Annotated in this window: 59 protein-coding genes, 3 tRNA genes and 1 pseudogene (1 of these 63 running past the window's edge); 32 read left to right on the forward strand and 31 right to left on the reverse strand. The window is 62.7% G+C overall.

All coding sequences use genetic code 11. The annotated features are described in order from the left end of the window. Positions 1–81: 81 nt before the first annotated feature. The 3 genes from ACIPZG_RS20920 (at position 82) to ACIPZG_RS20930 (ending at position 3,819) form a co-directional block, all read left to right on the forward strand. Positions 82–2,679, forward strand: a complete 2,598-nt coding sequence (locus ACIPZG_RS20920; RefSeq protein WP_400716545.1) for a LuxR C-terminal-related transcriptional regulator — start codon at positions 82–84, stop codon at positions 2,677–2,679. 87 nt (positions 2,680–2,766) lie between these two features. Then, positions 2,767–3,342, forward strand: a complete 576-nt coding sequence (locus ACIPZG_RS20925; RefSeq protein ID WP_400716547.1) for a DUF2889 domain-containing protein — start codon at positions 2,767–2,769, stop codon at positions 3,340–3,342. Between the two features lie 36 nt (positions 3,343–3,378). After that, entirely contained in the window at positions 3,379–3,819 is a 441-nt protein-coding gene (locus ACIPZG_RS20930) for a thioesterase family protein (protein WP_008094017.1), read from the forward strand. A gap of 45 nt (positions 3,820–3,864) precedes the next feature. Here ACIPZG_RS20930 and ACIPZG_RS20935 read toward each other — a convergent pair whose 3' ends face one another. Next, on the reverse strand, positions 3,865–4,821 hold the full coding sequence (locus ACIPZG_RS20935) for an electron transfer flavoprotein subunit alpha/FixB family protein (RefSeq protein WP_400716549.1): 957 nt from the start codon (positions 4,819–4,821) through the stop codon (positions 3,865–3,867). Continuing rightward, positions 4,822–5,571, reverse strand: coding sequence for an electron transfer flavoprotein subunit beta/FixA family protein (locus ACIPZG_RS20940; RefSeq protein WP_400716551.1), 750 nt, complete (start codon positions 5,569–5,571; stop codon positions 4,822–4,824). It abuts the gene before it with no gap. 286 nt (positions 5,572–5,857) lie between these two features. On the opposite strand from ACIPZG_RS20940, the gene ACIPZG_RS20945 reads away from it, so the two are divergent. Next, positions 5,858–7,174 (forward strand): MFS transporter, encoded by a 1,317-nt coding sequence (locus ACIPZG_RS20945; protein WP_400716553.1) that lies wholly within the window; start codon positions 5,858–5,860, stop codon positions 7,172–7,174. Between the two features lie 149 nt (positions 7,175–7,323). Here ACIPZG_RS20945 and ACIPZG_RS20950 read toward each other — a convergent pair. Beyond that, positions 7,324–7,400: transfer RNA gene (locus tag ACIPZG_RS20950), tRNA-Val, on the reverse strand. A gap of 202 nt (positions 7,401–7,602) precedes the next feature. Between ACIPZG_RS20950 and ACIPZG_RS20955 the strand changes: the two genes are divergently transcribed. After that, positions 7,603–8,886 carry an FAD-binding oxidoreductase gene (locus ACIPZG_RS20955; RefSeq protein WP_008094009.1) on the forward strand — a complete coding sequence of 428 codons (1,284 nt, stop codon included), beginning with the start codon at positions 7,603–7,605 and terminating at the stop codon, positions 8,884–8,886. 118 nt (positions 8,887–9,004) lie between these two features. Here ACIPZG_RS20955 and ACIPZG_RS20960 read toward each other — a convergent pair whose 3' ends face one another. Then, on the reverse strand, positions 9,005–9,691 hold the full coding sequence (locus ACIPZG_RS20960) for a peptidase C39 family protein (protein WP_400716555.1): 687 nt from the start codon (positions 9,689–9,691) through the stop codon (positions 9,005–9,007). A 211-nt stretch (positions 9,692–9,902) separates the two neighbouring features. Here ACIPZG_RS20960 and ACIPZG_RS20965 point away from each other — a divergent pair, with 211 nt between their 5' ends. Next, a complete protein-coding gene (locus ACIPZG_RS20965; RefSeq protein ID WP_400642520.1) occupies positions 9,903–10,070 on the forward strand; it encodes a hypothetical protein in 168 nt (55 codons plus the stop codon). Between the two features lie 132 nt (positions 10,071–10,202). Here the strand turns inward: ACIPZG_RS20965 and ACIPZG_RS20970 are convergent, their stop codons facing one another. Both ACIPZG_RS20970 and ACIPZG_RS20975 read right to left on the reverse strand, forming a co-directional pair. Beyond that, positions 10,203–10,955 carry a TerC family protein gene (locus ACIPZG_RS20970; protein ID WP_008094003.1) on the reverse strand — a complete coding sequence of 251 codons (753 nt, stop codon included), beginning with the start codon at positions 10,953–10,955 and terminating at the stop codon, positions 10,203–10,205. A gap of 26 nt (positions 10,956–10,981) precedes the next feature. After that, positions 10,982–11,221 carry a hypothetical protein gene (locus tag ACIPZG_RS20975; protein WP_400716557.1) on the reverse strand — a complete coding sequence of 80 codons (240 nt, stop codon included), beginning with the start codon at positions 11,219–11,221 and terminating at the stop codon, positions 10,982–10,984. A gap of 131 nt (positions 11,222–11,352) precedes the next feature. Here ACIPZG_RS20975 and nhaR point away from each other — a divergent pair, with 131 nt between their 5' ends. The 3 genes from nhaR (at position 11,353) to ACIPZG_RS20990 (ending at position 14,379) form a co-directional block, all read left to right on the forward strand. After that, positions 11,353–12,246, forward strand: coding sequence for a transcriptional activator NhaR (nhaR, locus tag ACIPZG_RS20980; protein WP_400716559.1), 894 nt, complete (start codon positions 11,353–11,355; stop codon positions 12,244–12,246). Positions 12,247–12,402: 156 nt separating this feature from the next. Then, the gene (sstT, locus tag ACIPZG_RS20985; RefSeq protein ID WP_400642517.1) at positions 12,403–13,614 is read left to right on the forward strand and encodes a serine/threonine transporter SstT; all 1,212 of its coding nucleotides are present in this window, start codon (positions 12,403–12,405) and stop codon (positions 13,612–13,614) included. A gap of 117 nt (positions 13,615–13,731) precedes the next feature. Next, complete coding sequence (locus tag ACIPZG_RS20990) at positions 13,732–14,379, forward strand: YceH family protein (protein WP_400716561.1); 648 nt, start codon at positions 13,732–13,734, stop codon at positions 14,377–14,379. A gap of 5 nt (positions 14,380–14,384) precedes the next feature. Here ACIPZG_RS20990 and ACIPZG_RS20995 read toward each other — a convergent pair whose 3' ends face one another. The 8 genes from ACIPZG_RS20995 to ACIPZG_RS21030 all read right to left on the reverse strand — a co-directional run bounded on the left by ACIPZG_RS20995 (position 14,385) and on the right by ACIPZG_RS21030 (position 21,804). Next, positions 14,385–14,573, reverse strand: coding sequence for a hypothetical protein (locus tag ACIPZG_RS20995; RefSeq protein WP_400642515.1), 189 nt, complete (start codon positions 14,571–14,573; stop codon positions 14,385–14,387). 98 nt (positions 14,574–14,671) lie between these two features. After that, complete coding sequence (gene ahpF / locus ACIPZG_RS21000) at positions 14,672–16,249, reverse strand: alkyl hydroperoxide reductase subunit F (RefSeq protein ID WP_400716563.1); 1,578 nt, start codon at positions 16,247–16,249, stop codon at positions 14,672–14,674. 126 nt (positions 16,250–16,375) lie between these two features. Then, positions 16,376–16,939 carry an alkyl hydroperoxide reductase subunit C gene (gene ahpC / locus ACIPZG_RS21005; RefSeq protein ID WP_008090543.1) on the reverse strand — a complete coding sequence of 188 codons (564 nt, stop codon included), beginning with the start codon at positions 16,937–16,939 and terminating at the stop codon, positions 16,376–16,378. 287 nt (positions 16,940–17,226) lie between these two features. Continuing rightward, positions 17,227–18,582, reverse strand: a complete 1,356-nt coding sequence (gene gorA / locus ACIPZG_RS21010) for a glutathione-disulfide reductase (RefSeq protein ID WP_400716565.1) — start codon at positions 18,580–18,582, stop codon at positions 17,227–17,229. A 99-nt stretch (positions 18,583–18,681) separates the two neighbouring features. Continuing rightward, entirely contained in the window at positions 18,682–19,521 is an 840-nt protein-coding gene (galU, locus tag ACIPZG_RS21015; protein WP_400642512.1) for a UTP--glucose-1-phosphate uridylyltransferase GalU, read from the reverse strand. Between the two features lie 227 nt (positions 19,522–19,748). Further along, positions 19,749–20,663, reverse strand: a complete 915-nt coding sequence (locus tag ACIPZG_RS21020) for a c-type cytochrome (protein WP_400642511.1) — start codon at positions 20,661–20,663, stop codon at positions 19,749–19,751. Further along, the gene (locus ACIPZG_RS21025) at positions 20,660–21,310 is read right to left on the reverse strand and encodes a c-type cytochrome (protein WP_400716567.1); all 651 of its coding nucleotides are present in this window, start codon (positions 21,308–21,310) and stop codon (positions 20,660–20,662) included. The genes ACIPZG_RS21020 and ACIPZG_RS21025 overlap by 4 nt, the downstream gene beginning before the upstream one ends. 134 nt (positions 21,311–21,444) lie before the next feature. Then, complete coding sequence (locus ACIPZG_RS21030) at positions 21,445–21,804, reverse strand: hypothetical protein (protein WP_400716569.1); 360 nt, start codon at positions 21,802–21,804, stop codon at positions 21,445–21,447. A 161-nt stretch (positions 21,805–21,965) separates the two neighbouring features. Here ACIPZG_RS21030 and ACIPZG_RS21035 point away from each other — a divergent pair, with 161 nt between their 5' ends. The 8 genes from ACIPZG_RS21035 to csrA all read left to right on the forward strand — a co-directional run bounded on the left by ACIPZG_RS21035 (position 21,966) and on the right by csrA (position 27,748). After that, a complete protein-coding gene (locus ACIPZG_RS21035; protein WP_008090281.1) occupies positions 21,966–22,268 on the forward strand; it encodes a DUF1883 domain-containing protein in 303 nt (100 codons plus the stop codon). A gap of 8 nt (positions 22,269–22,276) precedes the next feature. Next, positions 22,277–22,444: a hypothetical protein gene (locus ACIPZG_RS21040; RefSeq protein ID WP_008090280.1), complete on the forward strand. Its 168-nt coding sequence runs from the start codon at positions 22,277–22,279 to the stop codon at positions 22,442–22,444. A gap of 28 nt (positions 22,445–22,472) precedes the next feature. Beyond that, positions 22,473–23,549, forward strand: a complete 1,077-nt coding sequence (locus ACIPZG_RS21045; protein ID WP_400716571.1) for an NAD(P)H-dependent flavin oxidoreductase — start codon at positions 22,473–22,475, stop codon at positions 23,547–23,549. 137 nt (positions 23,550–23,686) lie between these two features. Next, positions 23,687–24,445 (forward strand): molybdate ABC transporter substrate-binding protein, encoded by a 759-nt coding sequence (gene modA / locus ACIPZG_RS21050; RefSeq protein ID WP_400716573.1) that lies wholly within the window; start codon positions 23,687–23,689, stop codon positions 24,443–24,445. Beyond that, complete coding sequence (gene modB / locus ACIPZG_RS21055; RefSeq protein ID WP_008089326.1) at positions 24,445–25,125, forward strand: molybdate ABC transporter permease subunit; 681 nt, start codon at positions 24,445–24,447, stop codon at positions 25,123–25,125. Before modA ends, modB begins: the two co-directional genes overlap by 1 nt. 1 nt (position 25,126) lies before the next feature. Then, on the forward strand, positions 25,127–26,218 hold the full coding sequence (gene modC, locus ACIPZG_RS21060; RefSeq protein WP_400716575.1) for a molybdenum ABC transporter ATP-binding protein: 1,092 nt from the start codon (positions 25,127–25,129) through the stop codon (positions 26,216–26,218). Positions 26,219–26,275: 57 nt separating this feature from the next. Continuing rightward, positions 26,276–27,298, forward strand: coding sequence for a DNA topoisomerase IB (locus ACIPZG_RS21065; RefSeq protein WP_400716577.1), 1,023 nt, complete (start codon positions 26,276–26,278; stop codon positions 27,296–27,298). A 252-nt stretch (positions 27,299–27,550) separates the two neighbouring features. Beyond that, a complete protein-coding gene (csrA, locus tag ACIPZG_RS21070; protein WP_008089330.1) occupies positions 27,551–27,748 on the forward strand; it encodes a carbon storage regulator CsrA in 198 nt (65 codons plus the stop codon). Positions 27,749–27,818: 70 nt separating this feature from the next. On the opposite strand, the gene ACIPZG_RS21075 is transcribed toward csrA, so the two are convergent. The 4 genes from ACIPZG_RS21075 to ACIPZG_RS21090 form a co-directional block, all read right to left on the reverse strand. Next, the gene (locus ACIPZG_RS21075) at positions 27,819–28,172 is read right to left on the reverse strand and encodes a response regulator (RefSeq protein WP_400642504.1); all 354 of its coding nucleotides are present in this window, start codon (positions 28,170–28,172) and stop codon (positions 27,819–27,821) included. A gap of 12 nt (positions 28,173–28,184) precedes the next feature. Continuing rightward, complete coding sequence (locus ACIPZG_RS21080; RefSeq protein WP_400716579.1) at positions 28,185–29,630, reverse strand: ATPase domain-containing protein; 1,446 nt, start codon at positions 29,628–29,630, stop codon at positions 28,185–28,187. 5 nt (positions 29,631–29,635) lie between these two features. Then, on the reverse strand, positions 29,636–30,796 hold the full coding sequence (locus ACIPZG_RS21085) for a nitrogen regulation protein NR(II) (RefSeq protein WP_400716581.1): 1,161 nt from the start codon (positions 30,794–30,796) through the stop codon (positions 29,636–29,638). An 81-nt stretch (positions 30,797–30,877) separates the two neighbouring features. Beyond that, positions 30,878–31,165 (reverse strand): hypothetical protein, encoded by a 288-nt coding sequence (locus ACIPZG_RS21090; protein WP_400716583.1) that lies wholly within the window; start codon positions 31,163–31,165, stop codon positions 30,878–30,880. 205 nt (positions 31,166–31,370) lie between these two features. Between ACIPZG_RS21090 and ACIPZG_RS21095 the strand changes: the two genes are divergently transcribed. Next, a tRNA-Leu gene (locus tag ACIPZG_RS21095) sits at positions 31,371–31,455 on the forward strand. Between the two features lie 102 nt (positions 31,456–31,557). Further along, positions 31,558–31,971: a DoxX family protein gene (locus ACIPZG_RS21100; protein ID WP_400716585.1), complete on the forward strand. Its 414-nt coding sequence runs from the start codon at positions 31,558–31,560 to the stop codon at positions 31,969–31,971. Position 31,972: 1 nt separating this feature from the next. On the opposite strand, the gene ACIPZG_RS21105 is transcribed toward ACIPZG_RS21100, so the two are convergent. Further along, positions 31,973–32,161, reverse strand: a complete 189-nt coding sequence (locus ACIPZG_RS21105) for a hypothetical protein (RefSeq protein ID WP_400716586.1) — start codon at positions 32,159–32,161, stop codon at positions 31,973–31,975. Positions 32,162–32,546: 385 nt separating this feature from the next. Between ACIPZG_RS21105 and ACIPZG_RS21110 the strand changes: the two genes are divergently transcribed. The 3 genes from ACIPZG_RS21110 (at position 32,547) to ACIPZG_RS21120 (ending at position 34,592) form a co-directional block, all read left to right on the forward strand. After that, on the forward strand, positions 32,547–33,257 hold the full coding sequence (locus ACIPZG_RS21110; protein ID WP_400716588.1) for a LexA family protein: 711 nt from the start codon (positions 32,547–32,549) through the stop codon (positions 33,255–33,257). 168 nt (positions 33,258–33,425) lie between these two features. Beyond that, entirely contained in the window at positions 33,426–33,674 is a 249-nt protein-coding gene (locus tag ACIPZG_RS21115; RefSeq protein ID WP_400716590.1) for a DUF1654 domain-containing protein, read from the forward strand. A 243-nt stretch (positions 33,675–33,917) separates the two neighbouring features. Continuing rightward, a complete protein-coding gene (locus ACIPZG_RS21120) occupies positions 33,918–34,592 on the forward strand; it encodes a polysaccharide lyase family 7 protein (RefSeq protein ID WP_400716592.1) in 675 nt (224 codons plus the stop codon). Positions 34,593–34,700: 108 nt separating this feature from the next. Here the strand turns inward: ACIPZG_RS21120 and ACIPZG_RS21125 are convergent, their stop codons facing one another. The 3 genes from ACIPZG_RS21125 to sohB form a co-directional block, all read right to left on the reverse strand. Continuing rightward, a complete protein-coding gene (locus tag ACIPZG_RS21125; protein WP_400716594.1) occupies positions 34,701–34,904 on the reverse strand; it encodes a PLD nuclease N-terminal domain-containing protein in 204 nt (67 codons plus the stop codon). A gap of 184 nt (positions 34,905–35,088) precedes the next feature. Beyond that, positions 35,089–35,162: transfer RNA gene (locus tag ACIPZG_RS21130), tRNA-Cys, on the reverse strand. Between the two features lie 152 nt (positions 35,163–35,314). Beyond that, positions 35,315–36,340, reverse strand: coding sequence for a protease SohB (sohB, locus tag ACIPZG_RS21135; protein ID WP_008089377.1), 1,026 nt, complete (start codon positions 36,338–36,340; stop codon positions 35,315–35,317). Positions 36,341–36,536: 196 nt separating this feature from the next. On the opposite strand from sohB, the gene ACIPZG_RS21140 reads away from it, so the two are divergent. The 4 genes from ACIPZG_RS21140 (at position 36,537) to ACIPZG_RS21155 (ending at position 39,671) form a co-directional block, all read left to right on the forward strand. Continuing rightward, positions 36,537–37,247 (forward strand): histidine phosphatase family protein, encoded by a 711-nt coding sequence (locus ACIPZG_RS21140; RefSeq protein ID WP_400716596.1) that lies wholly within the window; start codon positions 36,537–36,539, stop codon positions 37,245–37,247. Positions 37,248–37,302: 55 nt separating this feature from the next. Beyond that, the gene (locus ACIPZG_RS21145; RefSeq protein WP_400716598.1) at positions 37,303–37,620 is read left to right on the forward strand and encodes an SCP2 sterol-binding domain-containing protein; all 318 of its coding nucleotides are present in this window, start codon (positions 37,303–37,305) and stop codon (positions 37,618–37,620) included. Positions 37,621–37,812: 192 nt separating this feature from the next. After that, the gene (locus ACIPZG_RS21150) at positions 37,813–38,880 is read left to right on the forward strand and encodes a phosphotransferase family protein (protein WP_400716600.1); all 1,068 of its coding nucleotides are present in this window, start codon (positions 37,813–37,815) and stop codon (positions 38,878–38,880) included. Between the two features lie 23 nt (positions 38,881–38,903). After that, positions 38,904–39,671 (forward strand): SDR family oxidoreductase, encoded by a 768-nt coding sequence (locus ACIPZG_RS21155; protein WP_400716602.1) that lies wholly within the window; start codon positions 38,904–38,906, stop codon positions 39,669–39,671. Here ACIPZG_RS21155 and ACIPZG_RS21160 read toward each other — a convergent pair whose 3' ends face one another. The 3 genes and pseudogenes from ACIPZG_RS21160 to ACIPZG_RS21170 form a co-directional block, all read right to left on the reverse strand. Further along, complete coding sequence (locus ACIPZG_RS21160) at positions 39,672–40,493, reverse strand: class I SAM-dependent methyltransferase (RefSeq protein WP_400716686.1); 822 nt, start codon at positions 40,491–40,493, stop codon at positions 39,672–39,674. Between the two features lie 67 nt (positions 40,494–40,560). Next, on the reverse strand, positions 40,561–40,911 hold the full coding sequence (locus ACIPZG_RS21165; RefSeq protein ID WP_400642445.1) for a hypothetical protein: 351 nt from the start codon (positions 40,909–40,911) through the stop codon (positions 40,561–40,563). A 41-nt stretch (positions 40,912–40,952) separates the two neighbouring features. After that, positions 40,953–41,094 (reverse strand): annotated as a pseudogene (locus ACIPZG_RS21170) (GGDEF domain-containing protein); the annotation flags it as partial. Between the two features lie 123 nt (positions 41,095–41,217). Here ACIPZG_RS21170 and ACIPZG_RS21175 point away from each other — a divergent pair. From ACIPZG_RS21175 to ACIPZG_RS21190, 4 genes are all read left to right on the forward strand, one after another. Beyond that, positions 41,218–41,397 carry a hypothetical protein gene (locus ACIPZG_RS21175; RefSeq protein ID WP_008089395.1) on the forward strand — a complete coding sequence of 60 codons (180 nt, stop codon included), beginning with the start codon at positions 41,218–41,220 and terminating at the stop codon, positions 41,395–41,397. 51 nt (positions 41,398–41,448) lie between these two features. Next, entirely contained in the window at positions 41,449–41,817 is a 369-nt protein-coding gene (locus tag ACIPZG_RS21180; RefSeq protein ID WP_400642444.1) for a glycine zipper domain-containing protein, read from the forward strand. Between the two features lie 120 nt (positions 41,818–41,937). Beyond that, positions 41,938–43,767 carry an SLC13 family permease gene (locus ACIPZG_RS21185; RefSeq protein WP_400716604.1) on the forward strand — a complete coding sequence of 610 codons (1,830 nt, stop codon included), beginning with the start codon at positions 41,938–41,940 and terminating at the stop codon, positions 43,765–43,767. A gap of 140 nt (positions 43,768–43,907) precedes the next feature. Further along, positions 43,908–45,329, forward strand: a complete 1,422-nt coding sequence (locus ACIPZG_RS21190) for a diguanylate cyclase (RefSeq protein WP_400716606.1) — start codon at positions 43,908–43,910, stop codon at positions 45,327–45,329. A gap of 1 nt (position 45,330) precedes the next feature. On the opposite strand, the gene ACIPZG_RS21195 is transcribed toward ACIPZG_RS21190, so the two are convergent. Then, positions 45,331–46,092, reverse strand: coding sequence for a sulfite exporter TauE/SafE family protein (locus ACIPZG_RS21195; RefSeq protein ID WP_400642441.1), 762 nt, complete (start codon positions 46,090–46,092; stop codon positions 45,331–45,333). Positions 46,093–46,192: 100 nt separating this feature from the next. On the opposite strand from ACIPZG_RS21195, the gene ACIPZG_RS21200 reads away from it, so the two are divergent. Continuing rightward, positions 46,193–47,113, forward strand: coding sequence for a LysR substrate-binding domain-containing protein (locus ACIPZG_RS21200; RefSeq protein WP_400716608.1), 921 nt, complete (start codon positions 46,193–46,195; stop codon positions 47,111–47,113). A gap of 758 nt (positions 47,114–47,871) precedes the next feature. Beyond that, positions 47,872–48,057 (forward strand): hypothetical protein, encoded by a 186-nt coding sequence (locus ACIPZG_RS21205; protein ID WP_400642439.1) that lies wholly within the window; start codon positions 47,872–47,874, stop codon positions 48,055–48,057. A gap of 45 nt (positions 48,058–48,102) precedes the next feature. Here the strand turns inward: ACIPZG_RS21205 and ACIPZG_RS21210 are convergent, their stop codons facing one another. The 5 genes from ACIPZG_RS21210 to ACIPZG_RS21230 all read right to left on the reverse strand — a co-directional run. Next, a complete protein-coding gene (locus ACIPZG_RS21210; protein ID WP_400716610.1) occupies positions 48,103–49,362 on the reverse strand; it encodes an MFS transporter in 1,260 nt (419 codons plus the stop codon). Between the two features lie 58 nt (positions 49,363–49,420). Beyond that, positions 49,421–50,476, reverse strand: coding sequence for a sugar phosphate isomerase/epimerase family protein (locus tag ACIPZG_RS21215; RefSeq protein WP_400716612.1), 1,056 nt, complete (start codon positions 50,474–50,476; stop codon positions 49,421–49,423). A gap of 126 nt (positions 50,477–50,602) precedes the next feature. Continuing rightward, positions 50,603–52,099, reverse strand: a complete 1,497-nt coding sequence (locus ACIPZG_RS21220; RefSeq protein ID WP_400716614.1) for a PLP-dependent aminotransferase family protein — start codon at positions 52,097–52,099, stop codon at positions 50,603–50,605. Between the two features lie 63 nt (positions 52,100–52,162). Then, complete coding sequence (gene betA, locus ACIPZG_RS21225; RefSeq protein ID WP_400716616.1) at positions 52,163–53,845, reverse strand: choline dehydrogenase; 1,683 nt, start codon at positions 53,843–53,845, stop codon at positions 52,163–52,165. A gap of 11 nt (positions 53,846–53,856) precedes the next feature. Next, positions 53,857–54,493, reverse strand: partial view of a purine-cytosine permease family protein gene (locus ACIPZG_RS21230; protein WP_400716618.1) — the 3' end only. Its footprint extends 827 nt past the window's final position; only the last 637 of its 1,464 coding nucleotides appear in the window; the start codon falls outside the window, past its right edge — the gene reads right to left on this strand; the stop codon is at positions 53,857–53,859.

Below are 54,493 nucleotides of genomic sequence, written 5' to 3' on the forward strand. Positions count from 1 at the left end.
TTGGTTTCCACCAAGTTTTCGCCCCCCCGCATCGGCACCAAGCATGTACCCCGCAATAATCTGCTGGTACAGCTCGGCCGCATGCATCACTGCCGGCTGGCGCTGATCACCGGCGCCGCAGGCTATGGCAAGACCACCCTGCTGGCCCAGTGGCGTCATGCGCGGCTGAAGGCAGGTGCGGAAGTCGCCTGGGTTTCCCTGACGCCGGACGAAAAAGGCTACGCCGCCTTCTGCGCGGCGCTGCTGGAAGGCCTGCGGCGCCTGAACATCGAAGTGGGCATCAGCCTGTTGCGCGACGACAGCAACGCCAGTGCCATGGACGCTACCGTGGCGGCCATCGTCGATGGCGCCGCGATGCAGGCAAAGGAACTCTATCTGATCCTCGATGATTACCATCAGGTCGAGGCACCGCTGGCCCACAGGCTGATCCAGAAACTGCTCGATCATTGCCCCGGCAACCTGCACCTGGTGCTCGCCTCGCGGGTCAACCCGCCGCTGAGCCTGTCACGGCTCAGGGTCATGGACCAGGTGACCGAGATCGAGAGCGTGGAGCTGCCCTTCGACCTCGCCGAAACGCGCACCTTCATCGAAGAGAACCTGGGCACCCACAAGGTCAACCCTGACGAGCTGAGCCTGATCCAGGACCTGACCAACGGCTGGCCATCGTGCCTGCAGCTGATCGTCATCATGCTCAAGAACCGCCCCGAAACCCGCACCATTCTCCACGACCTGGTCTGGCGCTCCAGTGACCTGCAGACCTACCTGAGCGAAGAGGTGGTGGCGCACCTGCCAGCGGAGCTTGTGACGTTCACCGAAGCGCTTTCGGTCTTTCGCCGCTTCAACGCCTCGATGGCCAAGGCCGTGACCGGCAACGCCGACGCGGCCGAGCTGGTCAAGCGCATGGAGGACGAGAACCTGCTGGTCTACCCGGTGGACGCCGATGACCGGCTGGCCTGGTACCGCTTCCATCCGTTGTTCAGCGAATTCCTCGCCAACCGTCTGGCACGCCAGGGCAGCGAAAAGGTCCGCGAGCTGCATCGCAAAGGCGCCCGTTGGTTCGCCAACCACAACTGCCTGACCGAAGCCGTGCGTCACGCCAGCCTCGGTGAAGATCTCGAATTTGCCACCCAGGTGATCGAACGTTCCGCGCCAACCACCTGGAACCTGGATTACCTCGCACCGACCCTGCGCCTGCTCGAACGGTTGCCCGAAGAGGTGCTGTTCCGTCATCACCGCCTGTTGTTCCTGGCCTGCCTGACGGTGTCCCTCACTTCGCGCCCGGCGCGGGCCAGAGCCTGGTTGAGCGAGCTGGAAGCCGTCGACCTCAAGGCGTACCCGGAACTGGCCAATGGTCTGCCGCTTATCCGCGGCGCCATCGCCGTGCAGGACGATGACACCGAGCGCGCGGTGCAACTGCTGGAGCCGGTGCGTGACGCGCCGATGGAAAACCCCTTCCTGCGCTATGTGCTGCTGGCCGCGCTGACCGTCGCGTACTCCATGGCGGGGCGCTACGCCGATGCCCGGCGCCTGTTCGACACTCACCCTATCCCACCGCAAGACCGCAGCAACGACATGGCCCTGGTGGCAGAGTCCGCCCAGGTAACCGCCTACATGCTGGCCGGGGATGTTCGCGAAGCCGAGCGACTGGGCTGTGAACTGCTTGAGCGCTCGACCCGCGAGGGTGGCCATCGCTCGATTTGCGCCAACCTGTGCGCGGGTATCCTCACCGACGCGTTCTATGAGCAAGACCGTATCGACGACGCGCGGGAGATGATCGCCAATCGTTTCGGCCTGCTGCATTCATCGGTCCCGGATGTCATCACCCGCACCAATCTCATCCGTTGCCGGCTCGACCTGCTGCAGAAAGGCCCTGACGCTGCATTGGCCTTCATTCAGCAACAGATCGCACATCTACGTTGCCTGGGGCAAATCCGCCCGGTGGCCCACCTGCTGGGCGAGCAGATCAGGGTCCTGTTGATCAAGGGCAACCGTAGCCGCACCGCCGAACTACTGTCTGCGCTGGAGGAACTGGTACAGACCCATCGCCGCGAGCACGGTGCCCGTGCAGAGTTGCCGGCCATTGCGGCACTGGCGCGCGCGCGGGTGCTGCGCCATGAAGACCCCGAGCGAGCCCTGGAAGCGCTGCAGGCCGTACGCAGCTTCGCCGAACGTTTCGACCGGGGCCGCCTCGGCATACTCGCCGGTCTGTTGAGCGCCGACCTTCTGGAGGCACTCAAGCGCCATGATGAAGCCCTGCAGCTGCTCACCCGCACCCTCGACACCGCACGGGAGTTCGGCCTGGTGCGAACCCTGCTGGACGAAGGTAGCCTGACCCTGGCGCTGCTCTCGCGCCTGGCCCAGCAGCCCACCTTGGAAGCGCCCCTGCGCGAGTACGTGGAGATGGTGCTCGGCAAGCTCACCGACCCCTGCTCGCCCACGGCCGTTTCACCCCGGCCGCGCCGCACGGCAACGCCCGACCGGCAGCCGGTGCTGACCCCGCGTGAGTTGGAAATCCTCAGCCTGGTCGCCCAGGCCATGTCGAGCAAACGCATTGCCCATACCCTGGACATTACCCTGGAAACGGTGAAGTGGAACCTGCGCAACATCTTCGCCAAGCTCGGCGTTTCCAGCCGCTATGACGCCATGGTCTGGGCCCGCAACCACAAACTGATCGACTGAACCCGTTACCCTCCCGAAGTGGGGGGCGGCTTCAGGCCGCCCCCACTCTAAGCTGCGAGTCCTGATTCTTTGCACGGGACATCCGCCATGAGCCAGCCTCGCACGCTACTCCATACCCGCCATGTCACCTGTACAGCCTACCTTCGCGATGACGGCATGCTCGAGGTGGAGGGTGAAATGCGCGATATCACCCCCGAGGACACTGACCTGCTGTTTCGCGCCGCCCACGCCGGCGACGACATCCATCACATGCAGATCACCCTGACCCTCGACCGCGACCTGGTCATCCAGCATGTCCAGGCACGCACCCTCGCCGGCCCCACGCCGTACTGCCAGGAAATCGCATCGGCCTACCAGGCGTTGGAGCAACTGCGCATCGGGCCAGGGTTCCTGCCCAAGGTAAAGGCCAAGGTAGGCGGCATCCACGGCTGCACCCACCTGACGGAAATGTTCGGCCCCATGGCCACCACGGCCTATCAGGCGAACTTCGCCCTGGCGCGCAAGTACAACCCGCTGCGCGCACGCCTGGCCAGTGGTCGGCCGCTGCCACGGTCCCCACTGGTCGACACTTGCCACACCTACCGACTCGATGGGGAGGCCATCAAGGTCCTCTGGCCGGAGGACCGTCGCGAACCAGCGTGCGCAGACATCGAGCAAAAGTGATACGCACCATCCCCACCAGACAGGAGGCCTGAACCCATGGGCAGAGCTTTACCGAGCGAGCGCAGCGCGTACCGTTACTTTCGCGACATCACCACCCGCTGGATGGATAACGATGTCTACGCGCACGTCAACAACGTCGTCTACTACAGCTGGTTCGACACCGTCGTGAATGGCTGGCTGCTGGAAAACGAACTGCTGGACTTCGTCCAGAGCCCGACGATCGGCCTGGTAGTGGAAACCCGCTGCAGCTACTTCTCGTCCATTGCCTTCCCGGACCTGGTGCGTGCCGGCCTGCGGGTGACACACCTGGGCACCTCCAGCGTGACCTACGAAGTCGGCCTGTTCGCCAACGACCGCCAGGAGGCGTCTGCGCAGGGCCACTTCGTGCACGTCTATGTGGACCGCTCGACACGCCGCCCCTTGTCGCTGCCAGCCCATTTGCGCCAGGCGCTGGAGACACTTCTGGTCACGCCATGACGGCCGGAGCCTGCCTGGCGCGGTACCGCGCCAGGACAGGTCCGCTTACATCTGGCTCGCCAGTTCCGGCACGGCTTCGAACAGATCAGCCACCAGGCCGTAGTCGGCCACCTGGAAGATCGGCGCCTCCTCGTCCTTGTTGATCGCGACGATCACCTTGGAGTCCTTCATCCCGGCCAGGTGCTGGATCGCGCCGGAGATCCCGACGGCGATGTACAGCTGCGGCGCAACGATCTTGCCGGTCTGGCCGACCTGCATGTCGTTGGGCACGAAGCCTGCGTCGACGGCGGCGCGGGAAGCCCCGACAGCGGCATCGAGCTTGTCGGCCAGGCTGTAAAGGTGCTTGAAGTTGTCACCGTTGCCCATGCCACGGCCGCCGGAGACGACGATCCTGGCAGCGGTCAGTTCAGGGCGATCGGACTTGGCCAGCGCCTCGCCGATAAAGCGCGACTTGCCCGCGTCGAATACCGAACCGATCGCTTCGACCACCGCCGTACCGCCTTCGGCGGCCACGGCATCAAAACCGGTGGCACGCACGGTGATGACCTTGACCGCAGCGCTGGACTGCACCGTAGCGATGGCGTTGCCGGCATAGATCGGGCGCGTGAAGGTGTCGGCCGACTCGACGGAGATGATCTCGGAGATCTGGTCGACGTCCAATAGCGCGGCAACGCGCGGCAGGATGTTCTTGCCATTGCTGGTAGCCGGGGCCAGCACATGGCTGTAGCCCTTTTCCCCGCTCTGGGAAACCAGGGCAGTTACCAGTGGCGCGACATTCTCTGGCAGGGCGTGGGCGTAGGCTGCGTTGTCTGCGACCAGCACCTTGGCCACACCAGCGATCCTGGTGGCGGACTCGGCGATGCCTGCGACGTTCTGGCCGGCGACCAGCAGGTGAATATCACCGCCGATCTTGGCGGCCGCGGCGACAGTGTTCAGGGTGGCCGGGGCGATGGCACCGACTTCAGGACCTTGTAGAAGGTCAGCGACAACCAGGACAGTCATTCAGATCACCTTTGCTTCGTTCTTCAGTTTCTCGACCAGTTCGGCCACCGACTTGACCTTGATACCCGCGCTGCGTGCAGCTGGCGCTTGGACTTTCAGGGTCTTGTTGGTGGAAGCGAGCGATACCCCCAGCGCCTCTGCCGTCACAGTCTCCAGCGGCTTCTTCTTGGCCTTCATGATGTTCGGTAGCGACGCGTAGCGCGGCTCGTTCAGGCGCAGGTCGGTGGTGACGATCGCCGGCAGGTTCAGCGCGACGGTCTGCAGGCCGCCATCGATTTCACGTGTGACGTTCAGCGTGCCGCCAGCGACTTCGACCCTGGAGGCGAAGGTGCCTTGGGCGAAGCCGGTCAGCGCGGCCAGCATCTGGCCGGTCTGGTTGTTGTCACTGTCGATGGCCTGCTTGCCGAGAATGACCAGCTGCGGCTGCTCTTTATCGACCACGGCCTTGAGCGCCTTGGCCACGGCCAGGGCGTTCAGCTCATCGGCGGCTTCGACCAGGATGGCGCGATCAGCCCCCAGGGCCAGCGCGGTACGCAGCTGCTCCTGGACGCCGGCTGGGCCGACGCTCACTACCACCACCTCAGTGGCAATGCCTTGCTCCTTCAGCCGTACGGCCTCCTCAACGGCAATTTCGCAGAAAGGGTTGAGGGCCATTTTCACATTGGCAAGGTCGACGCCGGAGTTATCGGCCTTTACGCGCACCTTGACGTTGAAATCGACCACGCGTTTTACCGCTGTCATTACTTTCATCCACTCCTCCTGTTGCCGTGCCGGCAATTGCAGTTGATTGCAGCTGGCAAGGTAGACACGCCGATACCTGACCCTCGCCTCTACTAACGGGAGGGGTTGGCGCCGCCGCCCCGGGATGCCACCCCATGCACCTTCCTCGTCCCCTCCGTTTGGGGAGGGGACGCCCACCGTTTCGACCTGCAGCATCAATCCGCCCAGGCAAGGTGCGGACGGGCAAGTGCCTCGCGCTTGTGCCCGATAGACCGCGGCTGGCCCTTAAAACAACAAGCACAATCAGGAGCCCGGCATGACCCAGACAGCGTCCCCGAACGACAACCGGATGTACCTCAAGATCAGTTGGCGCATCATGCCGCTGCTGCTGGCGGCCTACGTCGTGGCCTTTCTCGACCGGATCAACGTGGGCTATGCCCAGTTGCAGATGAAACAGACCCTAGAGTTCAGCGACGCCGTTTATGCATTGGGCGCGGGAATCTTCTTCATCGGCTATCTGCTGTTCGAGATCCCCAGCAACCTCATGCTGGAAAGGATCGGGGTGCGTCGGACACTGCTGCGCATCATGGTCTGCTGGGGGACGGTGGCCATGCTGATGATGCTCGTGCAGTCACCCACCCAGTTCTACGTGCTGCGCTTTCTGCTGGGGGCGTTCGAAGCCGGCTTCATGCCGGGTGTGCTGCTTTACCTCACCTACTGGTACCCGCCCGCCAGGCGTGCCCGGATGATCGCCATCTTCATGCTCGGTGCCATTGCTGCGAGCATGATTGCAGGCCCTTTGTCGGGTGGGATCATGAAGTTCTTCGATGGGCTCAATGACTGGCATGGCTGGCAGTGGCTGTTTCTGGTGCAGGGCTTGCCCGCACCGCTTCTGGGCCTGCTTGCCTGGTTCTGCCTGGTGGATCGCCCCGAGCACGCCGCCTGGCTCAGCGAGCAGGAAAAAGCGCGACTGCGGGGTTTGTTCGATGCCGAACGCCAGTCTGCCACCAAGGCCGATCACGGCTCGCTGCTCGACCTGTTGCGCGACCCCAAGGTCTGGATGCTCTCCCTGGCCTATCTGCTGATGGTGGCGGGCACTTACGCCATCGTCTTCTGGACACCGACCTTGATCAGGAGCTGGGGCGTCTCGGACCTGTTTCACATTGGCCTTTACGCATCGCTGCCGCAGCTTTGCGCAATGCTGGGCATCGTCCTGATCTGCCGCAGCTCCGACCGCAACCGCGAACGGCGCTGGCACTTCACCGCTGGCGCATTGACGGCGGCCAGTGGCCTGGCCGTGCTGATCCTGGCACAAGGGCAACTGGGCCTTTCGCTGGCAGGCCTGTGCCTGACGGTGTTGGGAATCGCCGCGGTGCCACCGATCTTCTTCACAATGGTGTCCGAATACCTGCCCAAGGCCTCCCTGGCGGTCGGTATCGCGCTGGTGAGCAGCATCGGCAATATCGGCGGAGCTGTCAGCCCTTCGCTCACCAGCGCCCTCAACACCGCCAGCGGGGATACTGACCACAGCATGTACCTGGTGATGGGCCTGTACCTGCTCGCAGCGGTGATCATCCTGATGGTCATCCGCCCCCAGGCTGCCACACTCCAGCGCCCGGTCACCGAGAGTTAGTCGCTGACCGTGAGAAATCGCCGCGCCTCTCACGCGACCGTACGTCGACGTGAGCAGGTGGGCGGTTTGAAGGAGGGGAAAATTGAAAACAAAAAAGGGCGACCCTTGCGGCTCGCCCTTCTCGTGCCCGGAGAACCGGGGCTTTTGTTTGGTAGGCACAATTGGACTCGAACCAACGACCCCCACCATGTCAAGGTGGTGCTCTAACCAACTGAGCTATGTGCCTGTCGTGTGGTGCGCATTCTACGGATTCTCAAACCGCTGTCAACACTTTTTTTCGCGCTAACTCACTGAATCTTAAACTCTTTATAAGGAAGCCATGGCAAGCACCCAGTAAAGGATTTTTAACGGGACGACTAGCGGGTGTTTATTATTATTGATAGCATCGGTACATTCGTTAAAAATATAAAACACGAGGTTTCTCGAGCATGTCCAATACCCCCTACCCCCAGTCCTACTACGCCGCCTCGGCTAACCCGGTGCCGCCACGTCCGGCGCTGCAGGGTGAGGTGGAAACCGATGTGTGCATCATCGGTGCCGGCTACACCGGCCTTTCCAGCGCGCTGTTCCTGCTGGAGAACGGCTTCAAGGTGAGCATCGTCGAAGCCGCCAAGGTCGGTTTTGGCGCGTCGGGCCGCAACGGTGGCCAGATCGTCAACAGCTACAGCCGTGACATCGACGTCATCGAACGCACCGTTGGCCCCAAAGAGGCACAACTGCTGGGCCACATGGCCTTCGAAGGCGGCCGCATCATCCGTGAGCGGGTGGCCAAGTACAACATCCAGTGCGACCTGAAGGACGGTGGCGTATTCGCCGCGCTGACCAGCAAGCAGATGGGCCACCTGGAATCGCAAAAACGCCTGTGGGAACGCTTCGGCCACACCCAGTTGGAACTGATGGACCAGAAGCGCATCCGCGAAGTGGTCGCCTGCGACAGCTACATCGGCGGCATGCTGGACATGAGCGGCGGCCACATCCACCCACTGAACCTGGCCCTGGGCGAAGCCGCCGCGGTCGAGTCGCTGGGCGGCATCATCTATGAGCAGACCCCGGCCGTACGCATCGAGCGTGGCGCCAACCCCGTCGTGCACACCCCGCAGGGCAAGGTACGCGCCAAGTTCGTCATCGTCGCCGGCAACGCCTACTTGGGCAACCTGGTGCCAGAACTGGCCGCCAAGTCGATGCCATGCGGCACCCAGGTGATCACCACCGAGCCGCTGGGCGAAGAACTGGCCCGCACCCTGCTGCCGCAGGACTACTGTGTCGAAGACTGCAACTACCTGCTCGACTACTACCGCCTGACCAGCGACAAGCGCCTGATCTTCGGCGGTGGCGTGGTCTACGGTGCCCGCGACCCGGCCAACATCGAAGCGATCATTCGCCCGAAGATGCTCAAGGCCTTCCCGCAGCTGAAGAACGTCAAGATCGACTACGCCTGGACCGGCAACTTCCTGCTGACCCTGTCGCGCCTGCCGCAAGTAGGCCGTATCGGCGACAACATCTACTACTCGCAGGGTTGCTCGGGTCACGGCGTGACCTACACCCACCTGGCGGGCAAGGTGCTGGCCGAGGCGCTGCGTGGCCAGGCCGAGCGTTTCGACGCCTTCGCCGGTCTGCCGCACTACCCGTTCCCGGGTGGCCAGATGCTGCGTGTTCCGTTCAGCGCCCTGGGTGCCTGGTACTACAGCCTGCGCGACCGTCTGGGCTTCTGATCCAGGCCATGGCCTGATCGCCGGCAAGCCGGCTCCCCCAGTTACCCCGCCACTCTCAAGGGCTGCGGGGCACCTTGTGGGAGCCGGCTTGCCGGCGATAGGGCCATCAATACCCCCGCTACTTACCCAGGCTGCTCACCGCCTGCTTCGCCGCAATCTCCTGCCCTGCCCGAGCCAGTTCGTCGGCAGCCTGCAGCCAGCGCTGGCGGTCCACCTGCGCCGGCAATTGCCGCGGCGGTTGCACCAGCACGGCCCAACTCCCCTCCTTCTCCCAAGCCGAGGCAAAGTCATCGAAGGCCATCAACTGCCGCCGATGCATGCCTGAGCGCAGCAGGACCCGCTGCTTGTAGCTGTCATAGCCGATCAGCAGCGCATAGCGCGGCTCGCTCCACAACGCCGTACCGTCCTGGTAGCGCAGCAGCACCGGGTTGCCCGCCGCCACCTGGATCAGCAAGGCATCCAGCCGTTGATCGAGTGGGTAGACCACCATGCCGTACTCCCGCGCGACGCGAGGAATACCGGTAGCCAGTGACTCGGCACCCTGGGGCAGGTTCAATGGCTTGTCCAGCAGCCCCGGAGTGATCGGCGCCCCCTGCTGCGAGAGCAATGCTGCCAACGCCATGGCACCGCTGTGGTTGGCATTGCCGCGGTAGAACGGCACGCTGCTGATCTCGACCCGCTGCGGCAGGCCCTTGAGTGCGGCCGGTGGGGTACTGGCACAACCGGCCAGGCTACCGGCCACCAGACAGGCCAACAGCAGTCGACGTGGGCCGCTGAGCCAGGGTTTGAAGGAATGGTGCTCCATGAACGCTCGCTTGTTCTTGGGCCAGGCAGGCAGCCCAGCTCTGGTTACGGATCATAGGGCGCCGCGCTGCGCCGGTATAGCCCGCAGCGGGCTAGTAGCGAATCGGACCAAGCAGCAGACGTTCGGTCAATGGAACGTCCAGGCCGGCAAGCTAGACTAAGGCTGTGTCTGGAGGGCGAGCCGTGGGCTGGCCCGAGAGAAGGAGGTACACATGAGCCTGACAATGGCAATCCTCATGCTGGTGGGTATGTGGCTGAGCGTCGCAGCCGCCATGCTGTGGGGTGTAATGCGTATCGTTCGGCGTCATTCGCAGCACCACCTGCCACCGCAGGCCCCGACCAAGCCACAGGCAGCACGGCGGCATGCCGGGGTGCATTGAGCTTCGAATTCTTTAAAGCCCTTCGCCGGCAAGCCGGCTCCCACAGGTACTCCACTGATTTCAAATGCAGTGGGGTGCCTGTGGGAGCCGGCTTGCCGGCGAAAGGGGCGCAGCGCGCCCCCGAGTCCGGTATCAGCCTTCGGCCGCCTCACGCTTGAGCCGTGCCCGGCGTGCCAGGATGTTGAGCATTTCGATCACCGTCGAGAACGCCATCGCCGCATACACATAGCCCTTCGGCACATGGGCACCGAAACCTTCGGCAATCAGCGTCATGCCGATCATGATCAGGAAGCCCAGGGCCAGCATGACCACCGTCGGGTTGTCGTTGATGAAGTTGGCCAGTGGGTCGGCGGCCACCATCATCACGATAACGGCGGTGATCACGGCGATGATCATGATCGGCAGGTGCTCGGTCATGCCCACGGCGGTGATGATGCTGTCGACCGAGAACACGATGTCCAGCAGCAGGATCTGGAAGATCGCCGCAGCAAAGCCCAGGGTGACCGTGGACGACACCTTGGCCTCCTCCTTGGCCCCGTGCGGGTCGACGTTTTCGTGAATTTCCTTGGTCGCCTTCCACAGCAGGAACAGACCACCGGCGATCAGGATCACGTCCTTCCAGGAGAAGGCGTTACCGAACACTTCGAACACCGGGTCGGTCAACTGCACGATCCAGGCTACCGTGCTGAGCAGTGCCAGGCGCATCACCAGGGCCATGCTGATACCGATACGCCGCGCCTTGGAGCGGTACTCCACGGGCAGCTTGTTGGTCAGGATCGAGATGAAGATCAGGTTATCGATACCCAGTACCACTTCCATGGCCACCAGCGTGGCGAGGGCGACCCAGGCGGTAGGGCTTGCGGCGAGTTCCAGCAAATATTCCATGTTTCAATCCTGCAAACGGTTCTGGATCAGATGTCCTGGGTCTTTTCTTGCGGGTCGGCGTCCTTGGGCTTCTGCCCTTCGCTGCCGATGGCGTCGCTCAGTGCTTCCTGGGCCGCCTTGTTGGTGTCATCGATGGCCTGCTTGGCCGACTTGGCCGCCTGGTCAAGCATCTGCTGGGCAGATTTCTCAGCCTGGTCGCAGCCAGCCACGCTCACCAGTGCCAAGGCTAGCACCAGCGGTGTACCGATGGATTTGAGTTGCAACATGAAGTCCTCGCTTGTCGATATCCCTGCGGCGCGCACCGCGCCTGATGGGGTCGCATTCTAAAGTCCGCGATACATCAGGAAAATTCGTTTTTTCAGCGTGTATACTTCGGTTTTTACGAATCGGGAATCACATGCTCAATTACCGTCAGCTCCACTACTTCTGGGCTGTAGCTAAAACCGGGAGCATTGCCCGTGCCAGCGAGCAGTTGAATTTGACACCGCAGACCATCAGCGGCCAGATCAGCCTGCTGGAACAAACCTATGGCCTTGAGCTGTTCCAGCGAGTGGGCCGGCAGCTGGAGTTGACCGAAACCGGTCGCCAGGCCTTGGTCTATGCCGAGCAGATGTTCCAGTTGGGTGGCGAACTGGAAGCCATGCTGCGGGCCGGCCCGCAGGAGCAGATCCTGTTTCGCGTCGGGGTGGCCGACGTGGTGCCCAAGTCGATCGTCTACCGCCTGCTGGCGCCGACCATGGAGCTGGACGAGGTGCTGCGTATCAACTGCCGCGAGGACAAGCTCGAGCGCTTGCTGGCGGACCTTGCGATCCAGCGCCTGGACCTGGTGATTTCCGACAGTCCGATGCCCAGCCACCTGGATATCAAAGGCTACAGCCAGAAGCTCGGCGAATGCGGCCTGAGCTTTTTCGCCACCCCGGCATTGGCGCAGCGCCATGCCGGCACCTTCCCCGCCTGCTTGCAGGATGCACCGTTACTGATTCCTGGCCAGGAGACCGTGGTACGCAGCCGCCTGCTGCGCTGGCTGGGCGAGCAGCACGTGCAACCACGGATCATTGGCGAGTTCGACGACAGCGCCCTGATGCAGGCGTTCGGGCAGTCCGGCAGCGGGATTTTCGTGGCGCCCAGCGTGATTGCCGAGGAAGTGTGCCGGCAATATGGGGTCGAACTGGTCGGGCAGACGGACGCGGTGCTGGAGTCGTTCTATGCTATTTCGGTGGAGCGCAAGGTGAAGCATCCTGGGATCCTGGCGATTACCGAAGGGGCGCGGCGGGAGTTGTTTCATTGGTGAAATCGGTGGGCCCTATCGCCGGCAAGCCGGCTCCCACTGGTACCCCACTGAGCTCAAAGTCAGGGGTGATCGTGTGGGAGCCGGCTCGCCGGCGATAGGGCCCGAACTGACTGTGGTAAAGTCGCGCCCTTTAAAGATACCGAGACAGTGCTGCACATGACCCCCGTCTTCCGCCTCCTCAACCGCACCAGCCTGGTGACCCAGATCGTCATCGGCCTGGTCGCCGGCATCGCCCTGGCCTTGCTGGCACCGGCCATCGCCCGCGACCTGGGCTTCCTTGGCAAGGTATTCGTCAGCGCCCTCAAGGCGGTCGCGCCGGTGCTGGTGTTCATCCTGGTCATGGCCTCGATCGCCAACCACCGTCACGGGCAGGAAACCCATATTCGGCCGATCCTCTGGCTCTACCTGCTGGGCACCTTCTCGGCCGCCGTGGTGGCCGTAGTCGCCAGCATGCTGTTCCCCTCGCAACTGGTCCTTAGCACCGGCGAGGCTTCGCTGAGCGCACCCGGCGGCATCATGGAAGTGATGCAGAACCTGCTGCTGAGCGCCGTGGACAACCCGATCAATGCCCTGCTCAAGGCCAACTTCATCGGCATCCTGACCTGGGCCATCGGCCTGGGCGTGGCCCTGCGCCATGCAGGCGAGACCACCCGTACCGTGGTCGAGGACCTGTCCAACGGCGTGACCCTGATCGTGCGCGTGGTGATCCGCTTCGCGCCCCTGGGTATCTTCGGCCTGGTCAGCTCCACCCTCGCCCAGTCGGGCCTGAGCGCCCTGCTCGGCTACCTGCACCTGCTGGCGGTACTGATCGGCTGCATGCTGTTCGTGGCGCTGGTGATGAACCCGCTGATCGTGTTCTGGAAGATTCGCCGCAACCCCTACCCGCTGACCTTGCTGTGCCTGCGCGAGAGCGGCATCACGGCATTCTTCACCCGCAGCTCGGCTGCCAACATCCCGGTCAACCTGGCGCTGTCGGCGCGCCTGGGCCTGCACGAAGACACCTACTCGGTGTCGATTCCGCTGGGTGCGACCATCAACATGGCCGGCGCGGCGATCACCATCACCGTGCTGACCCTGGCGGCGGTGCACACGCTGGGTATTGCGGTCGACCTGCCGACCGCCGTGTTGCTCAGCCTGGTCGCGGCGATCTGCGCCTGCGGCGCCTCGGGCGTGGCCGGCGGTTCGCTGTTGTTGATTCCATTGGCGTGCAGCCTGTTCGGTATTCCCAGCGAGATTGCCATGCAGGTGGTGGCGGTGGGCTTCATCATCGGCGTGCTGCAGGATTCGGCGGAAACGGCGCTGAATTCCTCGACCGATGTGCTGTTCACTGCGGCGGCTTGCCTGGCTGAAGAGCGGCGTGGGGCGTGAGGTAGCTGGGGCCGCTTTGCGGCCCTTTCGCTGGCAAGCCGGCGAAAGGGCCAGTGATTGCTTAAGCCAAGCGCTTTACCTACGCTAGTGGCCTTTCCCCAGCAATGAGACAGGGCCATGTCAGAACACGAAACCGCAGGCCAAGGCCGCTTCAGCAGCATCGAGATCCGTATTCTCGGCTCGCTGATCGAAAAGCAAGCCACCAGCCCGGAAAGCTACCCGCTGACCCTCAATGCCCTGGTCCTGGCCTGCAACCAGAAAACCAGCCGCGAGCCCGTCATGAACCTCAGCCAAGGCCAGGTTGGCCAGGCCCTGCGCGCCCTCGAAGGCCAGCAGATGACCCGCCTGCAGATGGGCAGCCGTGCCGACCGCTGGGAACAGCGGGTGGACAAGGCCCTGGAGCTGGTACCGGCACAGCTGGTGCTCATGGGCTTGATGTTCCTGCGCGGTCCGCAAACCCTCAACGAGCTGCTGACCCGCAGCAACCGCCTGCACGACTTCGACGACACCGAACAGATCCAGCACCAACTGGAGCGCCTGATTTCGCGCGGCCTGGCCTTACACCTGCCGCGTCAGGCCGGCCAGCGCGAAGACCGCTACTGCCACGCGCTGGGCGACCCGGCCCAAATCGAGGCGATCCTTGCCGCGCGGCAACAGGAAGGCGGCGCGCGCAGCAGCGGCAGCAGCGTTTCGGAAGAACGGATCGAGGCCCTGGAAGCACGCATCGCAGCACTGGAAGCGCGCCTGGCCGAACTGGAAGGTTGAGCCGCTCAGTGATCCGGCTCGGGGAAGTTGCGACAGCTCTTGCGCGCGGCCAGCTCCCGATCACTGGGGCGCTGGTCGACGAATACGGTGCGGCCGTCGGCGTAGATCTCGAGGTAGCCCCAGTGCAGGTCCTGCTCCTTTTGCCCGGGCTTGGGGGGCACTAGCCACCAGGGTTCGCGGCTGATCAGGGTCATGGGTGAGATTCCTGAGGGTGTCTTGTGCAGTAATCATAGACATCCTGAGGCTTTACGGGCCCCATCGCCGGCAAGCCGGCGATGGGGCCCGTGCAGACTTACGCCGGCGCCGAAGTCCGAATCAGGTGGTCAAAGGCTGCCAACGATGCCTTGGCACCCTCGCCCACGGCAATGACGATCTGCTTGTACGGCACCGTGGTCACGTCACCCGCGGCAAACACGCCAGGGATATTGGTCGCGCCCTTGGCATCGACAATGATCTCGCCGCGTGGCGACAGCTCGACCGTGCCCTTGAGCCAATCAGTGTTCGGCAGCAGGCCGATCTGCACGAAGATGCCTTCCAGCGCCAGGTCATGCACCTCGTCAGTGGTACGGTCCTTGTAGCGCAACCCCGTCACTTTCTCGCCATTGCCAACCACTTCGGTGGTCAGCGCGCTGGTGATCACCTTGACGTTGGGCAGGCTGTGCAGCTTGCGTTGCAACACCGCATCGGCGCGCAGCTGGCTGTCGAACTCGATCAGCGTCACCTGGGCAACGATACCGGCCAGGTCGATGGCCGCTTCCACGCCGGAGTTGCCGCCGCCGATCACCGCCACACGCTTGCCCTTGAACAGCGGACCGTCGCAGTGTGGGCAGTAGGCCACGCCCCGGGCGCGGTACTCCTGCTCGCCCGGCACGTTCATTTCCCGCCAGCGGGCACCGGTAGCCAGGATCACGGTCTTGGCCTTGAGCGAGGCACCGCCGGCCAGGCGTACTTCATGCAGGCCGCCATCGGTGGCCGGAATCAGCGCTTCGCCGCGCTGCAGGTTCATGATGTCGACGTCGTACTGCTTGACGTGCTCTTCCAGCGCCGTGGCCAGCTTCGGCCCTTCGGTTTCCTGCACCGAGATGAAGTTCTCGATGGCCAGGGTATCGAGCACCTGCCCGCCGAAGCGTTCGGCAGCAACACCGGTACGGATGCCTTTACGCGCAGCGTAGATGGCTGCCGAGGCGCCAGCGGGGCCACCGCCGACCACCAGCACGTCGAAGGCGTCCTTGGCGTTGATCTTCTCGGCCTGGCGGGCGCCGGCGTTGGTGTCGATCTTGCCGAGGATCTCTTCCAGGCCCATGCGACCCTGGCCGAACACTTCGCCGTTCAGGTAGATGCTCGGCACCGCCATGATCTTGCGTGACTCGACTTCATCCTGGAACAGCGCACCGTCGATGGCCACGTGGCGCACGTTGGGGTTGAGCACCGCCATCAGGTTCAGCGCCTGGACCACGTCCGGGCAGTTCTGGCACGAAAGCGAGAAGTAAGTTTCGAAGGTGAATTCGCCTTCCAGCGCCTGGATCTGCTCGATCACCTCGCTGCTGGCCTTGGACGGGTGGCCGCCGACTTGCAGCAGCGCCAGCACCAGAGAGGTGAATTCATGGCCCATGGGGATACCGGCAAAGCGTAGGCTGATGCTGTTGCCATCAAGGGCAGCCCCAGGGCGATTGAGCGAGAACGATGGACGACGGGCGTCATCACCATCCGCGCGCAGGGTAATGAGGTTCGACAGGCCGGCGATTTCCACCAGCAGGTCGTGCAATTCGCGGGACTTCGCGCCGTCGTCGAGGGAAGCAACGATCTCGATCGGCTGGGTGACCCGCTCCAGGTAGGTTTTCAGTTGCGATTTAAGCGTGGCGTCCAACATACGGGCGATTCCTTTTTTTCAAACTTCAGATACAAAAACGCCCAGGCAGAGTCGCCCGGGCGTTTGACGGGGCGGTAAGTCCTTCAGCTTTGGCGGCTGCTCACCGCCCACGAGTGGCGCACGGTCTTAGATCTTGCCGACCAGGTCCAGCGATGGAGCCAGGGTGGCTTCGCCTTCTTTCCACTTGGCCGGGCAGACCTCGCCTGGGTGGGCAGCCACGTACTGGGCAGCCTTGACCTTGCGCAGCAGCTCGCTGGCGTCACGGCCTACACCACCGTCGTTGATTTCAACGATCTTGATCTGGCCTTCCGGGTTGATCACGAAGGTACCGCGATCGGCCAGGCCGGCTTCTTCGATCAGCACGTCGAAGTTGCGCGAGATGACGTGGGTCGGGTCACCGATCAGCGGGTACTTGATCTTGCCGATGGTGTCCGAGGTGTCGTGCCAGGCTTTGTGGGTGAAGTGGGTGTCGGTCGACACACCGTAGATTTCCACGCCCAGCTTCTGGAATTCGGCGTAGTTGTCAGCAAGGTCACCCAACTCGGTCGGGCAGACGAAGGTGAAGTCGGCCGGGTAGAAGAACACGACGGACCACTTGCCCTTCAGGTCGGCTTCGCTTACCTGAACGAATTCGCCGTTGTGGAAGGCGGTGGCGTTGAACGGTTTGACTTGGCTGTTGATGATAGGCATGAGAGACGCTCCTTCATGGGGTTGGAAACATTTGATGGAGAGAATCCTAACCGCTGGTCGCCATAAAGGCTCATTGGTAAACCTCATGCTCGCGATTGGTTTTGGCTATAACCGAGGTTTATTAATAGAAGGGATTGCGCTGAGCAAAGGATTGCGGGGGGTGTAGGAGCGGCCTTGTGTCGCGAAAGGGCTGCGAAGCAGCCCCAGCAGGTCATGTGGTGACTTAGACATCCTGGGGCCGCTGCGCGGCCCTTTCGCGACACAAGGCCGCTCCTACAGAAACACAATCAGCGCGTAACGGTCCGCATGGTGACGAACTCTTCCGCCGCCGTCGGGTGCACGCCAATGGTTTCGTCGAACTGCTGCTTGGTCGCACCGGCCTTGAGGGCCACGCCCAGGCCCTGGACGATCTCACCCGCATCCGGCCCGACCATGTGGCAGCCCAGCACCTTGTCGGTCTCGGCATCCACCACCAGCTTCATCAGGGTCTTCTCCTGAATGTCGGTGAGGGTCAGCTTCATCGCGCGGAAGCGGCTTTCGAAGATCTGCACCTTGTGCCCGGCCTGCAACGCCTGCTCCTCGGTCAAGCCCACGGTGCCGATCGGTGGCTGGCTGAACACCGCCGTGGGGATGTTCTGGTAGTCCACCGGGCGGTACTGCTCGGGCTTGAACAACCGGCGCGCCACGGCCATGCCTTCGGCCAGGGCTACCGGGGTGAGCTGCACACGGCCGATCACATCGCCAATGGCGAGGATCGACGGCGCGGTGGTCTGGTACTGGTCGTCGACCCGGATGAAGCCGCGCTCGTCCAGCTCCACGCCGGTGTTTTCCAGGCCCAGGTCGTCGAGCATCGGTCGTCGGCCGGTGGCATAGAACACGCAGTCGGCCAACAGCTCGCGGCCATCCTTGAGGGTGGCCTTGAGGCTGCCGTCGTCGAGCTTGTCGATGCGCTGGATGTCGGCATTGAACTGCAGGTCCAGGCCGCGTTTCTCCAGTTCTTCCTTCAAGTGGGTGCGAACCGAGCCGTCAAAGCCGCGCAGGAACAGGTCGCCGCGGTACAGCAAGGTGGTCGCAGCGCCCAGCCCCTGGAAGATGCCGGCGAACTCGACTGCGATATAGCCACCGCCCACCACCAGCACCCGACGTGGCAGATCCTTCAGGTAGAAGGCCTCGTTGGAGGTGATGGCCAGCTCCTTGCCCGGAATGTCCGGCACCTGCGGCCAGCCCCCGGTGGCGATGAGGATGTGCTCGGCGCTGTAGCGTTTGCCGTCCACCTCCACTTCGTTGGCCCCGGTGATACGCGCATGGCCTTGCAGCAAGGTCACGCCGCTGTTGACCAGCAAGTTGCGATAGATGCCATTGAGGCGTTCGATCTCGCGGTTCTTGTTGGCGATCAGCGTGCCCCAGTCGAAATGCCCTTCTTCGAGGGTCCAGCCGAAGCCGGCAGCCTGCTCCAGCTCATCGGCAACATGGGCGCCATACACCAGCAGCTTCTTCGGCACGCAGCCGACGTTGACGCAAGTGCCACCCAGGTAGCGGCTCTCGGCCACCGCCACTTTCGCACCAAATCCCGCAGCGAAACGCGCCGCACGCACACCGCCGGAACCGGCGCCAATCACGAACAAATCAAAATCGTAGGCCATGTATTCAGTCTCCTTGGCTGGCGCTCAGCATACCGCCGTTGGCGCCTGCAAACAAAAAAGCCACCCCGAGGGGTGGCTTTTTCAACCTGCCGTGGCGAATCAGTACGCCTTGCCGGTCTTGTAGTAGTTCTCGAAGCAGAAGTTGGTGGCGTCGATGTAGCCTTCCGCACCACCGCAGTCGAAGCGCTTGCCCTTGAACTTGTAGGCAATCACGCAGCCGTTCTGTGCCTGCTGCATCAGTGCGTCGGTGATCTGGATCTCGCCACCTTTGCCCGGCGGGGTGTTCTTGATGATATCGAAGATATCCGGAGTCAGGATGTAACGGCCGATGATCGCCAGGTTCGACGGCGCGTCTTCCGGGGCCGGTTTCTCGACCATGTTGGTCACACGGAAGATGTCGTCGCGGATCATGTCGCCGGCAATGACGCCGTACTTGTTGGTTTCCTGCGGATCGACTTCCTGGATGGCGATGATCGAGCAGCGGAACTGGTTGTACAGCTTGACCATCTGGGTCAGCACGCCGTCGCCTTCCGGGTTGACGCACAGGTCATCTGCCAGCACCACGGCGAACGGTTCGTCACCGATCAGCGGCTGACCGGTCAGAATAGCGTGGCCCAGGCCTTTCATTTCGGTCTGACGGGTGTAGGAGAACGAGCACTCGTTCAGCAGGCGACGGATGCCGACCAGGTATTTTTCCTTGTCGGTGCCCTTGATCTGGTTTTCCAGCTCGTAGCTGATGTCGAAGTGGTCTTCCAGCGCGCGTTTACCACGGCCGGTGACGATGGAGATCTCGTTCAGGCCGGCGTCCAGCGCCTCTTCCACGCCATACTGGATCAGTGGCTTGTTGACCACTGGCAGCATTTCCTTGGGCATGGCTTTGGTAGCAGGCAGGAAGCGGGTGCCGTAACCGGCTGCCGGGAACAAGCATTTCTTGATCATATACGTCCTTAAACAAAGGCTGGGCCTGTGGAGTTCGGCGCAGTCTAATCAGGCGGCAGTCACCTTACAATGCCCCCGCCTGTGGCCGACCGGTGCCAACATAGAGACAGCCCAGTGTAGATAGTTCCGGCGGAACGTGAAATTAACGCCCGACAGAGGTTGCCAGCAGGCGCAGCCCGTGCCTTGGCAGGGGGCCGCGCTGCTCGGTGTGATGGCACGGCAACCCCTCAACTACCGGTTCCACGCCCGATCAACACACCCTCGACTTGCTGGCCATACAGGTTGACGCCGTCGTTGGCGTGAAACTTCACCCGGGTCTTCTCGATCGAGCCTTCCACCAGGCGAGGGTCCTGGGGCCGCTCATGGCGATTGATCCAGGCGGCCACGTCCCAGGCCTGCTGGTCGCTCAAGCTCCCCGGCTTGCCCAGCGGCATGTTGTACTTGATGAACGACGCCGCCGTGTTGATGCGGTGCATACCCGCGCCCCAGTTATAGGAGTCCTTGCCCCACAACGGTGGCATCACGTAGTCATCGGCCACTTTCTGGCCTTCCCCGTTGTCCCCGTGACAAATGGCGCATTGCTCGTTGTAGACCTGCTGGCCCCGCTTGAAGTCGTAACCGCCCTTGGGTTGAGGCACATCGGGATAACCGCGGCCGGCAATCTCCACACCGGTGGGGGCTTTGCTCGACAGCCAGTAGGCATAGACCGACAACGCGGTCATCTGAGGGCTGTCCGCCGCCGGCGGCTTGCCGTTCATGCTGAACTGGAAGCACCCCTGGATGCGCTCGGCATAGGTGTTGACCTTGTCATTTTTCTTGCGATACGCCGGATACATCGGGTACGCGCCCCACATCGGCGCGGAATGCGCCTGACGCCCCTGGTCGAGGTGGCAGTTGCTGCAATTGAGGCCGTTGCCGACGGCCTCGGGCATCAACCGACGGGTATCGACAAACAGCGCATGGCCTTCACGCACCATCTTGCCGAAGGCGTTGTCCGGCAGCTCGCTTTCGGCGGGCGGCACGAATTGCGGGGTTGCCTGGGCACCTGGGACCTTCAGTTGGGACTGGTCTTCCATGGCGATAGGCGAGGCAAATGCATTGCCGATGGCGGCAAGCAACAGGGTTGGCATCAGCGCTCTCATGGCTTGACCTCCGCAGGGGTGGGCGTGGCGAAGTATTCGGCAATCGCCTTGACCTCGGCATCGGTCATGGCCTTGGCCACGCCGACCATCAGCTGGTTGGGGTCGTTGCTGCGGCTGCCATCGCGCCAGCCATTGAGTTGCGCGATCAGGTACGGCGCGGGTTGTCCGGCCAGCGGCGGAAAGTGATCACCTACGCCACTGCCACCGGGGCCATGGCATTGCACGCAACCGGGTATCTGCCGGCTCCAGTCGCCGTACAGCGCCAAGCGTGCGGTCGGGTTATCGGCGATCTGTTGCCGGCGCTCGTCCGGCGCGGGGTCGCTCGGGAGGCTGGCGAGGTAGGTGCTGACCGCCTGGATTTCATCCTCGGTCAGGGCCTTGGCCAGCGGCTCCATCACCGGCTGCTTGCGCGTGCCATTGCGCCAGTCATGCAATTGCTTGCTCAGGTAACCGGCCGGCAGGCCAGCCAAGCGTGGGAACCCAGCAGCGGCGATACCTTTGCCGTCTGGGCCGTGGCAGCCCAGGCAAGCCATGGCGGCGGGGTTGGCCCCGCCCTGGGTGAAGATCTTCTGGCCATCGGCGGCATGCGCCGCGGGCCAGGCCAGGATCAGCAAGCTGCTGATCACGACGCGACTCATCGGGGTCATCACGAAACTCCATTTCTTTTGTTATAAGCTTAAGCTTAAAAAACATAAGCAAATGGATATTAGCCCCGTAGGGGAATTCGCAACAACGCCCGCGCCGACCAAGGGCCGGCTAAGCGCGCATCATTTGCCCCAGGTCAACTACCGGAAATGCATTGGGTCGCGGCCGTGCGCACGTCACCCAGGCGCAACGGGAAATTGTTCAACCGCTCGTGCAGCGTGATGCTGCTGCCGCTGCCGCGCTTGTCGATGTCCACCAGCGCAGCCGGCCCGCTGCCGGCCGTGAGTTTCTGCGGCACGATCAGGCGCAGGCCGTCGTCACGCGGCTCTTCCACCAGAGGATCACGGCTATCTGCCAGGTGCTCCTTGACGCAGTCGGCATACGCGCGCGGCGACTTGCCGGAGATCACATCCAGGGTTTCGTGGGATCGTTCCAGTTCAGAAACACTGACACAGCCCCCCAACGCCAAGGCCAACGCCGCTACCATCCACTTCATTTACCGCACCTCTGCTGTCAAGAATTCGCTCTGACAACGGCCAGACGTTTTTGCTCCCGGCTTTGGCAGATTTATCTGCACGCAGTTCAACCGGTGCGCCAGCCAATCGCGACATCGTGGTATCGTTCGCGTTTGCAGAACCAGACTTTGCGGAGCACCCCATGAAATTCGTACACCAGCGCGAGCACTTGAACGAGGACGACATTGTCGTCATCGAGTGTTCCCAGCGCTGCAACATCCGCCTGATGAACGACGCCAACTTCCGCAGTTTCAAGAATGGCGGCCGGCACACCTATCACGGTGGCCACTTCGAGCGCTTCCCGGCCAAGATCACCGTGCCCAGCACCGGCTTCTGGAACATCACCATCGACACCGTGACGACCCGCCCGATCTCGGTAACGCGCAAGCCAACCTTGACCCACAAGATCAAGATCATCCGTCGCTCTTCGTCGAAACTCGGATAACGCCCGCCATGACCCAGACCAAATACGTCATCAAGTACAAGCTCGACGGCCAGCGCCGCTGGGATTTCGCCGTGATGCCCGATGCATCGCAAGAGCAGGCGCTCGACGCCCTGCGCAAGATCCACGGCGAGGACGCCGACAAGATCAGCGACATCCAGGTCAGCAAGGCCCTGTAATCCCCACACTGCGCGCAAGGAGAACCGCATGAGCAACTGGCCCGACCGTCGTATCCTCGATCTGTTGGGCATCGAGCTGCCCATGCTGCAAGCGCCCATGGCCGGTGCCAGCGGCTCGGCCATGGCCATCGCGGTGGCCAACGCCGGCGGGCTGGGCGCCCTGCCCTGCGCCATGCTCACCGGCGAGCAGACACGCGACGAGATCGAAGCCTTTCGCGCCGCCTGCCCGGGGCGGCCGCTGAACCTCAACTTCTTCTGCCACCAGCTGCCGGCTCCAGACCCTGAACGCGCCGCGCGCTGGAAGCAAGCGCTCAAACCTTACTACCAGGAAGTCGGTGCCGACTTCGAGGCGCCCACCCCGGTCTCCAACCGTGCGCCCTTCGATGAGCAAGGCTGCCAGTTGGTGGAGCAGCTGCGCCCGGAAGTGGTGAGCTTTCACTTCGGCTTGCCTGAGCCCGCGCTGCTGCAGCGCGTCAAGGCGGCGGGCGCCAAGGTGCTGTCCAGCGCCACCACGGTGGAAGAAGCGGTCTGGCTCGAAGCCCATGGCTGCGATGCGATCATCGCCATGGGTTACGAAGCCGGGGGGCATCGCGGCATGTTCCTCAGCGACGACATCACCAGCCAGATCGGCACCTTCGCACTGGTACCGCAGATCGCCGATGCAGTGCGCCTGCCAGTCATCGCTGCGGGCGGCATAGGCGATCATCGCGGCCTGGTCGCAGCCCTGGCCCTGGGCGCCAGCGCGGTGCAGCTCGGCACCGCCTACCTGTTCTGCCCGGAAGCCAAGGTTGCTACCGCACACCGCCGCGCGCTGGACAGCGCACCGGCCAGCGACACGGCGCTGACCAACCTGTTCACTGGGCGTCCGGCACGGGGCATCAACACCCGCATCATGCGCGAGCTGGGGCCGATGAGTGACCTGGCACCGCGTTTTCCATTGGCCGGTGGCGCGCTGATGCCGCTACGGGCGATCACCGAACCGCAAGGCAATAGCGACTTCAGCAACCTGTGGTCGGGGCAGGCGCTGCGCCTGGGCAAAGCGATGCCCGCCGAACAGCTGACCCGAACGATTGCCGAGCAGGCCCTGGCGCTGCTCAAGCGGTAAAGCCTCTGGCCTGTGGCGGCGCGCGATTCGGCAAGCCGCTGTCATCGGCACGCCCTCTCTTCTTCAACCCCTTCCCGAAAAATGGCCTATCGCTATATAGTTCACACCATAACGATACCCATCCCTAGGAGTTGTTCATGCGCATCCGCCTGTCCCACCTGGCCACCACTGCCCTTGCCAGCCTGATCACCCTCAACAGCGCCTGGGCCGACGAGGTCCAGGTCGCGGTCGCTGCCAACTTCACCGCGCCGATCCAGGCCATTGCCAAGGATTTCGAGAAAGACACCGGTCACAAGCTGGTCGCCGCCTATGGCGCTACCGGGCAGTTCTACGCCCAGATCAAGAACGGCGCGCCGTTCGAAGTGTTCCTCGCCGCCGACGACAGCACTCCGGCAAAACTGGAGCAGGAAAAGGAAATCGTCCCCAACTCGCGCTTCACCTACGCCATTGGCACCCTGGCGCTGTGGTCGCCAAAATCGGGCTACGTCGACAGCAAAGGCGAGGTATTGAAGAAGAACGACTTCCAGCACCTGTCCATCGCCAACCCCAAAGCCGCGCCCTACGGCCTGGCCGCCACCCAGGTGCTGGACAAGCTGAAACTGACCGAGGCCACCAAAGGCAAGATCGTCGAAGGTCAGAACATCACCCAAGCCTTCCAGTTCGTCTCCACCGGCAACGCCGAACTGGGCTTCGTCGCCCTGTCGCAGATCTACAAGGACGGTAAGGTCGAGAACGGTTCGGCCTGGATCGTACCGGCTGACATGCACGAGCCAATTCGCCAGGACGCGGTCATCCTCAACAAAGGCAAGGACAACCCGGCTGCCAAGGCGCTGGTGGATTACCTGAAAGGGCCGAAAGCCGCTGCGGTGATCAAATCCTACGGTTATGAGCTCTGATGCCACTCGACGCCAGTGACCTGGGGGCGGTATGGCTGACCCTCAAACTGGCCAGCCTGACCACCCTGATCCTGCTGCTCGTCGGCACGCCCATCGCCTGGTGGCTGGCGCGCACGCGCTCCTGGCTGCGCGGGCCGGTGGGCGCGGTGGTAGCCCTGCCGCTGGTGCTGCCGCCGACGGTGATCGGCTTCTACCTGCTGCTCGCCCTCGGCCCGCATGGCTGGATTGGCCAGGCTACCCAGGCGCTGGGCCTGGGCAGCGTGGTATTCAGCTTCAGCGGCCTGGTGATTGGCTCGACGGTGTATTCCATGCCCTTCGTGGTGCAACCCTTGCAAAATGCCTTCACCGCCATCGGCCAACGCCCGCTGGAAGTGGCCGCAACGCTGCGCGCCAGCCCCTGGGACACCTTCGTCCATGTGGTGTTGCCGCTGGCCCGTCCCGGCTTCGTCACGGCCAGCATCCTTGGTTTTGCCCACACCGTGGGCGAGTTCGGGGTGGTGCTGATGATCGGTGGCAATATCCCCGACAAGACCCGCGTGGTTTCGGTGCAGATCTTCGATCACGTCGAAGCCATGGAGTATTCACAAGCCCACTGGCTGGCCGGTGCCATGCTGGTGTTCTCGTTCCTGGTGCTGCTCCTGCTGTACGCTGGGCGCCGCGGCAAAGCTGGCTGGAGCTGAAATGAGCGGATCGATTGTGGCGCGCCTGCAACTGGCGCGCGACGACTTCACCCTGGATGTCGACCTGCAACTGCCCGGGCGCGGCATCAGCGCACTGTTTGGCCACTCAGGCTCCGGCAAGACCTCGGTGTTGCGCTGCCTGGCCGGGCTGGAACGGGCGGCCAAGGCTTATATCGAAGTCAATGGCGAGGTCTGGGAAGACAGCGCCCGCGGCTACTTCCAGGCGCCCCACCTGCGCCCCGTGGGCTATGTGTTCCAGGAAGCCAGCCTGTTCCCGCACCTGTCGGTGCGCGGCAACCTGGAATTCGGCTGGCGCCGCATCGCCGCCCGCGAGCGCAAGGTGGGTCTCGACCAGGCCTGCCAACTGCTGGGCATCGGCCACCTGCTCGATCGCCGGCCAGCGACCTTGTCCGGGGGCGAGGCGCAGCGCGTGGGGATCGCTCGCGCGCTGCTCAGCAGCCCGCGCCTGCTGTTGATGGACGAACCCCTGGCCGCGCTCGACGGGCCACGCAAACGCGAGATCCTGCCCTATCTGGAACGCCTGCACGACGAGTTGGACATCCCGCTGGTGTATGTCAGCCATGCCCAGGACGAAGTGGCGCGGCTGGCCGACCACCTGGTGTTGCTGGAGCAAGGTCAGGCGATGGCCAGCGGGCCGATCGGCGAAACCCTGGCACGCCTCGACCTGTCGCTGGCCCAGGGCGAGGACGCCGGCGTGGTGTTCGAGGGGATGGTGGTCGGTCACGACCCGCACTACGACCTGCTCGACCTGCGCCTACCCGGCAGCGCCGGGCCTGTACTGCGCATCGCCCATCCGGCCCACAGCATGGGCAGCACCCTGCGCGTCAAGGTCCAGGCCCGCGACGTGAGCCTCGCGCTGACGGCCGACAGCACCTCAAGCATCCTCAACCGCTTGCCGGTACGGGTGCGCGAAGCCCGCCCGGCAGACAACCCAGCCCATGTGCTGGTGAGCCTGGACGCCGGTGGCAACGCCCTGCTGGCGCGCATCACGCGCTTCTCGGCCGACCAACTTGGCCTGCATCCGGGCCAGGCCTTGTACGCGCAGATAAAGTCGGTGGCACTGCTGGGCTGAGCATCGGTCGCACGGCTGTTGTCCATTGATCAGTGACCTGATCGAGGCTTGCCGCCGATGCTCGACTGCCCCTTGCCACCCAGCCTGCACTACGTGGACGACAGCCAGCCCGGCCTCAGCCGGCGCCGCTGGCGCGAGCGCTTCATCTACCTCGACGCGCAAGGCCAGCGTGTGCGCGACAGCGAGACACTGGCGCGCATCGCCGCCCTGGTGATTCCGCCGGCCTATACGGATGTGTGGATCTGCGCCGACCCGCAAGGCCATCTGCAGGCCACCGGCCTCGATGCCCGGGGGCGCAAGCAGTATCGCTATCACGCGCAGTGGCGCGAACTGCGTGACCAGCACAAGTACGGGCGCATGCTGGCCTTCGCCCAGGCCCTGCCCAAGCTTCGCGCGCAACTGCAACTGCACCTGGCCCGCCCAGGGCTGGACCGGGAAAAAGTCATGGCGCTGGTGGTCAGCCTGCTGGATCACACGCTGATCCGCATCGGTAACCCGCGCTACCTGCGCGACAACAAGTCATACGGCCTGACGACGCTGCGCAATCGCCACGTCAAGGTAGAGGGCAGCACCATTCGGTTCCAGTTCCGCGGCAAGCGCGGCGTGGAGCACAATGTCACGCTGCGCGACCGGCGCCTGGCGAACCTGCTCAAACGCTGCATGGAACTGCCAGGGCAAGCCCTGTTCCAGTACCTGGACGAAGACGGTCAGCGCCATAGCATTGGCTCCAGCGAGATCAACCAGTTCTTGCAGCAACTGACCGGCGCCGACTTTACCGCCAAGGACTACCGCACCTGGGCTGGCAGCAGCCTGGCCCTGAGCCTGCTCAAGCCGCTGGCCTGGGAGCCGGAAAGCGAGGCCAAGCGCCAGGTCAGCAACATCGTCAAGGAGGTCGCCGCACGGCTGGGCAACACGCCGGCGGTATGCCGGCGCTGCTACATTCATCCCGCGGTGCTGGAGCATTACGCTCAAGGGCGCCTGGCAGCTTTGCCCAGCCGGCGAGTGCGCAAAGGCCTGGACCCCGAAGAGGTCGCCTTGCTGCTGTTTCTGCAGGCCCTGGAGGAATCAGGCAATGATTGAATGCGTCTATCTCAACGATGATGCAGAGAAATTTCCCATACGCGCCGAACCCCCCTATCCTAGCCGTCGAGCACCTTCGTCGAGCCACCAAAAGCTCACTGAATCGACGCCTGCGACTAAAGACACACGACAGATTTTCTATTTCGGGGAATTACTATCCGCCGAAAGCGTCTTTAATGAGAAGGAAGAGGGACAGGCTCCCACCGCTGCGGCACTGGCCAGGCGGATTTCTACATCACCAAGGAGAACTACATGCTGATACTCACCCGTAAGGTTGGCGAAAGCATCGTCATCAACGATGACATCAAAGTCACCATTCTGGGCGTCAAAGGGATGCAGGTGAGGATTGGTATCGATGCACCTAAGGATGTTCAGGTGCACCGTGAGGAAATCTTCAAACGGATCCAGGCTGGCAACCCAGCACCAGAGAAGCACGACGACCAGCACTGACCTGTCAACTACAAGTCGCACGGACGCGCTTGATCGTACCGAAAGGCTGATATTGCTCACCACCTGAGCGTCAGGTATCCAGCAATTCGCGCACCTTGGCGATCATCTTGTCCATGTCGAACGGCTTGTCGAATACCGCGGCGAACAGCTCCGGACGTCCTTGGCTGGCCTGGGCGCCGCTCATGAGGATCACCGGCAAGTCGCACAACGCCAACTCCTCGCGGATAGCCAACACCAGCTCCTCGCCGTTGAGCACGGGCATCATGTAGTCGGTGATGACCAGCTCCACGCGCTTCTCCTTGAGCGCTTCCAGGGCCTTGCGCCCGTTGCTCGCCTTCTCGACCAGAAAGCCTTCGTCCTCCAGGGCAAAGCCGAGGATATCGGCGATCAGGTATTCGTCATCGACGATCAGGATGGTATTCATCGGCCGACCCCGTCATCCACTCCCTTGCGGCACCGGGGTACCCGAGAGCACGCCGCAGGCACCCTCGAACGCTTTGCGCAGGCTGATGCCCTGCGCGCTGAAATGCAACGCGTGCAGCGCCGGGTCATGGTGGCTGTCGCGCACCTTGAGAATCGACAGCATGCGCTGCAGTTGCGAGTCCAGTTCAACAAAGCGCATGAGCATCAGGTTGTCGACGATGCTCGACAGATCCGGCGCTGGCGCGGTGATTTCCGAACCGAAGATATCGCGCATTTCCCACGTGAGCATGACGCTGACATCCCTCGCCCGCAGCTCCCCCGTCAACGCCCTGAAGAAGGCATTGAGCCGTGCCGGGTCCGCCGCGAGGCGGCTGAATGCACCGAGGCTATCGATCAACACACGCTTGCTGCCTAATCGATCGACCTGCTCCAGCAAGCGCGCACCGACCTGGTCGAGCAAGCCTTCGGTGGTCGGTTGCCAGCACAGCTGCAAGACGCCTTGTCGCTCCAGATCCGCGAAGTCGTAACCCAGCGATGTCGCCTTCAGGCGCAATCGATCGGGCGTTTCGTAAAAGCCGAAATGCAGGCCTGGTGCCTCGACGCTGGAGGCGCTCAGAAAGGCCAGGCCCAAAGACGTCTTGCCGACCCCCGAAGGGCCCATCAACAGGCTGGTCGAGCTGCGGGCCAATCCGCCACCGAGCATTTCGTCGAGTGTGTCGATGCCTGTGGTCACCCGGTTCAAGCTCGCGCAACCTGGTTGGCTGGGGTGGCTGTAGAGCGCTTCCAGACGCGGATAGACATGCATCCCGGCCTCGTCGATCAAGCATTCGTGTCGCCCCGACAGCGCCCCGCTGCCACGCGTCTTGCGCAGCTGGATATGGCGCACGGCGCAGCTGCCGACCAACTGCTCGCCCAGTTCGATCACCCCATCGACCATGGTGTGTTCGGGGCTGCCCTCATCCAGCCGGGCGCTGGTCAGCAGCAACAAGGTGCACCCGGCAAAGGCCGCATGACCTTGCAGCTCCGAGACGAACTTCTTGGTGTCCAACGAGGTTTCCGCACGCACCCGGGCATTGAGCACGCCGTCGACGATCAGCAAGCTGGCCTGCTGCCGGGCGATTTCCTGGCGCAGCAGCTTGACCACCGCATCCAGCCCCTCCTGTTCGAGGGTGTCGAAAGCGCTGACGAACTGAATCTGGTCGCCGACCAACGCCGGGTCGAAGAACTCCAGGGTCGCCAGGTACTGGAACAGCCGCTCGTGGGACTCGCTGAGCAAGGTCGCCACCAGCACCCGGCCGCCTTGGCGTACGTGGCCACAGGCCAACTGGTTGGCGAGAATGGTCTTGCCGGCGCCAGGTGGCCCTTGAATGATGTAGGAAGCACCCGCAACCAGACCGCCCTTGAGCAGTGCATCGAGCCCCGCTATCCCCGTCACCAGCCGCTTGAGTACTTGTGCCATGGTGGCTACCCGTCGAGTTGACCATCCGAATTGTGCCGGCAGGCCGGCAGGTACAGGCGCATGCACGTACCCTTGCCCATTTCGCTTTGGACATTGATGGCGCCATTGCTTTGCTTGGCAAAGCCGTAGGCTTGGCTCAGCCCAAGGCCCGTACCCTTGCCAAAGGGTTTGGTGGTGAAGAACGGTTCGAAGATACGCGGTAGCACCTTCGCTTCGATGCCTGGACCGCTGTCGCCCACCGCGAAGCACACGTAAGCCCCGCACAGACCTTCAACTTCGCCCGCGAGCTCGACGGCGCTGACCGCCAAGCGGATCGTACCCTGGCCTTCGATGGCATCGCGGGCATTGAACAGCAGGTTGAGCAAAACCATCTGCAATTGGCCCACATCCACATCGATCAGCGGCAAGTCAGGTTGCAGGTGCTCTTCCAGCACGATCTCACGGGGCAATGCATGCTCCAGCAAACCCCGGGTTGCCCCGAGCAATTCGGCGGGAGCGATCTGGGTGACTTCAAGCTGCCGATGACGGGCGAATGTCAGCAACTGCTTGGTCAGCTCAGTGCCCCGCTGGCCCGCATCGAGGATGTGCTCCATCAGGCGTCGCTGGCGCACCGGGTCTTTGCTTTCCTTCGCCATCCGCGCCGAATTGATGATGATGGTCAGCAAGTTGTTGAAGTCGTGGGCCAGCCCACCGGTCAGCTGACCCAGTGCCTCGAGCTTCTGCGCCTGGAACAGCTGGGCGCGAACGGCATCCAGCTGCAAGGCGGATTCGCGCCGGTCAGTGATGTCGCGAGTGACCTTGGCCAGGCCGATGACCTGCCCTTGCTCATCGCGGATGACATCCAGTGCCGCCAATGCCCAGAACCGGGTGCCATCCTTGCGTACCCGCCAGCCCTCGTCCTGCGCCACTCCCTGTTCGAGGGCTTGCTTGAGCAGTCGCTCGGGACGGCCATCGAGGCAATCCTCAGGGGTGAAGAACAACGAGAAATGCTTGCCGACCACTTCCTCGGCGCGGTAGCCCTTGATGCGCTCGGCACCGGCGTTCCAGGAGACCACGCGGCCTGTGGTATCGAGCATGTAGATGGCGTAGTCCACCACTGACTGCACCAACCGCTCATAGCTGTTGGCAAGCATGACAGGGTGGTCGGGGCGGTCAGCTGAAACCATGCAAACTCCACAGGCACAGCAGGAGGGAAAGAGTGAGCTTAGCCAAAGATACACGCCGAGGTCAGCGCGTGCGGCGCAGGCTTAGCCAGGCTCACGTTCAACCAGCACCGGACTGACCCGCCGCGGCATCGCCACATTCAGCAGCCAAAGGCACACCAGCACGATCGCCCCGCCACCACCCAGGGCCATCAGCCGTTGAGGTTGTGGGTGCTCGTCGGCAAACCCGAGCATCAACAGGTAGCCCCCTAGCGAGGCCAGGCTGATGTAGAGAAAGGCTCCCAGCAACAAGACATGGGCGAATAGCACCCGCCAGTACCAGCGGGGGCGAACGAGACGTCCGGTGTCAGTGGGATGGGAAGCCGGCGGCATGGCTACACACTCATTGGATCCAAAAGAAAGGGCAACAGTGGCGTAATGACACCTATGGTGTCAATTATGCCTCTGTGTGACGCCCTCACTCCTTTGATCATAGGCGCTACGGTTGACTCAACTATAACAATGGGTTATAAAGCGCCCTTGATTGTCAGGCCCTTCTGCCTAGAAGCGCGCCGGTCGTCTCGACCCTTTCAAGCGTGCGAGTGTGGTGGAATTGGTATACACAGCAGACTTAAAATCTGTCGGCGTGAGCCTTGCGGGTTCGAGTCCCGCCACTCGCACCATTTTTCGATGAAGGCGCCCTGGTGGCGCCTTTTTCATACCCGCCGGAAAATCGTCGCGCGCCTGCTAGAGTGGAACGTGTCTACGTCCACTGGAACGCCACCATGCGCTACTCCCTGTTCGATGGCCAACGCGACATCATCATCCTCATCGCCCGTGTGCTGCTGATGATCCTGTTCATCGTGTCTGGCTGGGCCAAGCTCACCGGCTTCGAAGGCACGGTCGGCTACATGACCTCACTGGGTGCCCCTGCCCCCACGGTGGCTGCAGCGGTTGCCGTGATCATGGAGTTCTTCGTCGGCATCGTGCTGATCCTGGGTTTCTACACACGACCACTGGCCTTCCTGTTCGCGTTGTTCGTGCTGGGTACGGCACTGCTGGGCCATCCTTTCTGGAACATGGTCGACCCGGAACGTGCCGCCAACCTGACCCAGTTTTTGAAAAACCTGAGCATCGTCGGCGGCTTGCTGCTGCTGGCGGTGAGTGGCCCTGGGCGGTTCTCGCTGGACGGGCGCTGAATCAGTCGTCCGGGTCGTCAAGCCAGGCTGGATGATCATCCTCGTCATCGAGGTCATCCAGCGCTTCGTCTTCCTCCACCTCATCCTCGGCGCCCTGGGCATCCGCCTCCGGCTCCAGGTCGTCATAGAGGAATTCGTGATCGAGCAGGTGATCATGCTCAGGCTCGTGCAGGTCGTCTTCGTCGTGCATGGCGGCTCCAGGGAAATTGGCACGCCTGTATAGGCGCATCGTTGGCCAGGGTCAATGGCCTGCGTTTAATGACGCGTTAACCGATAGCGCTCACGCTACACGCTCTCCCCTTCAACGTCGCTTGCCCGCCTTCCTGGCGGGCTTTTTTTAACCGGCATTTCGTCCGATGATTCCGCTGCCCCCTAGAGTGACTGTTTCAAGCTTGAAATAAGCCCTTCACGAACTCACGACAAGCACACGGGCACACTGGCCCTGCTCTCCAACGTTCTTTTTATCCGCCACCTGCTGGCGGATTTTTTTTGCCTGACGTTTCTCCACCTGCCTGACAGGATGGCGAAGAGATAGTCATGCCCAAGCGTGACCATCGATAACCAGCGTTATCATCATGGCAAATACATGCCACTTGAACACCTATAACGCGTGTTTTAACCTTGCAGCCATGAACAAATCCCCCGAAATGCTCAAAGACCGTATCCTTGAAAGGCGCACCGCTTTGGGCCTGAGCCAGCAGCAGCTGGCAGACAAGGCAGGCGTCAGCCAGGTGACCATCCAGCACCTCGAGAGTGGGAGAAATGCCACCTCGAAGAAGCTGCTGGAAATCGCCAGAGCCCTGGGAGTAACGGCTGAGTGGCTGGCCTCAGGGAACGGTCAGCCGCGGGCGGAAAGCAACGTTGCCGGGACCGATGTACAACCCGAGTCGTTCCGCTACCCGGTTATCAGTTGGGTTGCCGCAGGCGCTTGGGCTGAGGCAGTCGAACCCTTCCCGCCTGGGTTTTCAGATCGATACGAGATGTCCGATTACAACTCCAAGGGCGCCGCCTTTTGGCTCGAAGTGAAAGGTGACTCCATGACCTCGCCGGTCGGGACCAGTATCACGGAAGGTATGCTTATCCTGGTGGACACCGAAGCCGAGGCCTACCCAGGCAAACTGGTCATTGCAAAACTGGCAGACAGCAACGAAGCGACCTTCAAGAAGCTGGTGGAGGACGGCGGCAGGCGATTCCTGAAGCCTTTGAACCCTGCATATCCCATGGAAATGTGCATGGAAGGTTGTCGTATTGTTGGGGTCGTGGTCAGAGCCATGATCAAGCTGTAACCCCTACCCTCCGAGAAGCCCGGCCTCATACGCCGGGCTTTTTTTGTCCGATGAAAAATGAATGCTCGAAAAATTTACCTGTAAGCGATGTTTACACAGGCGCGCTGCTTGATAGTTTCCTACATAACGGATAACTGTATATGCGTACAGCAAACGGAGTTTTCGCACATGCCGCCCCTCACCTTCTCACATTCACCTTCTCGCTCCTTCGAGCGCCTCGGATACCGCATACAGCTGGCAATCGCTTCGCCGCATGTCCAGAAGCGGCAATTCATCGAGGTGGAACCGAACCCCGACGAGACGCTCGATGACTGGCAGCGATTGCTTGCCGACCTGGAAGACACGCATGGCGTACGAATTGAGCGCCTGGCCTCTGGGCGCATCCGCATAGGCTGGCGAGACTTCACGGAAGCTTGATCGATGCCCGCATCCCGCGGGCATTTTTCTGACCTGATTTATAACTTGGGTTATTGACAGGACAAAAACCTAAGTTATGATTTATCCCATAACACAGGTTATTACCCGGAACGACGAATCACCGCTGATGCAACACCACCGCCCTGTCGCCAGTAGCGAGGCCGGGAGAACGATGCGGAGCACGCATCTCATCAAGGCAGCCAGTCCTGCCACCTCGATAATCTCTATCAGGAGACTCACACCATGACCGTAAACATCGACGACCTCACGATTACGACCCCCGTACCCACGTCAGCCACCAATCCCGTCGCCCTGGAGCTCAGCGGGGCCGAGGCAATCGCGCAGCTTCCTGACATCGTGACCGTGCAGGCCGATGGGTCCATTCAATTCACAGCACCCACCAAGGGCGCTTCGAGCAAGAGCACTCATCGCACGCGGTGTGAATGGAAAGAGCCGGTGTACTGGTCGCTGGCGAGCGCCGATGAACACATCAACTTGCAGGAGATGACGCTCACCAAGGTCAACTCCGCCCAGAAGGTCGTCATCTCGCAATTGCACGTGAAGGACGACGACAGTCCGCCCGTGAAAGTCCTCTGGAGCAAAGGGAACATCACCCTGGGGTTTCGCAAGACATTCAACCAGCCGGACCCGGTGAACACGACGCTGCTCAAAGGTGTGCCACTCGGAGCGAAATTCAAGGTAACCCTCCGAGTACTTGCCTCGGGCGCCTTGACTGTCACCGCCGAGTGCAATGGCCATGCCGCGTCGTCGGGCCGGCTGGAGATGGATAGCTCGTGGCGATCATCAGTGCTGAATTTCCACGGCGGCGTGTACAACCAGATCGACTACACCAGCGCCACTGCGGCTGACGATGGCTCGACCTGCATCATCAGCAAACTCTCGCTGAGCCACGGCTAGGTCCCGCCATAAAGAAAAACCCCGCAGACGTTAGTCTGCGGGGTTTTCTAATGGTGAAGGCCGAGGGTATTGACTCTGACCAGCTTCAGCTCATTCGAGCCGCTTTGATCAGTGGGATGAACCAAGACGACTGTTGCCCCGAGGGCCAGCCAAAGCCCAGATGATCAGGCCAATCACTGGAAGAAATGCAACAAGTGCTACCCAGAGTACTTTCTTCAGGGTTTCGCTATTGCTTCTCACCACATTGATAATCGCCCAGATATCCAGGACAAAAATGGCGAAGGCAATCAAGTTGTACAAGATAGAGCCCATGGACACACTCCAGCGTTAATGAGATTGCCGGTCAGAATAGCAAAGGTATTGGCAAGCCCTGGTTCGCCCAGATCAGCTTGTCTCGTCCATTACCCAGCAATCAGCGTCAGATGCGTAAATGATCGGCATTTTCAACGCACAAAGAAAAACCCCGCAGACGTTAATCTGCGGGGCTTTCGAATAATGGAGGCCGAGGTCGGAATCGAACCGGCGTAGACGGATTTGCAATCCGGAGCATAACCACTTTGCTACTCGGCCTCAAAGTCGGATCTAGCTGCTTGCGCTTTGCTATCTCCTTGAAACACTGAACCTTTTTCAAAGTTCGCTGCGTTTCGATGGGCGCATTATGTCTGCATTCCGCAGACCTTGCAACCCCCTTCACAAAAAAAATATTCAAGGGGTTCAAGGGTTTAGCGCAAGCGGCCGAGTTTACTCCACAAACCCACCAAGGTGTTCTCCACCGTTCCACTCGCCGCCATGCCGATACGCTCCTGCAAACTCTTGCGTTCGGCATAGTGCAGGTGGAACAGGTTGGCGTTGCGCGCGCGGTCGCTGAGGTACTCATCACTGGTTTGCAATTCATCCACCAGCTTGCGGTTCAGTGCGGCAACGCCCAACCAGACCTCACCGGTGGCCACCTCGTCGATGTGCAGCTGTGGGCGGTAGCGGGCGACGAAGTCCTTGAACAACTGATGGGTGATGTCCAGGTCTTCCTGGAACTTCTCCCGGCCCTTCTCGGTGTTCTCGCCGAACACGGTCAGGGTGCGCTTGTATTCACCCGCCGTCAGCACCTCGAAATCGATGTCGTGCTTCTTCAGCAGGCGATTGACGTTGGGCAGCTGCGCCACCACGCCGATCGAACCCAATACGGCAAACGGCGCACTGACGATCTTCTCGCCAATACAGGCCATCATGTAACCGCCACTGGCGGCAACCTTGTCGATGCACACGGTCAGCGGGATGCCAGCCTGACGGATGCGCGCCAGCTGCGAAGCGGCCAGCCCGTAGCTGTGAACCAGGCCGCCGCCGCTTTCCAGGCGCAGCACCACTTCGTCACGCGGGGTGGCGAGGGTCAGCAGTGCGGTGATCTCGTTGCGCAGGCTTTCGGTGGCGGAGGCCTTGATGTCGCCATCGAAGTCGAGCACGAACACTCGGCTCTTTTCCTCGGCCTTGGCCTTGCCTTTCTTCTGCTGCTTTTCAGCCTTCGCCTGCTGCTTGCGCAACGCCTTGAGCTGGGCCTTGTCGAGCAAGCCAGACTCCAGTCGCTCGCGCAGCTCTTTATAGAACTCGTTGAGACGGGTGACCTGCAGTTGGCCACCGGCCTTGCGCCGCCCTTTACCGCGCAAACCGGCAATGGCGGACAACACCACCAGGATGGCAATCACCAGGGTGGCGGTTTTAGCGAGAAAGCTTGCGTATTCGGCAAGAAACTCCACGTTGACTCCTTATAAACCAGCGCCTGTGCGGCGCGAAACTGTAGCAAGCATACCGGTGCTCTGATGGCGCTACCAGCGGGGGCAAAGGCTGGCAACACAGTTCAAACAACCTTTTCAAACGCTTGTATGCTTTTTCGTTGACAGCCCGTGTGGCGCATCCTAACCTCGCAGCAACTTCAAACCGCCGGACACCTTCGTGGGCAACCTCTACCTGATCCGACATGGCCAAGCTTCCTTCGGCGCCGATGACTATGACGTCCTCTCGCCCGTGGGCATTCGTCAGAGCCAGGCGCTGGGCGAACATCTGGCACAGCTTGGCCTGCGTCTGGACCGTTGCCTGGCGGGCAGCCTGCGGCGTCAGCAAGACACCGCCCGGCTCGCGCTGGAGGCGATACAGGCCAACGGCTGCGCGGTACCACCGATTGAGACCGACCCGGCGTTCAACGAGTTCGATGCCGACGGTGTGATTCGTGCGCTGTTGCCTGCCCTGCTGACCGATGAACCTCAGGCCCGGCACATTCTGCGCAATGGCGCGCAGAACCGCAGCGAATTCCAGCGCCTGTTCGCCCTGATGGTGCAGCGCTGGCACGCTGGGGATCATGCCGACGACGGCCTGGAGACCTGGCAGGCGTTCACCGCCCGGGTCGACACCGGCCTGCGACGGCTGCTGGACAGCGCTGGCAGTGGCGACAACATTGCCGTGTTCACCTCTGGCGGTACCATTGCCGCCCTGCTCCATCTGATTACCGGTATTACCCCCGGCCAAGCGTTTACGCTGAACTGGCAAATCATCAACACGTCGCTCAGCCACATCAGGTTTCGTGGCCGCGACGTGGCACTGGCCTCCTTCAACAGCCAAGCCCATGTACAGCTGTTGAAGGTGCCGGAACTCATCACCTATAGATGAGCCCGGCCTGTTGTGTCCCTGCGGACGCTAATAATTACTTAACAAGGAATACACCATGAGCGATGTAGCTAAAGCCGTCGAAGCGATGAAAGCAAAGTTCAATCCCGCCGCTGCCGCCGGCCTGGACCTGGTGTTCGGCTTCGACATCACCGACGAAGACAAGAAGTACGCCCTGATCGTCAAGGACGGCACTTGCGACCTGCAGGAAGGCGAAAACCCGGACGCCAACTGCACCCTCGTCATGGACAGCGAAACCCTTAAGGGCATCGTCAGCGGCGAAACCGACGGCATGCAGGCTTTCATGGGCGGCAAGCTGCGCGTCGAAGGCGACATGATGCTGTCGATGAAACTCAGCGAGCTGTTCCCTTCCTGAGTGACGGGCACGCCGAGTGACAAGAAAACCGAAGCCTGAGCGGCTTCGGTTTTTTTTTGCCCCGCAGGCAGCATTCGGTGCAGTGATCGGCCAGCAACACCCGCACCTATATGACACCTGGCACGCTTGTCCCAGCGCACCAAGATCATTAGATTAACCAATAGTCCTTGCGCTAGAAAATAAGGAAAACGCATGACGCTCACCGACCAGTCCACCCAGGTACGCCCCGGCGAAGAACTCGACGCGGCCGTCATCGATCCTTACCTCAAGGCCCATATCCCAGGCCTGGCCGGCACGCCGAACATCAGCCAGTTCCCCGGCGGCGCCTCCAACCTCACCTACCTGGTCGCCTACCCGGATCGCGAATTCGTCCTGCGTCGCCCGCCCTTCGGCCAGAAGGCCAAGTCTGCCCACGACATGGGCCGCGAGTTTCGCATCCTCAACCAGCTCAACGAAGGGTTCCCGTACTGCCCCAAGGCGTATGTGCATTGCACCGACGAAACCCTGATCGGCGGCGAGTTCTACGTGATGGAGCGGGTCAATGGCATCATCCTGCGCTCGGACATTCCTGCCGAGCTGGGCCTGGATGCCACGCGCACCGAGGCGCTGTGCAAAAGTTTCATCGACCGCCTGGTCGAGCTGCACCAGGTTGACTACAACGCCTGCGGCCTGGCCGATCTGGGCAAGCCGGAAGGCTATGTGCAACGCCAGATCGAAGGCTGGACCAGCCGGTACGAGAAAGCCCTGACACCCGATGCGCCGCGCTGGGAGCAGGTCATCGCCTGGCTGCGTGACAAGATGCCCGCCGACCATCCGCGACCGGGCATCGTGCACAACGACTATCGCTTCGACAACGTCATCCTCGACGCCGACAACCCGATGCGCATCATCGGCGTGCTCGACTGGGAAATGGCCACTATCGGCGACCCGCTGATGGACCTGGGCAACAGCCTGGCCTACTGGATCGAGGCGAGCGACCCGGCACCGATGCAGCTGATGCGCCGCCAGCCGAGCAACGCCCCCGGCATGCTCACCCGCCGCCAGTTCGTCGACTACTACGCCGAGCGCGCCGGCATCCGCCTGGACAACTTCGATTACTACTATTGCTATGGCCTGTTCCGCCTGGCGGGCATCGTCCAGCAGATCTACTACCGCTTCTACCACGGCCAGACCCAGGACAAACGCTTCGCGCAGTTCATCGAAATGAACCGGCTGCTGGAGCAGACGAGCCTGCAGGTGATCGCCAAGTCCACACTCTGACGACAGACAACAAGGAAAACAGCATGTCCAAGACTCACCTGTTCGACCTCGACGGCAAGATCGCTTTCGTCTCCGGCGCCAGCCGCGGCATTGGCGAGGCCATTGCCCACCTGCTGGCCCAGCAGGGTGCCCATGTGATCGTCTCCAGCCGCAAGCTCGAAGGTTGCCAGCAGGTGGCCGACGCGATCATCGCCGCCGGCGGCAAGGCCACCGCAGTCGCCTGCCATATTGGTGAAATGGAGCAGATCCAGCAGGTGTTCGCCGGCATCCGCGAACAGTTCGGGCGCCTGGATGTGCTGGTCAACAACGCCGCCACCAACCCGCAATTCTGCAATGTGCTGGACACCGACCCAGGCGCCTTCCAGAAGACCGTCGACGTCAACATCCGCGGCTACTTCTTCATGTCGGTGGAAGCCGGCAAGCTGATGCGCGAGAACGGCGGCGGCAGCATCATCAACGTGGCGTCGATCAACGGTGTTTCACCCGGCCACTTCCAGGGCATCTATTCGGTGACCAAGGCGGCGGTGATCAACATGACCAAGGTCTTCGCCAAAGAGTGCGCGCCGTTCGGCATCCGCTGCAACGCCCTGCTGCCAGGCCTGACCGACACCAAGTTCGCCTCGGCGCTGGTGAAGAACGACGCCATCCTCAACGCCGCGCTGCAGCAGATCCCGCTCAAGCGCGTGGCCGACCCCAAGGAAATGGCCGGCGCCGTGCTGTACCTGGCCAGCGATGCGTCCAGCTACACCACCGGCACCGCGCTCAACGTCGACGGTGGTTACCTGTCCTGATCAGGCCTTGATCGCCTGCAGGGTGTAGCTCAGCGGCAGGCGCTGGGGCGCATGGCGCAGGCGCCATTCGCCATCGGCGCCCTTGTCCATCTGCCCCGGCAATGCCTCCCAGGGGATGCTCTGGTGCTCGACCAGGGCGGTCAGTTGCAGGCCGTGCGCGAGCAAGGCGCTGATGACCTCGCCGAGGCCGTGGTTCCATTCGTGGGTTTCGGTCCGGGTCAGGCGCTGGTCGCTGTCGACGTAGGTCTGGTCGGTGTGCCATACCGTCGGCGCCTCGTGTTCGAAGTAGGGATACTCCAGTTGCAGCCGGTCCTGATGGTCTTCGTTCACGGCCATCAACATCGGGTGGCCATCGCGCAGGAACAGGCGACCGCCAGGCTTGAGCAAGGCCGCCACGGCGCTGGCCCAGGGCTCGATGCGTGCAAGCCAGCACAATGCACCGATGCCGGTGTAGACCAGGTCGAAAGTACCCGCAGGCAACACGCGGTCAGCCTCATAGACGTCGGCATGTACGTAGTTGATTGCCGTGCCGCAGCGCTGGGCAAGACGCCTGGCTTCCAGCAGCGAGGCTGCAGAATAGTCCAGGCCGCTGACCTCAGCCCCCAGCCGCGCCAGCGACAAGGTATCGGTACCGATATGGCATTGCAGATGGGCCGTGCGCAAGCCATGAATGTCGCCCAGCCGCGGCAGGTCGAAACGGACGGTTTCGGACAGGTGCTCGGGCTGGAGGACCAGACGCTCGACTTCATAATCCTTTGACGCCGCATGCAGCGGGGCGCGCTCATCCCAGCTGTCACGGTTCAGTTGCTGTGATCGATCCAAAGTAGCCATCCGTGCTCTCCTTCAAGTATCTACCACCCGCCTCGTGAGCCAGCTGGCCCGTCCCGCCCTACAGGCAGGTAGCCGCCGCCGCCCGCCGCTGCAGGGCCACGTTATCGTTTTTCTGTGCGTAGTAATCCACCTGGGTACCGCCCGCCCGCGGATAGACGTCGACGAACGACTCGGCTTCGCGGGTATAGACCGTGAGCCCACCCTGCTTGCGCTTCTCCAGGTAGCCGCTGGCATCGTCCCCGAACACGTCTTCCTTCTGCCAGCTGAACTGGATGCACTGGGCCACCAGCTCCGGGGCCTTCAGCGAAGCGAGCTGCGCAGTCGGCTTGCCGCCGCGTGCCGCGTCCATGGTCGCCGAAGCGCAACCGACCAACACCAGTGCCGCAGCCATCGGCAAGATTGCTCGCATATTCCATCCTCGGGGCAAAAAAAGAATGCGACTCTAGCACTTCAACCGGCCCCGACCAACGCCGCCATGCGCACGGCGTTGCGCCCAGCGGCCATGACCTGATACAGCGCGGCCTGGCACACCGCACCATAACCCGACACTGAAACGCAGCGGAATCTCGTCCCCGGCGAAATGCGCCGGGCTGCAGCCGACAGGCACGCCGTTCATCGCCAGCAGCATAAAAAAATAGGCGGCAAGGAAACAAAATGGATCGATTCCAGTCTCAGGCAGTGTCCCGTAAACCTTTGCGGATCAAGGACCTATAACGTGATAACGCGCCTTGCCAGTTGTTCGCTGATTGCCGCCTTCCTGCTCGTTGCCGGCTGCAACCACCATCACTACCACGATGACGATGATGGCTGGCGCGACGGTGATCGCGACCACCGTCATCACCACCGGTACGATCGCGACGATGATCGCCGCTACCGTGACCGCGACTACCGCTAGAACGTCTTTCCACTCCACATCCAACTTGATGATTCTTCCGAGGCTCTTAACATGCGTCTGACTTTGCCTTCCCTTGCTCTTGGCCTGCTGATGTGCCAAGGCGCTTTCGCCGGTGACGGTAGTGCCGCCATTGGCGGTGGCCTGGGGGGAGCCCTGGGTAACGTGGTCGGTAAACAGATCGGCGGCAGCACCGGTGCGGCCATTGGCGCCGGCCTGGGTGGCGCGGCGGCCGGCGCGGTAGGTGCGAACAAGCACAGCCGTACCGAAGCCGCCATCGGCGGTGGCTTGGGCGCGGCCGGTGGCTCGGTCATCGGTCGCAAGGTGGGCGGCTCGAACGGCTCGACCATCGGTGCGGGCCTGGGTGGCGCGGCCGGTAGCGCCATCGGCAACCACATGGGCGACAAAAAGCACCATCACTGATGGGGTGCGCTCAGGGCCGCCCTGCGGCCCTGATGTTTATCAATACCCCCTTTATCACGACCTGCCAGACTGGCTGCTACTGTCTACTGTGCCCCTCGTGTGAAGGAACATCCCCGCCCCATGAACCAGGAACTGCTCTGGGTCCTCGGCCTGCTGGCCGTCGTCATCGTGCTCTTCGTCATCAACCGCCCACGCATGGACGTGGTCGCCCTGCTGGTGATTCTCGCCTTGCCCTTGTCGGGCATTCTCAGCGTCGAACAAGCCCTGGCCGGGTTCAGCGACCCCAACGTGGTGCTGATCGCCGCGCTGTTCGTGATCGGCGAGGGGTTGGTGCGCACCGGCATTGCCTATCGCATTGGCGAATGGATGAGCGAACGCGCCGGCAACAGCGAAGCACGCCTTCTGGTATTGCTGATGGTGTCGGTGGCCGGGCTGGGCTCGGTGATGAGCTCGACGGGGGTGGTAGCCATCTTCATTCCGGTGGTGCTGAGCATTGCCGCGCGCCTGCAGATTTCCCCCAGCCGGCTGATGATGCCGTTGAGCTTCGCCGGCCTGATCAGCGGCATGCTCAGCCTGGTGGCCACGCCGCCCAACGTGGTCGTGCACAGCGAACTGGTGCGCCACGGCCTGCCTGGCTTCAGTTTCTTCAGCTTTACCCCGTTCGGCCTGGTGGTGCTGGTGCTAGGCGTCGGCTACATGCTGCTGACCCGCCACTGGCTCAATGGCGAAGTGCGCAAGGACGGCCGGGTGGAAAGCCGCCGCACCCTGCTTGACCTGGTACTGGACTACAAGCTCAATGGCCGCGAGCGGCGCCTGCGAATCCGTCCGCAATCCCCACTGATCGGCCATACCCTGGGCGAGCTGGAATTGCGCACCCGGCATGGCGCCAACGTGATCGGCATCGAACGCCAGCACAAGTTCACCACCCGGGTGATCGCCGCCGACTCCAGCACCGTACTGCATCAGGGCGATGTACTGCTGCTCGACTTGTTCGCCAACCGCGACGATTTGCGCACCCTGTGCCAGACCATGCAACTGGAGCCTCTGCACTTCAAGGCCGCGTATTTCATCGATCAGTCCCAGGAGCTGGGCATGGCCGAGGTCTCGCTGCCCCCGGGCTCGAAGCTGATTGGCAAGAGCATCCTCGAACTGGCCTTCCGTACCCGCTACGACCTCAACGTGGTCGGCCTGCGCCGCGACCAGGCGGCAATCGAAGAACAATTGGTGGAAGAGAAGCTGCGCCTGGGCGACACCCTACTGGTGGTCGGCCCCTGGAAAGCGGTACGCCTGCTGCAAAGCCAGCCAAAGGACTTCCTGGTGCTGAGCCTTCCCGCCGAGATCGACCAGGTCGCCCCTGCCCGCACCCGCGCACCGTTTGCCTTGCTCAGCCTGGCAGTGATGGTCGGCCTGATGGTCAGCGGCGCGGTGCCCAACGTCATTGCCGCACTGATCGGCTGCCTGCTGATGGGCGCTGGGCGCTGCATCGACATGAACAGTGCCTACCGCGCCATTCACTGGCAAAGCCTGGTGCTGATCGTCGGCATGCTGCCCTTCGCCCAGGCGTTGCAGAAAACCGGCGGCATCGACCTGGCGGTGGGTGGGCTGGTCAGCCTGCTCGGTGGCGCCGGGCCGCTTGCCATGCTGGCCTGCCTGTTCATGGTGACAGCGGTGATCGGCCTGTTCATCTCCAACACGGCCACCGCCGTACTGATGGCGCCCGTGGCGATCAGCACCGCGACGCAACTGGGCCTGTCGCCCTACCCGTTCGCCATGACCGTGGCCCTGGCTGCCTCGGCGGCGTTCATGACACCGGTGTCTTCACCGGTGAACACCTTGGTACTCGGCCCTGGCCAGTATCGCTTCGCTGACTTCGTCAAGGTGGGCGTGCCCTTCACGTTACTGGTGATGGTGGTGACGGTATTGATGGTGCCTTGGTTCTTTGGCTTGTAAACGGTAGAGCGCGAACAGTAGTGGCAATCCGGCATTATCCTGAAAGATCGCGGCAGATTGACATCAAGTACTCGGTGCAAACACACTGAGACGTCATTGCCCCAGGTGCCTAGAGCCGTTGTCCTGGATTTCGTTTCCGCTTGTCGGTCGAGCCTATGGTTTTTCCAGCACAATCGCGCCTGTTGCCCTACCTCGCGCTGTTCGGCCTCACCTTCGCCCTGACCCTGGGCGGAATCCTGGCCCGGCCAATCGAATCCCTGTCACTGTTCTGGCCCGTCAATGCCGTGTTGGCCGGTGTGCTGTTGCGTTATCCGCGCCTGGCTGGGATGGCCGGCTTCAGCCTGGTCTGGCTGGCCATGGTCGCTGCGGACCTGGCCTGCGGCAGCGACTGGGTGCCTGCCCTGTGGTTCAACCTGTGCAACCTGAGCGTGGTGGTAACGGTTTGGCTGCTGCTTACGCGCTTGCCTCGCCTGCACCGGCGCATGCGCACCCCGTATGGCGTACTCAGTGTATTCGGCGCCTGCGCGGCGGGCGCCACGGTGGCGGCCTGCCTGGCCTGCGTGATGGCCGCGCCCTGGTTCGAGCAGTCCCTGCGTGCGACATGGCTGGCGTGGTTCAGCGAACAGTTCTCGACCAGCATCCTGGTGCTGCCGGTGCTGCTCACGGCCCCTTCGGCCCGCGCGTTGCTGCGCAGCACCCAGGCGATCCGGCTGGCGCCGTTGCTGGTACTGCTGGGCTCGCTGGCGTTGAGCATCGTGTTTGGCGGGCCCGGGGCCATCGCCTTTCCGATCGCCGCATTGCTATGGTGTGCCTGGACCTACTCACCCTTCCTGGTCTCGCTGCTGACGCTGACCGCTGGTAGCACGCTGATCGTCGCCGTGGCGCAAAACCTGATGCACTTCAGCCTGCCGCAAAGCGAACCTGGGGTCACGACGCTGATGTCGGCACGCCTAGGCATCGCCATGCTGGTGCTCGGCCCGCTGGTGGTCGCGTGCGTCAGCCAGGCCAACCGCAGCCTGTTGGCGCGCCTGGCGCACCAGGCCACCATCGATCATCTGACGGGCGCCCTCACCCGAAGCGCCTTCACCCGCCGCGCCAATGCCCTGCTCGAAAGCCGCCAACAGCATGCACAGGCGTTGCCGCTGACGTTGATGATGCTCGACATCGATCATTTCAAGTCGATCAACGATCGCCATGGCCATGCCGTCGGCGACCAGGTGCTGCGCCAGTTCGCCCGCACCCTGCAAGACCAGTTGCACGAAGGCGAGCTGCTGGCGCGCATGGGTGGTGAAGAGTTCGTGGTAATCCTCCCGGGCCTGGCACCGGATCGCGCCAAGTTCACCGCCGAACGCCTGCGCCGCGCCGTGCAGGACTTGCATGTGGTGCACGGCGATGCGCGCCTGCAGATTACCGTCAGCATCGGCCTGGACGGCTGCGCTGCCGACACTGACTCGCCGAGCCTGGATGCCTTGATGGCACGCGCCGATGAAGCGCTGTACCGCGCCAAGGCCCATGGGCGCAATCGGGTCGAACAGGCCCAGGCACAGCGCCAGAGGGTCTGACTCAGCCTGCCAGCAAGTCCCAGGACAGCTTGGCGATCAGCACGCACAGCAGCACCAGGAACAAGCCACGGACAAAGCCGGCACCCTTGCGCACTGCCAGCCAGGTGCCGGTAAGGGCGCCAAGGATGTTGCACGCGGCCATCGGCAGGGCAATGGCGTACAGCACATTGCCGGACGGCACGAAGAACACCAGCGCCGCCAGGTTGGTGGCGATGTTGACGACCTTGGCCGACGCCGAAGCATGCAGGAAGTCCAGGGCGAAAAAGCGGATGAACAGGAAGATCAGGAAGCTGCCGGTACCTGGCCCGAACAGGCCGTCGTAGAAGCCGATGGCGCCCCCGATCAGCACAGCCAGGCACTGCTCCTTGGGGCCGATCTTGGCTGGCTTGTGCAAGGTGCCGAAATCCTTCTTGCAGAAGGTGTAGATCGCCATCAACACGATCAGCACCAGCACCGCCGGGCGCATCACGCTGGGCGGCACCAGCGACACGGTGGCCGCACCTGCGAAGGACATGACGAAGGCACTGAGTGCCGCAGGCACGATCAAGCCCCAGTCCAGGGTCACCCTGCGAATGAACGAGCGCGCGGCGAAGGCCGTGCCGCACACCGACGCCAACTTGTTGCTGCCCAGCAAGGCCGCTGGTTGCGCCGTGGGCAGCACATTGAACAGCGCCGGGATCTGGATCAGCCCACCACCACCGACGGCGGCATCGATCAGGCCGGCGGCGAAAGCGAACACGGAAAGTACGGCGATATCCATCATGACGCGGTTCCAGGCAATGAAGGCAGGCTGCAAGGCTAATCAAAGCGGCGCGCTTGTGGTGAAATGCCACATTGCGAAAACTGCAACGAGGAACCCTTGTATGGCATTGGACATGCTGCGTGAAATCCAGGCCTTCGTCAGCGTCGCGCACAAGCGCAGCTTCGTCGCCGCGGCACGTGCGCTGGGCCGTTCACCCAGCGCAATTACCCGCGCGGTGCAGGCGCTGGAAGACAACACCGGGTGCAAGCTGCTCAACCGCAACGCCAACTCGGTAACCCTCAGTGAAGCCGGGGAGCGCTTGCTGCCCCATGCCGAACGCTTGCTGGATGTGCAACGGGATGCCACAGATGAACTGGCCGCACTCAGCGGCAGCGCCCAAGGCTGGATTCGCTTTGCCGTGCCGCAGCTGCTCGGTGAACACGTGCTGCCGGGCATGCTCGCGGCCTTCACCCAGCGCCACCCGCAGGTGACCCTGGACGTCCAGTACCGCGACGAGGCCATCGACCCGTTGCTGGGCAAGCTCGATTTCGTGGTACGCGGTGCGTTTCCTCAATCGAGCGAGTTGATCGGCTATCCGTTGTGGCGCTACCGCCGGCATCTTTATGCAAGCCCCGAGTACCTGGCCCGCGCTGGCATCCCACAAGGGCCGGAAGACCTGGCCGGGCATGCGCTGATCCTGCACACCGCGCCTCGCATCCTGAAGGCCTGGCACTTCTGCCGCGACGCCAGCATCACCAGCGTGCGCCCACACCCACGCTTGCGCCTGAGCTCGGGCGATGCGGTCTACCACAGTAGCTTGGCCGGCGCCGGTATTGCCCGCCTGGCGGACTGGGTGGGTGAACCCCAGGTTCGCGCTGGGCGCCTGGTACGGGTGTGCGCGAATTACCGGCTGACCTCCAGCTCCGGGCAGGATCCGCAGATGCATGCGGTGTACCCTGCCGGTGATCTGCCGGCGCGTGTGCGGGAACTGTTGCTGGCCTTGCGCCAGGCAGGTGAGGCGGCCACTGAACAGCCCCGATAAAGGCTGTTCAAATTCTATCCAATTTAACAGAGCCCGCCGCCGACCTGGCCTACAGAGTTTTATCCACAGACCTACCCACGTTTTTTGTGGACAGATTTTCCCATGTAAAGAAGGACTTATAGCACGGCGCCCAAACGAATGACCGCCCTCCTGTCGCGACCCATTGTGACGCGATAAGCCCTGTGCACGTGAAAACGATTTGCAGCTAGCGCCGGTCCGGCCGTGCCACCGGGCAGCCCTGTCAAACGCACAGATCAGCCTGGCGGAATGGTACCGAGCAAACCGATCAGAATGGTCAGCAGCAGAAAGCCACCCAGAAACAACGTGAGCTTGCCCATCGGAACCTCTTTGACGTGATGTTGGGACAAACGCATTGTCGACTTGAGACTGATACGGTTACAGATTCAGGTTCGACGAAAAAAAGCGGATCAGATGCCGCGATGCGGGTGACCGTTGTTCACGGCAATTGCTACATAAGGTTTCATTCACGGCTGAAGCGCCTGCGGGGCCCGCGCGGTCGTGCCGACCCCGGTCGGCACGCTAGAAACCCAAGCCATTCAGGGCCTTGGACCGGGGTTCTGCGTTAACGAATAGAAACAACTACTGCGCAGTTTTGTAGGAAGTTTTTCCTATGCTCGTAGGAAAAAAGCAGTGAGTGCGGTTTTCCTGTATGTAAGCCCAGTTTGATCAGGGTTTTCGAGCTGTTACGGTCCGTTTTTCCTACAACGGCATGGATGCCTTCTGTGCATGAGAAACATATGGACACATACACGGCCGCTGCCCTCAAGCTGCAAAAAACCCTGCTCACGTTGCGTCAGACTCGGGATCGCTTGAGGGCTGCGGGCAACGTAGAAGAAGCGAATGAGCTTGCTCTCAAGATTGCGCGCGTCGAAGAAACCCTGGCGGCCATGTCGCCAGCGCTGAGATCACCGACCTTACAGTGAACCCCTGCAGGGGCGGCAGTATTGCCAGCCCCTGCAAAGCTCCGATCAGGCCAATGCCTCGGCCTGCTGTTGGTTGGCGCGGCGTTTCACCATGCGCTGCAATATCCCGGACACCCCGAAGCCCACCACTGCCAGTACGCTCATCAGGCTGAACACGTAGGTGTAGCCCAGCTCACCCGGGTAACGGTCGAGCAGCGAGCCGTAGATCACGTAGGCGAACATCCCTGGCGCATAGCCGATCAGGCAACCAATGCCGAACGCAGACCCGGTGATACGCGCAGGGATGCCCACTTCGCTCATTGGCGCCCAGAACACGCCGCGCATGGTGAACACCACCAGGGCGAAGGTCAGCGTGGCGGCCATGCCGGCATAGATGAAGCTCTCCTGGCGCGGGATGTTGAGGATGATCAGCATCAGCGGCAGCAACGCCAGAAACGCCCATTTCAGGTAGCGGCTGGAGCTCTTCAGGACCTTGTCGGCAATGTAGCCACCGGCCGGCCCACCGAGCACCTTGAGGAAGTACTGGTTGATGATGCCGTAGGCCCCGACCAGCGCCACCGGCAGGTGGTACATGTCTTTGAGGTAAGGAATGAAATAGGTCAGGCCGCAATACACGATGTAGACCATGAACACGTTCAGGCTCACCAGCCAGATTCCTGGAGAACGCACCGCTTCGAGCAAACCTTTGCCGCCGATCGGTTCACGGGTGGCCGTCGTCTGTGGGTCGCCCTTGAGCAGGATCAGGGTGAGCACGCCAACTCCGATATCGATCGCCGAATAGAACAGGATCGCAGTCTTGAGCCCCAGCGCGCCGGAGCCCAGGGCAACGAACAGGCCCAGTGCGCAGAAGGCTACCAGCGTATCGACCACCCCGCGTCCGCCTTCAAGGAAGCCGAACATGCGGCTCTGTTCATTGTCGTTGCCAAGGTTACGGATAGCCTTGAGCAGGGACGGCCAGAACAGGCAGTCGGCACACACCGCCAGCAGGCTGAACACCACCAACTGCTGGTTGAAGCCGGGGAAGCTGGCCAGATAAATGCCCAGCCCACCGGCCCCGATCAGCCCCAGCGGAATCAGCCGGCGGGTTTCGAAACGGTCGGCGAGGAAGCCGCCCAGCACGAACAAGGCCGTGGCGACGATGGCGTTGGCGCTGAGCAACGTGCCGATCTGGGTATGGCTCAGGCCCATGTGCTCTTGCATGGGGATGTAGAAGGCATCCTTGAGGTTGGCCAGCTTGTAGATGGTGCCACCGCCAAGGACGAGGACCAGAAAGCGCAGCCATTTGGCTTTAGCCGGTGCTGTCATTGTTGTTCTCCACAGTTTCCGGGGTATGGGCGCCGTCGCGACGGCGGGTCGGGTGTGCTCAGTGGTCGGCCAGGGCCAGTTCGGCCAGCAGTCGCATTTCGCCCAAAAGGCCACGCAGGTAGCGCACCTGGTTGTTGGCCCAGCGGTGTTCGTCGGTGAGCATGCGCTCCAGGCTGTAACCTGGCGGCAGCAGGGTTTCGCTCATCTCGCGATAGGGAATGAAGGGATCGCTCGCCTCGCCTGTCTGGCGGAAGGCCGGTGCGATGTAGTGGTTCTCCTGCTCGAGGATGAAGGCCACCACCTGGGGGGTTTGCTCGCCGAGCAACAGCAGTTCCAGCAGCATGCGCGCGCTGGGCAGTTGGTCTTCGGTGCTGCCCTGCAGTACACCGTAATGGCCAAAGCCGTTGGCCTCGGGCACCACGCGCACACCCTTGAGATGCACCTGGCGAATGAACGGTGCGAGGTTGGCCAAGGCCGGCAGCGGTTGTTCGCAGGCGTTGATCATGTTGCCGAAATCGAACAGCGCGTTCAGCCGCGGGTGCCCTACCCGGCGCAGCAAGGTGGCGATCTCGTCGCTCTTGAGTTCTTCGTGCTGCTCGAAGTCGAAGTGCAGGTCGTGCTCATCGGCCAGCCGCGCCAGGCGCCGCAGGTCGTCCTCGATGATGCCCATGACCCGTGACAGGTGCCCTTCGTAGCGCGAGTAGACGCGGATGTTGTGGCTGCCGATGGCACGGGCCACGGCCACGGCCTTGTCGACATCCTCGGCCAGCGTGCTGCTGATTTCCAGGTGCACCTCAAGGCCGAAGGCACGGGCCTTGGCGGCGAAGGCGGCGAGGCGCTCGGCAGGCATTTGCGAAAGGCTGTTGTGCTCACCGTCGAGCAGGTGCAGCGAGAGGCCGTCGAGCTCGTGCCGGTAGGCGAAATCGAGCATGTCCTCGGGGCTGACACGGCCGTGGGTCAGGTTGGTCAGCAGCGGATAGCCATGGGCGAACAGGCGCAGGCTGTCGAGCCGGGCGAGCAAGCGGCGGGCAAGTTCGGGGGTAAGCACCAGGGGCGTCGCGGCCCCGGCGTTGTGGCCCATGAGGGCGGCGAAGCGGGCTTGGATAGCTGTCATTATTATCATTCCTGAGCGATTGCCGGGGTGGCCGGCCATGCTTTTATCGCTCTGGAATGGTGCTATCCCTATAGCCATTTCCGTTTTGTTTATATGACCACTTTGCCGCGCTGGCGCGCCGCTGCATCAAACCTTCAGGCCGAGCCGGCGCATACCCTCGGCGAGCTCCTGCGCGCGCTGCCGGGCCTGGGCCTGCGGCGTGGCGGCGAAGCCCAGCAACAGGCCAGGTGCAAGGTAGCGCTGAAGGCAATAATCGCGCAGTGCATAGGTGTAGACCTGGTGCTCCACCAAGCCGCGCGCCAGGGCATCGTCGTCGACCTCTGCGGGTAGCCAGCCGATCATGTGCAGTCCCGCCTCTACCGGCGCCACCGAAAGAAAACCGCCCAACTCGCTGTGCAAGGCTTCCAGCAGGCAAGCCTGGCGTTCCTGATACAGCGCACGCATGCGCCGGATATGGCCAAGGAAATGACCCTCCAGCATGAAATCGGCGGTGGTGGCCTGGTGCAGCGTCGAGGGGCTGCGGTCCATCACCGCACGAATGGCGCAGAAAGGCTCCACCAGCGCCTCGGACAGAATCACGTAACCCAGGCGCAGCGACGGGTACAGCACCTTGCTGAAAGTGCCGACATAGATCACCCGCTGCCAGGGGTCCATGGCATACAAGGCCGGCAGCGAACGGCCCACGTAGCGGAACTCGCTGTCGCAGTCGTCCTCGACGATCCAGCCCTGGCTGCGCGAGGCCCAGTCGATCAGTTCCTGGCGGCGAGCATGGCTCATGGTGGTGCCTAGCGGGTGCTGGCGTGAAGGCGTGGTGAACGCCAGGCGCGCATCCGGGCATTCACGCAATCCTTGCTGCACATCCAGGCCCTGTTCGTCGATGCGCAGCGGCACCAGCTGGCATCCCAATGCCTGGAAGGCGATGCGCGCGGCAATGTGCCCGGGGTCTTCCATCCACACGCTGTCACCGGGGTTGAGCAGCAGCATGCCAAGCAGGTTGAACGCCTGCTGGGCGCCCGAAGTGATGACTACCTGATCCACGCTGCACTCGATGCCGCGCGCATCGAAGACGTACTCGACGATCGCCTCGCGCAGCCGTTGCAGCCCTTTGACTTCGCCATAACCCAGTTGCGCCTTGCCGGGCTTGCGCAGGTGGCGATTGACCAGACGCTTCCATACTGGCATTGGGAAGGCATCGTAGGCCGGGTGGCTGGGCAGCAAGGACACCGGGCACTCCGGTGCCCAGGCGTTGTACGACATTCCGCTGAAATGCGTGCTGCGCAGCGAATGCACCGCCTGGCTCAGGCTCGACAAGCGCGGTGGCTTGGCGGCGGGCCCCGCGTCCGGGCCACGCCCCTCCCACTCGTCGCCGACGAAGGTGCCGGCGCCGGTGCGCGAGTCCAGGAAGCCCTCGGCGGTGAGCAGGTCGAAGGCATTGAGCAAGGTGATCCGCGACAGCCCCAGCTCCTTGCACAGCGTGCGGGTCGACGGCAGGCGCGAACCGCCCGCGAGCCGACCGCTGAGGATCTGCTTGCGCACCTGCAAGTACAGTTGCCGGTACAGCGGCACTTGGCTGGTGCGATCCAGTTCGACGCCGCTGAGCAGCGCGCCGCCGGGTGTTTTCATGTTGGCCTGGTCCTGTGGGGAGCGTCGGCGGCTATTGTACGCCGCGCCCTCGCAGGTTGCGCCTCAGACCACCTGGCGCGCCGGCGCATGGCTGCGCTGTTGGTCCTCCCAGCCACCCACCAGCCCCACCGGTACATCCGCAGACGCCAGCGGCTTACGCCCGCGCACCAGGTCAGAGGCGCGCTCGGCCAGCATGATGGTCGGTGCGTTGAGGTTGCCGTTGGGCTCGCTGGGGAACACCGACGAGTCGATTACCCGCAAGCCTTGCAGCCCGTGCACGCGCAGTTCGGAATCGACCACCGCCATGTCGTCCTCGCCCATGCGGCAGGAACCGCAAGGGTGCATGGTGCTCTCCATGTTGGCGCGCACGAAGGCATCGATCTGTTCGTCGGTCTGCACATGCGCCCCTGGCGCCAGCTCCTCGCCCCGGTAGCGGTCCATGGCCGGTTGGCCGATGATTTCCCGGGTCAGGCGCACGCATCGGCGGAAACCTTCGCGGTCCTCCTCACGCTCCAGGTAGTTGAAACGGATTTCCGGGTGCTGGTACGGGTCGGCCGACAATGCCCTGACATGGCCGCGACTCTTGGGCTTGTTCGGCCCCGTGAGGACCATGAAGCCGTGGCCCTTGAACGGTTTGTTGCCGTCATAGCGCATCGCCGCCGGCAGGAAGTGGAACTGGATATCAGGCCAGCGCAGCCCCTTGGCCGAGCGGATGAAGCCCCCCGCCTCGAAATGGTTGCTGGCGCCCAGGCCGTCCTTGAACAGCAGCCAGCGCAGGCCGATCAGCGCCTTGCCCAACAGGCTCATCTTGCCGTTGAGGGTGACCGGCTCCTTGCAGGCGTACTGGATGTAGATCTCCGAGTGGTCCTGCAGGTTCTCGCCGACGCCCGACAGGTCGTGGCGCACCTCGATGCCGGCCTTGCGCAGCACAGCTTCGGGGCCGATGCCGGAGCGCTGCAACAGGTGCGGTGAACCGATGGGGCCGGACGACACCAGCACCTCACGCTTGCAATACACCTTGTGGGTCTGGCCGCCTTGATCGTATTCCACCCCCACCGCGCGCTTGCCTTCGAGCAGGATGCGCCGGGTCATGGCGTGGGTGACCACGGTCAGGTTGGGCCGGCTCATGGCCGGGCGCAGGTAAGCGTTGGCCGTGGACCAGCGCACGCCATCCTTGACCGTCATGTGCATGGCGCCGAAACCTTCCTGCATGTAGCCGTTGCAATCGTCGGTCTTGATGTAGCCCGCCTCGGCACCGGCCTCCACCCAGGCGCCATACAACGGGTTCTGCATGTTGTTGCCGTTGTTGGTGGCCAGCGGGCCACTGGCACCGCGGTAGTCGTCGCCGCCGAACTTGTATTGCTCGGCGCGCTTGAAATACGGCAGGCAGTTGCGATAGCCCCAACCTTTGGCGCCGAGGCTTTCCCACTCGTCGAAGTCATGGGCATGACCGCGGATGTAGACCAGGCCATTGATCGACGAAGAGCCGCCCAGCACCTTGCCTCGTGGGCAATGCAGGCGCCGGCCATCGAGGTGCGTTTCGGCCGTGGTTTCGTAGTGCCAGTTGTATTTCTTGGTATTCATCGGCAGCGAGAACGCACTGGGCATCTGGATCAGCACACTGCGGTCGCTGCCACCGTACTCCAGAACCAGCACCGAGGTGCCGGCATCCTCGGTCAGCCGGCTGGCCAGGACACAGCCGGCGGACCCGGCACCGATGATGATGTAGTCGTAGTGTTTATTCATTGCTGTAGCCCTTAGCACGTAGGCCCTGCCTGGAGTGTGCGTTCATTGCCCTGGGGATAGCCGCCCCAGCCCAGGCGGGCGGCCAACAGACGGGTCAACCCGTAGTGGACCAGCCCGGCCAGCAGGCAGGACGGCAGCGAAGCGGTGACGAAGCGGAAGAAGTGGGTGTTGGCCAGCGTCTGCGGGTTGAACACCACCACGTAGATCGCGAAGCCCGCCACCAGCGCGACCAGCGCGATGGGGTTGAAGCCCTTGCAGAAACGCAGCGGCGACTCGCCTTGCGCGGCGTAAAGATGGCGAAGGTTCAGGCGCTGGCGACGCAGGAAGAAGTAATCGGCGATGCCGATGCCGGCCAGGGCGCTGTTGAGCGCAGACGTCCACACCAGGAAGATGAAGAAGCCGTCGTAGATCCCGGGCAACAACAGCACGATGGCCACCGGAATCACGCAGAACAGCGCGATCAGCAGGCCCCAGCGCATGGCCCGCAAACGCTCCCCGGCCAGCTGGCGCAAGCCGATCACTGCGGTGTAGAGGATGTTGACCATGCCGGTGAGGTTGGCCAGCGCCAGGAAACTCAGCGCCACCACACCAAAGCCCATACCGCCGGCCAGGCGCATCCAGGTGGTCGGGTCGCTGCTGCCCAAGGTC

The sequence above is a fragment of the Pseudomonas sp. NPDC089395 genome (assembly GCF_044749525.1).
Taxonomy (GTDB): Bacteria; Pseudomonadota; Gammaproteobacteria; order Pseudomonadales; family Pseudomonadaceae; genus Aquipseudomonas.

Excerpts from the sequence above, each read along its gene's own strand:
- ACIPZG_RS21085 (WP_400716581.1), bottom strand. The coding sequence starts at position 30,796 with ATGGTTTCAGCTGACCGCCCCGACCACCCTGTCATGCTTGCCAACAGC.
- ACIPZG_RS21215 (WP_400716612.1), bottom strand. The coding sequence starts at position 50,476 with ATGACAGCTATCCAAGCCCGCTTCGCCGCCCTCATGGGCCACAACGCC.
- ACIPZG_RS21210 (WP_400716610.1), bottom strand. The coding sequence starts at position 49,362 with ATGACAGCACCGGCTAAAGCCAAATGGCTGCGCTTTCTGGTCCTCGTC.
- ACIPZG_RS20970 (WP_008094003.1), bottom strand. The coding sequence starts at position 10,955 with ATGGAATATTTGCTGGAACTCGCCGCAAGCCCTACCGCCTGGGTCGCC.
- ACIPZG_RS21155 (WP_400716602.1), top strand. The coding sequence starts at position 38,904 with ATGTCCAAGACTCACCTGTTCGACCTCGACGGCAAGATCGCTTTCGTC.
- ACIPZG_RS21180 (WP_400642444.1), top strand. The coding sequence starts at position 41,449 with ATGCGTCTGACTTTGCCTTCCCTTGCTCTTGGCCTGCTGATGTGCCAA.
- ACIPZG_RS21120 (WP_400716592.1), top strand. The coding sequence starts at position 33,918 with ATGACCGTAAACATCGACGACCTCACGATTACGACCCCCGTACCCACG.
- ACIPZG_RS21045 (WP_400716571.1), top strand. The coding sequence starts at position 22,473 with ATGAGCAACTGGCCCGACCGTCGTATCCTCGATCTGTTGGGCATCGAG.
- nhaR (WP_400716559.1), top strand. The coding sequence starts at position 11,353 with ATGCTCAATTACCGTCAGCTCCACTACTTCTGGGCTGTAGCTAAAACC.
- ahpC (WP_008090543.1), bottom strand. The coding sequence starts at position 16,939 with ATGCCTATCATCAACAGCCAAGTCAAACCGTTCAACGCCACCGCCTTC.
- ACIPZG_RS20960 (WP_400716555.1), bottom strand. The coding sequence starts at position 9,691 with ATGGAGCACCATTCCTTCAAACCCTGGCTCAGCGGCCCACGTCGACTG.
- ACIPZG_RS21025 (WP_400716567.1), bottom strand. The coding sequence starts at position 21,310 with ATGACCCCGATGAGTCGCGTCGTGATCAGCAGCTTGCTGATCCTGGCC.
- ACIPZG_RS21110 (WP_400716588.1), top strand. The coding sequence starts at position 32,547 with ATGGCAAATACATGCCACTTGAACACCTATAACGCGTGTTTTAACCTT.
- ACIPZG_RS21150 (WP_400716600.1), top strand. The coding sequence starts at position 37,813 with ATGACGCTCACCGACCAGTCCACCCAGGTACGCCCCGGCGAAGAACTC.
- ACIPZG_RS20925 (WP_400716547.1), top strand. The coding sequence starts at position 2,767 with ATGAGCCAGCCTCGCACGCTACTCCATACCCGCCATGTCACCTGTACA.
- ACIPZG_RS21065 (WP_400716577.1), top strand. The coding sequence starts at position 26,276 with ATGCTCGACTGCCCCTTGCCACCCAGCCTGCACTACGTGGACGACAGC.
- ACIPZG_RS21035 (WP_008090281.1), top strand. The coding sequence starts at position 21,966 with ATGAAATTCGTACACCAGCGCGAGCACTTGAACGAGGACGACATTGTC.
- ACIPZG_RS20930 (WP_008094017.1), top strand. The coding sequence starts at position 3,379 with ATGGGCAGAGCTTTACCGAGCGAGCGCAGCGCGTACCGTTACTTTCGC.
- ACIPZG_RS20955 (WP_008094009.1), top strand. The coding sequence starts at position 7,603 with ATGTCCAATACCCCCTACCCCCAGTCCTACTACGCCGCCTCGGCTAAC.
- modB (WP_008089326.1), top strand. The coding sequence starts at position 24,445 with ATGCCACTCGACGCCAGTGACCTGGGGGCGGTATGGCTGACCCTCAAA.
- ACIPZG_RS20975 (WP_400716557.1), bottom strand. The coding sequence starts at position 11,221 with ATGTTGCAACTCAAATCCATCGGTACACCGCTGGTGCTAGCCTTGGCA.
- gorA (WP_400716565.1), bottom strand. The coding sequence starts at position 18,582 with ATGGCCTACGATTTTGATTTGTTCGTGATTGGCGCCGGTTCCGGCGGT.
- ACIPZG_RS21100 (WP_400716585.1), top strand. The coding sequence starts at position 31,558 with ATGCGCTACTCCCTGTTCGATGGCCAACGCGACATCATCATCCTCATC.
- csrA (WP_008089330.1), top strand. The coding sequence starts at position 27,551 with ATGCTGATACTCACCCGTAAGGTTGGCGAAAGCATCGTCATCAACGAT.
- ACIPZG_RS21115 (WP_400716590.1), top strand. The coding sequence starts at position 33,426 with ATGCCGCCCCTCACCTTCTCACATTCACCTTCTCGCTCCTTCGAGCGC.
- betA (WP_400716616.1), bottom strand. The coding sequence starts at position 53,845 with ATGAATAAACACTACGACTACATCATCATCGGTGCCGGGTCCGCCGGC.
- ACIPZG_RS20995 (WP_400642515.1), bottom strand. The coding sequence starts at position 14,573 with ATGACCCTGATCAGCCGCGAACCCTGGTGGCTAGTGCCCCCCAAGCCC.
- ACIPZG_RS21105 (WP_400716586.1), bottom strand. The coding sequence starts at position 32,161 with ATGCACGACGAAGACGACCTGCACGAGCCTGAGCATGATCACCTGCTC.
- ACIPZG_RS20990 (WP_400716561.1), top strand. The coding sequence starts at position 13,732 with ATGTCAGAACACGAAACCGCAGGCCAAGGCCGCTTCAGCAGCATCGAG.
- modC (WP_400716575.1), top strand. The coding sequence starts at position 25,127 with ATGAGCGGATCGATTGTGGCGCGCCTGCAACTGGCGCGCGACGACTTC.
- ACIPZG_RS20965 (WP_400642520.1), top strand. The coding sequence starts at position 9,903 with ATGAGCCTGACAATGGCAATCCTCATGCTGGTGGGTATGTGGCTGAGC.
- ACIPZG_RS21145 (WP_400716598.1), top strand. The coding sequence starts at position 37,303 with ATGAGCGATGTAGCTAAAGCCGTCGAAGCGATGAAAGCAAAGTTCAAT.
- ACIPZG_RS21040 (WP_008090280.1), top strand. The coding sequence starts at position 22,277 with ATGACCCAGACCAAATACGTCATCAAGTACAAGCTCGACGGCCAGCGC.
- sstT (WP_400642517.1), top strand. The coding sequence starts at position 12,403 with ATGACCCCCGTCTTCCGCCTCCTCAACCGCACCAGCCTGGTGACCCAG.
- ACIPZG_RS20935 (WP_400716549.1), bottom strand. The coding sequence starts at position 4,821 with ATGACTGTCCTGGTTGTCGCTGACCTTCTACAAGGTCCTGAAGTCGGT.
- galU (WP_400642512.1), bottom strand. The coding sequence starts at position 19,521 with ATGATCAAGAAATGCTTGTTCCCGGCAGCCGGTTACGGCACCCGCTTC.
- ACIPZG_RS21165 (WP_400642445.1), bottom strand. The coding sequence starts at position 40,911 with ATGCGAGCAATCTTGCCGATGGCTGCGGCACTGGTGTTGGTCGGTTGC.
- ACIPZG_RS21020 (WP_400642511.1), bottom strand. The coding sequence starts at position 20,663 with ATGAGAGCGCTGATGCCAACCCTGTTGCTTGCCGCCATCGGCAATGCA.
- ACIPZG_RS20945 (WP_400716553.1), top strand. The coding sequence starts at position 5,858 with ATGACCCAGACAGCGTCCCCGAACGACAACCGGATGTACCTCAAGATC.
- modA (WP_400716573.1), top strand. The coding sequence starts at position 23,687 with ATGCGCATCCGCCTGTCCCACCTGGCCACCACTGCCCTTGCCAGCCTG.
- ACIPZG_RS21090 (WP_400716583.1), bottom strand. The coding sequence starts at position 31,165 with ATGCCGCCGGCTTCCCATCCCACTGACACCGGACGTCTCGTTCGCCCC.
- ACIPZG_RS21125 (WP_400716594.1), bottom strand. The coding sequence starts at position 34,904 with ATGGGCTCTATCTTGTACAACTTGATTGCCTTCGCCATTTTTGTCCTG.
- ahpF (WP_400716563.1), bottom strand. The coding sequence starts at position 16,249 with ATGTTGGACGCCACGCTTAAATCGCAACTGAAAACCTACCTGGAGCGG.
- ACIPZG_RS21080 (WP_400716579.1), bottom strand. The coding sequence starts at position 29,630 with ATGGCACAAGTACTCAAGCGGCTGGTGACGGGGATAGCGGGGCTCGAT.
- ACIPZG_RS21205 (WP_400642439.1), top strand. The coding sequence starts at position 47,872 with ATGGACACATACACGGCCGCTGCCCTCAAGCTGCAAAAAACCCTGCTC.
- ACIPZG_RS21200 (WP_400716608.1), top strand. The coding sequence starts at position 46,193 with ATGGCATTGGACATGCTGCGTGAAATCCAGGCCTTCGTCAGCGTCGCG.
- ACIPZG_RS21030 (WP_400716569.1), bottom strand. The coding sequence starts at position 21,804 with ATGAAGTGGATGGTAGCGGCGTTGGCCTTGGCGTTGGGGGGCTGTGTC.
- ACIPZG_RS21195 (WP_400642441.1), bottom strand. The coding sequence starts at position 46,092 with ATGATGGATATCGCCGTACTTTCCGTGTTCGCTTTCGCCGCCGGCCTG.
- ACIPZG_RS21220 (WP_400716614.1), bottom strand. The coding sequence starts at position 52,099 with ATGAAAACACCCGGCGGCGCGCTGCTCAGCGGCGTCGAACTGGATCGC.
- ACIPZG_RS20920 (WP_400716545.1), top strand. The coding sequence starts at position 82 with ATGCATCACTGCCGGCTGGCGCTGATCACCGGCGCCGCAGGCTATGGC.
- ACIPZG_RS21185 (WP_400716604.1), top strand. The coding sequence starts at position 41,938 with ATGAACCAGGAACTGCTCTGGGTCCTCGGCCTGCTGGCCGTCGTCATC.
- ACIPZG_RS21075 (WP_400642504.1), bottom strand. The coding sequence starts at position 28,172 with ATGAATACCATCCTGATCGTCGATGACGAATACCTGATCGCCGATATC.
- ACIPZG_RS20940 (WP_400716551.1), bottom strand. The coding sequence starts at position 5,571 with ATGAAAGTAATGACAGCGGTAAAACGCGTGGTCGATTTCAACGTCAAG.